Source organism: Geobacillus sp. YF-1 (assembly GCF_052692335.1).
In genome coordinates, this window is the sequence record NZ_CP199850.1 from 1482502 (window position 1) to 1538682 (window position 56181).

Consider the following 56181-nt stretch of genomic DNA (forward strand, 5'->3'; position numbering starts at 1 on the left):
CAACGGTAAGGGAAAAGGAGAGGAAGAACGATGACCGTCTATAAAGCGTTGACGATTGCTGGGTCGGACAGCGGTGGTGGCGCCGGCATTCAGGCCGACTTGAAAACGTTCCAAGAGCTCGGTGTCTTCGGCATGTCGGCGATTACGGCGGTGACCGCGCAAAATACGCTCGGCGTTCAAGGAGTTTATCCGCTCTCGGCGGAAGCCGTTGCCGCCCAAATCGAATCGGTGGCGACGGATTTAGGGGCAGATGCGGTCAAAACGGGTATGCTCTTTAGCGCTGAGATCATCCGCACCGTTGCCGAACAAGTGAAAAAGCATCAATGGGAGCGGCTGGTCGTCGACCCGGTGATGATCGCCAAAGGCGGTGCGCCGCTGTTGCAGGAAGAGGCGGTGGCGGCGCTGAAAGAGGCGCTGTTGCCGTTGGCGCTTGTCATTACGCCGAACATTCCGGAAGCGGAAGCGCTGACGGGTGTTGCGATCCGGACGATGGATGACCGTCGCGAAGCCGCGCGCCTTCTTCACCGCATGGGCGCCCGCTATGTCGTCGTGAAAGGCGGCCATGACGATGAGGGCGAGGAGACGGTTGACCTTTTGTATAACGGCAGCGAATTTTCGTATTTTAAAAGTAAGCGGATTGATACGCGTCATACGCACGGAACCGGCTGCACGTTCGCCGCAGCGGTGGCGGCTGAGCTGGCAAAAGGAAGACACCCGGTCGATGCCGTCGGGACGGCGAAAGCGTTTGTGCAATCAGCGATCGCCCATCCGCTCGGCATCGGCCATGGACACGGGCCGACGAATCATTGGGCTTACCGGCAATACGGGGAGTGAGGTCGATGGCGCGCATCGCGAGGGAGGAGATGAAAAAGCGGCTGGCCGTTTACTTCATTATGGGAAGCCAAAACAGCGAGCGGCCGGCTGTCGACGTGTTGAAAGAAGCGCTTGACGGCGGCGTGACGCTGTTTCAATTTCGCGAAAAGGGAGCGGGAGCTTTACAGGGGGCAGAAAAGGAAGCGCTGGCTCGGCAGCTGCAGCGACTTTGCCGCGCGCATGGCGTGCCGCTGATCGTCAACGATGATGTCGAGCTGGCCATCGCCATTGATGCCGACGGCGTTCATGTCGGCCAAGACGATGAAGACGCCCGGCGCGTGCGGGAGAAGATCGGCGACAAAATTCTTGGCGTTTCCGCTCATAATGTCGAGGAGGCGAGAGCGGCCATTGAGGCGGGCGCCGACTACATCGGCGTCGGTCCGATTTATCCGACCCGCTCGAAAGAAGATGCGAACGAGGCGCAAGGACTGGAGATTCTCCGATCCTTGCGCGAACAAGGAATCGCGATTCCGATTGTCGCCATCGGCGGCATCACGGTTGACAATGCGCAAGCGGTCATTGAAGCCGGAGCGGACGGTGTGTCCGTCATTAGCGCCATCGCTTCCGCTTCGGAGCCAAAAGCGGCGGCGGCCGCGCTGGCCGCGGCGGTGCAAGCCGCCCGCTCGCGCTAAACCGGCGGCGAGACTGTTACAAGCGAGGGCGAGCTGAAAAATCGTCCGCCTTCACGAGCGACTCGTTCGAAGGAGTCGGCACGTATAGATGGCATGGAAAAAAGAGCGTCTCGATCCGTTGGGGGCGCTTTCAGTTCCTCGACCAGTATGTTCGCCAAGAAGGCATGGAAAAGGGTGTCCCGATCTGTTGCGGGACACCCTTTTTGCACGCTATGACGCGGTCTGCCGCCACTTCGGCAGCCGCCATTCCAACAGCGGCCGCACGAGCCGGATGACCGGCTGGCTGCCGAGGATGAGCATCACGGCGATCGACAAGCCGAGCAGTAGCGGATAGCCGTGCACATCCATAATAAAATCCGGGAACGGCGTTTCGTGCAAATATTTTAAAATAAACCCGTGCAAGATATAGATGTAAAACGTGCGCGCCCCGAGCACGGAAAAGGAGAAGCGCCGGCTCGGGATGAGCGCCAGAAAGCTGAACATCATTACCAAGCTGGCCGCATAAATGACGAGGCGGTTCATGATGCCCGTCGGTTCGGAAACGCCGAGCGTATCGTACGATTTCGAACCATACAGCCAATCTTGCGGGAGGTCCGGAAAGCCGAAGTGAATCAGAAGGAACATTCCGACCAGCACCGCAAGGGAGACGAGACGCACAGGAACAGCGAACAAGCGCTCGATCAACGACTTTTGCGTGAAAAACCCGAGCAGAAAGAACGGAAAAAACGTGAGCGTTCGCGACAAGCTTAACCATTTTTCCGCTTCCATCATGCCGCCGGCAAGCCCAAGCAAAAGCGCGGCTGGCAGCGCCGCCCATTTTGGCAGCCGCCCGAACCAGAGCAACAAAACGTTCCAACTGAACAGGCTAAGCAAAAACCATAAGCTCCAATGCGGAGTCAATACGTCGAGTTCGAGCGACGATTGATCGTACAGGAAGAAATAGTAGATAGAGTAAAGAAACTGGAACAACAAGTACGGAAACAGCAGTTTTTTCATGATTTTCGGCAAGTAGCCTTGCTCATGGAATCGCTTAGCAAAGTAGCCGGAAATGAAGATGAATGCCGGCATATGGAAGAAGAAGATCCACGTATACAAGCTGTGCACCCATAAGACGCCGTCAATGTACGGGCGCAGAAAGTGGCCAAACACGACGAGGAGCATTAACGCGCATTTGGCGTTGTCAAAATAATAATCCCGCTCCTTCATAGTGTTTCTCCTCCTTTCTGTATTACACTAATTCGAATGATCCTCTTTTTTTTGAGGGGAGTCAACGACATGGCCACTGTCCATGACATGAGTTTGCCACAGAAAGGTGATGATTGGGTGAAAAACGGTCGGCATGAAACCGAGGATATGACGCAGCTGTTACAAATCATTAACGCCAAAGGGAAAGACGATGACATGCCTGACCTTGGTATGCTATAATATCTTGAGAAACGATGTTGGACATTGGAGTGACCAATATGAGTATCGGCTTTGGGGAAATTGCGCTCATCGTCTTTTTCGCTTTGTTGATGTTTGGTCCGCAAAAGCTGCCGGAATTAGGCCGGGCAGCCGGGAAGACGTTGCGTGAATTTAAAAACGCAACCAAAGGCATCATCGATGACGACGAGGCGACAAAAGCGCAAAAATAAGAGGCTAGGCCTTGACGCCTAGCCTCTTATTTTTCGTTCGCAAGCCGCTAAACGATCCGCCGTTTTTTCGCGCCGGCGCAGCAAAAAAGAGACAAGCGTGGCCGGTAAAAGCCATATACATACTACCGGGACACGTTGTTCGTTTTGGGCTGGCCGAATGGCCAATGGGGCGGAGGGATCGACCATGGTGATGCGAAAACTGGCGGCAATCGTCGGGGGAAGCGTGCTGCTCGGCATCGGGATCAACGTTTTTTTCGTTCCCCATCATTTGCTTGACGGGGGGATGATCGGCCTTGGGCTGATCGTCAAATACGTCTGGCACGTTCAAGCGGGCTTGACGATGATCGTCTTAAGCGTTCCTCTTTATTTGGCGGCTTGGTTTTATTACCGTCCGTTTTTTTACAACAGTTTGCACGGCCTTCTTTTCTCCTCGTGGATGATCGATGTATTGTCGGGGTTGCGCGGCATTGTGACCGTGGACCCGCTCTTAGCCGCAGTCATCGGCGGGACGTTCGTCGGTATGGGCATCGGTGTGATGCTGCGCGAAGAGACGAGCACGGGCGGCACCGACTTGCTTGCCCAGTTTATTTCCAGATTGACGAACTGGAATGTGGGAGTCATTATCTTTGTTATTGATGCTTGCATTATTTCGGTCGGAAGCTTGCTCATCGATGCCGTGCCATTTGTTCACTCGCTTGTCGTTGTCACCGTTGTCGGCATTGTCACGACGATATTGACACATCAAAAAACGATGGGGAGATAACAACGCCCCATCGTCTTTTGCGCCGTTCGATGGTTGGCCGCACGGCGCAGGATGGCGGTGCTTAGAAGGCTGGTGATTTAACGGAGCAGGCCGCTTATCAACCCCGTTTCTCAAATAGAAAAGCTCTGCCGCATCAGGATCGTCTTTCACATGCTCCCCCTTGCTCAAGACAAACACCCGTTTTTCCAGCCTCTTAGGAAGCGGAGGCTTTTGCCAGCTGAAGCGCACGGTAAACGTTAATCAACCCATAACCATAATACGGGTCTTTTCCGCGGTCGCCTAAATCGACGGCGCTCTGAATGATCACGCGGCGCACCTCGTCGTTGGTGAGGCGCGGGTTGATAGAGCGGATCAAAGCGGCGAGCGCGGCGACGTGTGGCGCGGCCATCGACGTGCCGGAAAGGGCGGCGTACCGGTGTCCGGCAAACGTGCTGGCAATGTTCGTCCCGGGCGCGACGACATCGACATAATCGCCATAGTTGGAGTACAACGCGTACGAAAGATCCGGGTCTACCGCCCCGACGCTGATCACTTCCGGGTAAGCGGCCGGAAAGCTCGGCTGGGACGTGCTGTCATTGCCGGAAGCGGCCACAAGGACGACATCGTGTTGATCGGCGTAACGAATCGCTTCCTCCAGCACCGAAGAAGGTTGGTAATTGCCAAGGCTCAAATTAATGACTTTGGCGCCGTGATCGACCGCCCAACGGATTCCTTTCGCCACGTCAATGCTTGTTCCATAGCCATCGGCGTTCAATGCCTTAACGGGCAGAATCGGGTTCAGCCAAGTCATGCCAGCAATCCCCTCGCCGTTGTTTGGCTGTGAGGCGATGATGCCGGCAACATGGGTGCCATGACCGTTTTCGTCTGCCGGCAAACGATCGTTGGCCAACACGTTGTACCCGGGACCGAGGCGGTGGGCCAAATCGGGATGAGTCAAATCGACGCCGCTGTCAATCACCGCGACAGGTACGGTTCGTCTGCCGCGCGACAACGTCCAACCCGCTTCCGTAGCAATGGCGGGCAAATTCCATTGATAGCGGGCGTAAAATGAATCGTTTGGCCTTTCCACTGCTTCTCGAAGGTCATTTTGCATGTAAATGTAGTTCGGTTCGCAATAGTCGACCGCTGGAATCGCGCGGAAATAGCGGCGCATCTCCTCATATGTCCGCTCGCGCGAACGGAACACAAACACGTGATCAAACTGTTGAACAAGCCGTCCGGCAACGGCGGCCTCGATTTGCGCAAGCTCGCGATCGGTCGGCATCGTCCGGAAACGAACGATGATGTCGTTTGCAAAATAGTGGCTTCGGTCTCCGCGGCGGTTGTGGCGGATTTCCCGAATGCGCGGGTGCCTGTTCAATCGCTGTTTCAGCTGTTCGCCTGCGCTGAGACTGTCCAAGGTGACGACGGTCGGGTGAGTGCGCCTGTCTTTGGTGTCAAACGGCTCAAGCCGCGGTGGGGCCGGGGCGTTCTGTTCGTTCGCCGGCCGGTGGAAACTAATGGCGGTGATGACGACCAAAGCTGCGGCTGCACTCAAGACTGCCCATCTCCTCCATCGGCGATGCATGGTGTTCACCTCCTCGTTGTTAGGATGGGCGAATGGTGGGCAAATCATGAGAAATGGGATTCTCCCTTCTGAGGCGACTCTCATGAATTCATCTAGTCTCTCTCTTCGATCCATCGACAGGCCGGATTGACCAACGAGAAACAAAAGCGGTATTGGATGATTTGTTGTCGCTCACATCGCGTTGACCGCGCTGGGAACAGTTCCCTTGCAACAGCCGCTGTTTAGCAGCTCACACTACTAGGCAAGGGGGGAACTCGATGAGCGAAACGTGCTTTTATTGCCAGTGCCAGTGCGAGGATAACGTGCATTACGTTTCGTTCCATACGAACGGTGAGGAGCGGGAGGAAACGCTCTGCCCGGACTGTTACCAAGAATGGCTGGAGGGAATGAAAGGCTGATTTTCGTTTTCATTCTGCTCGGCGAAGAGACGCAACAAAACCGCACCGTGATCAACTCGGTGCGGTTTTTTGTGCAAGCGGCGGGGTGGCGACGATGTCATCCAAGCTGCCTGTTTCATCGTAACAACGGTACACCGCCGCCTTGGCCCGCAGGGGGTGGAGCGACAATTGCAAAATGCGCTCGCGTCCGGCCGGGGCGACCTTTGTTTCCATCTTGAGCGCCGCGCCATCGAGCGCCAGCGAGTAAAACCGATACGTCAAGTCGAGCCATGTCCGTTCAGACTGAACGGTATCGGGATGATGGCGGATCAGCTCAGCCAGCTCGGCGAACGAATGGGTTTCCTGACCAAACCATTCGCGAACGGCACCCGCTGCCTGTTCCAACCAGCGCTTCCATTGCGATTTCATCAGCATCACCTTTTTTCATCCATCATGCCCAATCGGAAGGGGGATGATGCAGGAAGACGAATCGAAAACGTTGTCCTATTGGCGTTGGAAAAGCAGCAAATATCCCCGCCATGGTCCGCGATGATGTTTTTGCAAATGTAAAGGCCGATGCCCGTTCCTAATTTTTTGGTCGTAAAAAACGGCTCAAAAATGGTCTCGACAATATCGGCGGGGATGGCCGGGCCGTTGTTGGTGATGTCGATGATGATATCCGCATCTTGACGGCGGGCAGCAATTTCGATACGGCGCGGTTTTTCCTTTTCTTTTACCGCTTCGATCGAATTGAGCAAAATGTTGACTACGACTTGGCGAATCTGATCCTTATAGGCGAAAATATGTATCGATTCATCGATCGCCAACGAAATGTTCACATCGCAGTCGACGATCGTCGCGTATAAAAAATCGATGATTTCCTCTAACAGTCGGTGCAATGAAAACGTTTCTTTTTCACTTTCGACAATTTCTTTGCGTGAGGCATGCAGAAACTGCGAAATGCGAAATTTCAGCTGCTGCAATTCATGGTCGATAATGTCTAAGTAGGGAAGATCGGGATGTTCAAACTTTAGCAGCTGAATGAACCCGATAACAGCGGTCAATGGGTTGCGAAACTCATGGACAAAGCTCGATGACATTTGCCCGAGCAAGGTCAGCCGGTCTTGATGCGACCGGGCAATGAGCATGTTTTTTTCGCGCAGCTCCTTCTCTTTTAGTTCGCTGTATTTCGTGACGGCATGAAACAAAAATTGGTCAAACAGTTCGTTTAAATGGCCGATGAGCGGTGCGAGCGCGCTGATGGATAGCGGCGCGGTCAACGCATGATGGATGACGAGCCGCCGACCTAGATTGACATTGTAGACGAGCGCGCCGATGCCGGCGTTCATTTCTGCCCGTTCCTTGGCGATTTTGTTGGCTAGGCACTCCACTGCCTCGCTGGACGGCGAACGGAGCAGCGCCTCTTTGACAAGCTCAAATACGGCTAGTCCGTTTTGCTCGACAAGATCGATATATTTATCATCTTGGGCAATTTTCATCTGTTGCCGCCATTCGACCAGAAAGCAGGGCAACTGGGCTTCCAAATGGGTGACGAGCTGCTGTGCGATCGTTGCCAAAAAGGCCACCTCACTTTCGATCACGTGCTGTTACTTTCATTATAAGAGGGAACATCGGTCGAGAACAGGGGGAAAATCGTCTGTGCGCTGCGCACGGCACTTTGGCGGCAAAGCAGAGGAAGGTGGTGATATAAGGAAGCAGGCCGCTTACCAGCCTCGTTTCTCAAATCGAAAAACCCTGTCGCATCAGAATCGCCTTTCACACCTTTCCCTATCGTTCAAAAGAAACAACCGTTTTTCACGAGCCATAGGGGAATGTCTGTGTCCGCTGCTATGAAACAGCGCCGATGGTTTGAATCAACAAGGACGCATCATGTATAATGAAACAGTCAGAAATCTCTTTCAAAAGGTTGGGGAATGCTGTGAAACTGTATGAGTCCATTTTGGATTTGATCGGCGGCACGCCGATTGTCAGGCTGAGCCGCCTTCCGGACCCGAACGGGGCGGATGTATACATAAAGCTTGAATCGTTTAACCCAGGTGGCAGCGTCAAAGATCGGCCGGCTTGGGAAATGATCCGCCGCGCCGAGGCGGAAGGGAAAATTGCGCCGGGAAAAAGCACGATCATTGAACCGACATCCGGCAACACCGGCATCGGCTTGGCGATGGTGTGCGCCGCCCGCGGGTATCGCTGCATCATCACGATGCCGGATAACGCGACGGTCGAACGGGTGAAAATTTTAAAGGCGTACGGAGCCGAAGTCTATTTGACGCCGGCGGAGAAACGGATGCAAGGAGCGATCGATGAGGCGAACCGGCTCGCCCGCGAAATTCCGGACAGCTTCATCCCGATGCAGTTTGAAAATCCGGCCAATCCGGACGCGCATCGGCATACGACGGCGGTGGAAATTTACGAAGCGTTCGCTGGGCGGCTCGATGCGTTCGTGCTCACCGCCGGCACCGGGGGAACGGTGACGGGAACGGGAGAAGAATTGAAAAAGCGGATCCCGAATTTGCGCATTTATGTCGTTGAACCGTACGGCTCGCCCGTCTTGTCGGGCGGCAAGCCGGGGCCGCACAAAATTCCCGGCACGGGTCCGGGGTTTATCCCGAAAATTTTAAACCGCTCGATTTATGATGACATTTTTTTGATCAAAGACGAAGATGCCCAGCAGATGGCGCGCAAACTGGCGGCGAAGGAAGGCATTTTGGTCGGTGCTTCGGCCGCGGCGAGCGCCTATTACGCCATCAAAGTGGCCGAGCAGCTCCCGAAAGGCGCCCGCGTTCTTTGCATGGCGCCGGACTCCGGCGAGCGGTATTTGTCATCTGATTTATTTGCCGATTAAGCGAACGGCGCAAAAGATGACGTCACGTTTCCTTGCCGTTCGTGGGCAAGGGAAGAATTCCTCTCCGCCAAACAGGAGAGGAATGTTTTTGTTTGCCGTTTCTTCGTTTACCAATCGTAAAGCGGCTGTTGCTGTCCCTTTTTGCCCAAGCGCCGCCCTCAAAAAGCGGAAGGGATCGTTCGGTAACGGTCGCTCACTAAAGGCGGAGGGAAGTGTTCCATTTGGCTCCGGAAGGACAACAAGGGAAGAACAACCTGATGCGCATCGCCTTGACGTTTGTCATTGCAGCGTCAGGCGGCATCGGATTTGCTCTTTTGCGCGTCCCGCTTCACTGGGTGCTTGGTCCGGCGGCGGTGTTGCTGATAGCGGAGCGTTTTTTGAAAGGAAAGCTATATTGGCCGATGGCGATTCGCAACGCCGGGCTCATCCCGATCGGCTATACGCTTGGCACATCGATGACGGCGGCGACGATCGCTGAGATGGGCCGACAGCTGCCGTCAATGTTGTTGGCGACAGTGTTGATTTTATTGTTTAGCTTTCTGCTCTCTTGTGCGGCGGCGCGCATAACCGGCATTCCGCTCCGCTCGATCGTCACCGGCAGCATCCCCGGCGGGTTGTCGCAAATGCTCGTTCTCGGCGAAGAGCTAAAAGGAGTCGACATAACGGTCGTGACGCTCTTTCAAGTGACGCGCCTTATGGGCGTTGTCTTTCTTGTTCCGCTCATCGCTTTAGGCCCGATGTTTTCCGGCAGCTCCGGAGCGGCTGCGGATGCTGGAACCGAGCGAGGGCCGGATTGGACGGTGGGCCTTGCTTTATTGTATTTCATCGTTACCGTTGCCGGCGCACTCGTTGGCAAGCGTCTAAAACTGCCGACCGCGTATTTGCTTGGCCCGATCATCGCGACGGCGGCGCTGGTGATCGCTGGGGTGCCGGCGCCGAACTTGCCGGCGCCGATATTGGACATCGCGCAAATGACGATGGGGGCGTATCTCGGTTTCACGCTTAAGCCGGCTGGTATGAAGGAGAAACGGAACATGATGCTTGCGGCGGTTGTTACCGGTTTTTTCCTTATTTTGTTTTCTATGGCTTCCGCGTTTGTGCTGACAAGCTGGCACGGTGTCCCTTATTTGACCGCCTTCATCGCTTTGGCGCCAGGCGGCATGGATCAGATGGGGATTTTGGCGCAGGAAGCGCGCGCGAGCCTTGCGATCGTGACGAGCTACCAAATGTTCCGCATTTTCTTCATCCTGTTCGTCGTCCCGCCAGTGCTGAAAAAACTGTTCGCGACCCGCTGGTTTCAACGGATCGAACGTTGGCCAATGCGGGGCGGCGGAGAAGGATGGCGCGATGGCTATGGCGGCGGAAAAAAGAGGGGACTGTGACAAGAAACAAACATATGTTAAACTAGAAAGAAAAAGGAGGGGGTTGCCATGAATCATTCGACCGTTTATCGTCCGCACAGCCCGGTGGCGAAGTTGGCGGTTTCATTTCTCGCGGCGTTGGCCGTTGCGACCGCAGGGCTGTACGCCGGGCAATGGGTGCCGGCCGGCCTTTATTTGCCGCTTTATGCGCTTGAACTCATTTTGCTTTTGGTGATGATCTTCGCCCGCAGCAAAAAAGCGGTCGGCTATCCGCTCATGTTTGCCTTTATGTTTGTCTCGGGGGCGACGCTTTATCCACTCATCGGCTATTACATTTCCATCATCGGCGCGGCGGCGGTGTTCAAAGCGTTTGCCCTAGCGGTTGTCTCGTTTACGGGCGTTGCCATTTACGCGGCGCGAACGAAAGAAGATTTTTCGTTCCTTGGCGGATTTTTGATGCTTGGCGCGTTTGCGCTCCTTGGCTTGTTGATCATTCAATGGTTCATCCCGTTCTCGAGCGTCGGGCAAATGGGAGTGGCGGCGCTAGGGATTTTGATTTTCCTTGGCTTTACGATTTACGACATCAACCGTTTGGCCCGCTATGGCTTTACGGAAGCGGACATTCCGATGATTGTCGTCAATATTTACCTTGATTTCATCAACTTGTTTGTCTACATTTTGCGTTTTTTCGCCAGCGATGACGATTGAGCATCGAAAAGGGCTGCCAAAAGGAGCAGCCCTTTTTTCTATGACGGGGGCACGGGATCAAAGCGGCAAGTCGCGCTTGGCAAACAGGCCAATTCCTGCCGTGTAGCCGAGGGTGCCGAGCGCGAATAACAACAGGGAGACAGGGAGCCATTCGGCTTGGCCTTGGGCGATGTTTCCAGGCTCGAAGGCGGCAAAGATCGACCCATATCGGAGCCATTCGGCTTTCTCGGCCAGCTTGCCGATGAGATCCAAGCTGTAAAACAGAACGGTGGCTCCGCCGGATAACGACAGCGCTCGTTTTTCGTCATTCGAGGCGCTGTTGCTTTACTTGAACGGATGGCGGGAGCTGTCGGAAAAAATTCCCCCTTCCTTGTATAACGAGCGATTGGTCGAAGACATGGTGCGGCTCTTTTTTTACGGTGTGAAAGGGGAGACGCGGTGAAGCAGGAATCGGCGGGGAGTGAGGAGAATAACAAAAAAGAACAAAGGGGGAAAGGAGTCACAGGATGAAGTTTGCCGTCAATGTATCGACCGTGTTTACGGAGACGCCGTTTCTCGCCCGGTTTGCCAAGGCAAGGCAGCACGGATTTTCATTGGTAGAGTGCCAGTTCCCGTATGCGGTGGCGCCGGAGGCGATGGCTGACGAGTTGGGAGAGAACGGGTTGTCGCTCGTGTTGATCAATTTGCCAGCGGGCGATTGGGAAAAGGGGGAGCGCGGACTCGCGATTTTTCCCGATCGTCATGAAGCGTTTCAGCGGGCGCTGGAAGAGGGGCTGCGCTATGCGGTTGAGCTTGGCGTGCCGCATCTTCATTGCATGGCTGGAGTTGTGCCGAAGGAGATGGCGCGCGAGCAGGCGAAGGAAACGTATATGCGCCGCATCGACGAAGCGGCAGCAGCGCTTGCGGTTCATGGGTTGACGCTGATGATTGAACCGATCAATCCGTTCGATATGCCCGGCTACTTTTTAACGGACATTGCCGAAGCAGCGGCGATCATCCGCGATCTCGGCCGGCCGAACATCAAGCTGCAGTATGACATCTATCATATGGCGCGGCTTGGCTTCGACGTGGCGGCCACGTTTGCTGCTTACGAGCCGCTCATTGCCCATGTCCAATTCGCCGATGCCCCCGGGCGGCATGAGCCGGGGACGGGGGCGTTGCCGTATCGCGAGATGTTCGCCTTTTTGCAAAAGCGCGGCTACCATGGAGCGATTGGCCTTGAGTACATTCCATCGCGGGAAAGCAGCGAAAGTTTGGGCTGGTATGAGGAATATCGTCGTCAGGAAGGAGGAGGACGATGATACGCGTCGGCTTTATCGGCTTGGGCGTGATGGGCTCGCGCATGGCCAGACGCCTGCTGGAAGCGGGATTCAATGTCACGGTGTACAACCGTACGCCAGAAAAAGCGGTTCCGCTTGTCAACCTTGGCGCCCGACAGGCGGCGACAGTGGCAGAACTGGCCGGCGGGGCGGATGTCATTTGCACATGCTTATCGATGCCGGATGATGTCATCAATATGTACACAGGGGAAGGCGGCATTCTCGAGGCGGCCCGTCCGGGAACGGTTTGCCTCGATTTTACAACCGTCGGCCCAAAGACGAGCCGGCTTGTGGCCGAACGGGCCCGTCAGCGCGGCGTCGCCTATTTGGATGCGCCGGTCAGCGGCGGGCCGGAAGGGGCGGAACAAGGAACGCTCACGATGATGGTCGGCGGCGATCAAGCGGCGTGGGAGCAGGTGCGCCCGCTGCTTGGCGCGTTGGGAAAAACGGTCGAATATTTAGGGGAAAGCGGCGCCGGCAGCGCAGCCAAAGCGATCAACCAGTACTTGGTCGCCGTCCATTCGGTCGCCGCGGCGGAAGCGATGGTCGCCGGCGTCGCTTACGGGCTCGACGCCGGGAAGCTGTATCGGCTATTAAAAGAAAGCTACGGAGACAGCCGGATGCTGCGCCGCCATATGGAGCAGTTCGTGCTGCCGCGTCGATTCACTCCCGGCGGGGCGGTGAAATACGTACATAAAGACGTGCGCTTGGCGAACGAGTTGATGGATGAAATCGGCCTCGGCCGCCGGCTCGGCATTCCAGCAGAAAAAGCGTTTGCCGAAGCCATCGCCGCCGGACTGGCCGATTTGGATATGTCAGCCGTCATCCAGCTGCTCGAGCAGCGAGTTGGCGTGATGGTGAAAGAGACAGAATGAACAAAATGATCGTCAAATTCAAAAAAATTCATTGAAAAAATGGAGGCGCGATGATTTAATAGAAGTAGAGGGGGCTGGCCCCAAAAGGTTGTTTGGGGCGAAACCGCCTGTCGATATGACGGGGATCAGAAAAGTGTCCGATCCTCTCGGGACGCTCTTCCTGATGAAGAAAGCGGTTCGCTTTTTTTTTTACAGATAAAAAGAAACGGTGTTTCATATTACGAAACAAAGGAGGGCGCTCATGCTTTCATTGGCATGGATTGAGGAGCTGCAGGCGTTTTTGCATCCGGAACAAATCAAACGGAATGAAACGTTCCATCCCCTTGGCAATGATGGGGCGGTGACGGTCTATCCACAAACAGAGGAAGAAATCGCTGCGGTGCTCCGCTATGCCGACCGCCATGGCAAAAAAGTCGCCATCGCCGGACGCGGCACAAAACGGGGGTTTGGCGGGCAGCGGGCGCAGGCGGACATCTTGCTGTCGTTGGAACGCTATGCCGGCATTGTCGAACACGCGGCCGCCGATATGACGGTCACGGTCAAAGCAGGAACGGTGTTTGGCGAGTTGCAGCGCGCGCTCGCTCCGTATCGGCAAAAGGTCGCCTTGGACCCGTTTTGGCCGGAGGAAGCGACGATCGGCGGGGTCATTGCCGCGAACGACAGCGGTCCGAAGCGGCTCGGCTATGGGTCAGCGCGCGATTCGGTCATCGGGCTGCGCGTCGTCTATCCGGACGGCACGGTCATCCGTTCCGGCGGCAAAGTGGTGAAAAACGTCGCCGGTTATGACATGAACAAACTGTTTATCGGGGCGATGGGGACGCTCGGCGTGCTGAGCGAGATTACGTTCAAGCTCCGGCCGTTGGCGAAATATGAAAGCGTTGTGCTGTTGTCGTTCCCAAGCGGCGATCTTCATGACATTCGCTCGTTCGCCGTTTCGTTCCTTGATACGATGATGGAGCCGGTTTGTTTTGAACTGCTCAACCCGGCGCTGGCCGAGCGGCTGACAGGACGACCGGTTTATACGCTTGTGATCGGGTTTGAAGATGTGGAAAGCGCCGTTCATTATCAAGAGCAGTGGGTCGAACGCCTGCGGCCGCAAACAGCGGAAATGGCCGTTTTCGCCGGCGCGGAGGCTTCCGCCTTTTGGCGGACGTTTTATACCGTGGCGCCAAACGGGCGTCTGGCGCCGGCAGAAAACGGTGTGGAAGCGGCAGTGAAAATCGGGGTTGTCAACTTGGATGTGCTCTCTGTCTTGCGAGAAAGCGCTTTAATTGCGGACCGCTGCCATGTCCGCCTCGAAGCGCACGGCGGTTTGGGCCATGGGCTTTGTCAGGCGTACGTGCGCGGCGGCGAAAAGGACGTGTTGACGGCGATCGAGGAGCTGCGTCAAACGGCAGTTCGCCTCGGCGGCTACGCGGTGGTGAAACATTTGCCGTTTTCGCTGCGCCAGCGCATCGATGTCTGGGGCGCCAAGCCATCGTACGTTTTCTTGCTTGAGGGCATCAAACGGAAAGTCGATCCAAACAAAACGGTCAACGATCAGCGCTTTATTGGGGGGATTTAATGATGAACGCCATGACAAGTGAGCGGACGGGCAGTCCGGCGTGTGCGACCGCGAGCCTTGGCAACTACCGGTTCGCCGATTTGCCCGACCCAAGCAAGTGGGCCGATTGCGTCCATTGCGGCATGTGTTTAGAGTCGTGCCCGACGTACGAACAAACCGGCCAGGAGCAGCACTCCCCGCGCGGCCGCGTCCATTTGATGAAGTCGGTCGGGGAAGGAAAGCTTGATTTAACGCCGGATTTGCTTGACCCGATTTTTACGTGCTTGGATTGCCGCGCCTGTACGACGGCTTGCCCGGCCGATGTCGACGTCGGCGGTCTGATTGAACAAGTGCGCGGCCAGCTTCGCCAGGCGGTGCCGCTTACAGGCTGGAAGGCGTTTGTCAGCGACTTTTTCTTAAAAGGGGTGTTCCCGCACCCGTCGCGCCTTGATTGGCTGGGCCGCTTGTTGAAGCTGTACCAAAAAAGCGGGCTGCAGACGGTGGCGCGTAAAACCGGATTGCTGCGGGTGATGCCGGACCATTTGGCGGAGATGGAGGCCGTTTTGCCCGAGGTCGGCACGCCGGTGCGGAAAAAGTATGAGCGCGCGCCGCTCATCAAGGCGAAGGGGGAAACAAAGCGGACGGTCGCGATCTTGACCGGTTGCGTGATGGACGTGATGTTTAGCGACATTAACGAGGCGACGATCCGCGTATTGGCGCGAAACGGCAACGACGTCGTCATCGTGCCGAACCAGACGTGCTGCGGGGCGCTTCATGTGCATGCCGGCGACCGCGAAACGGGTCGGAAGCTCGCCAAGCAAAACATCGAGGCGTTTCAGCATGTCGACCATGTCATTGTCAACGCCGCCGGCTGCGGCTGCATGTTGAAAGAATATCCGGAACTGTTCCGCGACGATCCGGAATGGCATGAAAAAGCAGAGCAATTTGCCGCCAAAGTCGAGGATGTGTCAAAGTTTCTGCATGATACCGGTTTTGAGCGGCCGCGAGCCGAACTGAACGTGCGCCTCACGTACCATGATGCGTGCCACCTTGCCCACGGCCAAGGCATCCGCCAAGAGCCGCGCGCCTTGCTTGAAAGTATTCCGGGGGTGGAAATGGTCGCCACGCCGAACGCCGACCGCTGCTGCGGCAGTGCGGGCATTTACAACATCACCCATCCGGAGATGGCGCAAGCGGTGCTGGAGAGCAAAATGCAAAACGTGCCGCAAGAGGTGGAACTCATCTCGATGGGCAACCCGGGCTGCATGCTGCAAATGGCGCTTGGCGTCATGAAACATGGCCGAACCCAAAAAATCGTCCATACGGTGCAGCTGCTCGATTGGGCGTATCAAAAAGAAGAAGGGAAGGACGTGCGCATATGAGAAAGCGGCCGATTGCAACGAACGATCCGCACATTCAGGCGCTCGCCGGCATCGTCGGCGAAACGGCGATTTTGTACCGCAAGGAAGACTTGATTGCCTATGACTGCGACGGGTTCACCGTCCACCGCCATTTGCCAAAGGCCGTTGTCTTTCCAAACAGCACTGAGGAAGTGGCGGCAATCGTCAACTATTGCCATAAGCATGACCTTCCGTTTCTTGCCCGCGGCGCCGGCACGGGGCTAAGCGGCGGGGCGATTCCGTTAAACGGCGAAGTCGTCATCAGCTTAACGCGGATGAAGCGGCTGTTGCATGTGGACTTGGAAAATCGCCGCGCCGTTGTCGAACCGGGGTTTGTCAATTTGAAGCTGACGAACTCGGTCGCCCACCGCGGCTATTACTACGCGCCCGACCCGTCAAGCCAATATTGCTGCACGATCGGCGGCAACGTCGCGGAAAACGCCGGCGGCGCCCATTGCTTGAAATATGGGGTGACGACGAACCATATTTTAGGGCTTGAAGTCGTCTTGCCAACCGGCGAAGTGATTGAAATCGGCGGAAACGGCGTCCCCGATCCGCCCGGCTACGATTTGCTCGGGCTGCTGACCGGGTCGGAAGGGACGCTTGGCATCGTGACGAAAATTACCGTCCGCCTGTTGAAAAATCCTGAGGCGAAACAGACGGTGCTCGCTTATTTTGATGAAGTCGAAGACGCGAGCCAAACCGTTTCCGACATCATCTCCGCCGGGATCGTGCCGGCGGCGCTCGAGATGATGGATCAAACCGCCATCGAGGCGGTCGAAGCGGCCGCGTTTCCGGTCGGGCACCCGAAAGACATCGCCGCGCTGTTGCTCATTGAAGTGGATGGCATTTCCGCTGGAATCGACGAACAAATCAACGATATTTTAACGATTTGCCGCCGCCATCGTGTGCGCGAAGTGAAAGTCGCTCAGTCAGAGGAAGAACGAGCCCGCTGGTGGGCGAATCGGAAAACCGGTTTTGGCGCCATGGGGGCGATCTCGCCTGACTATTTAGTGCAGGACGGCGTCATTCCGCGCAGCCGTCTGCCGGAAGTGCTGCGGGAAATCGCCGCGATCAGCCGCAGGTATGGGTTGAGAATCGCTAACATTTTCCACGCCGGCGACGGCAATTTGCACCCGCTTGTGCTGTTTGACGCGAGCAAGCCTGGGGAGACGGAGCGGGCGCTTGCCGCCGGGAGCGAATGCCTCAAGGCGTGCGCGGCGGTCGGCGGATCGATTACCGGGGAACATGGCGTTGGCATTGAGAAAAAAGAAGAGATGCGCTTCATTTTCACGGACGAGGAAATTTTGGCGCAAACGGCGCTCCGCGATGTGTTCAATCCAAAAAACTTGCTCAACGCCGGCAAGCTGTTTCCGACCCCGGGGCGGTGTGTCGAGACGAAACAAGCGCCATTGCCAGTCAAATGAAAATGTTGCAAAAACGATTGCCAGTCGTTTGCTTTCATGGTATCATTTTTTTAGGTGAATTAAGAAACAATGTTTCGTAATAAGAAACAAGAAAGGGGACTGGAACGATGGCCGAGTACGTACAAACAGGGACGATCCAAGTGGCCAAAGTGCTGTACGACTTTGTCAACGAGGAGCTTCTGCCGAACAGCGGAGTGGATCAAGACAAGTTTTGGCGCGATTTCGGCGCGCTCATTGCCGATTTGACGCCGCGCAACAAAGCATTGCTCGCCCGCCGCGACGAAATTCAAAACCAATTGAATGAGTGGCATAAAGCGCGTCGCGGCCGCTTTGATTTCAATGAATACAAATCGTTTTTGACAGACATCGGCTATTTGGAGCCGGAAGTGGAAGATTTCGAGATTACAACGGACAACGTGGACGACGAAATCGCCGTGCAAGCCGGGCCGCAGCTCGTCGTGCCGCTGACGAACGCCCGCTATGCGTTAAACGCCGCCAATGCCCGCTGGGGCAGCTTGTATGATGCGCTTTACGGGACGGACGCCATTAGTGAAGAAGACGGTGCTGAGCGCGGTTCGTCATACAACCCGGTGCGCGGGGCGAAAGTGATCGCCTACGGGCGGCAGTTTTTGGATGAAGCGGTGCCGCTGGCGCAATATTCCCATAAAGACGCTGTCCAGTACGCCATTGTGGATGGGCAGCTCGTCGTGACCATCGAAGGAGGGGCGACGACGGGGCTGAAAGAGCCGGAAACATTCATCGGCTTCCAAGGCGAGCCGCAACACCCGACGGCGGTATTGCTCAAAAACAACGGCCTTCATATTGAAATTCAAATCGACCGCGAACATCCGGTCGGCAAAACAGATCAAGCCGGCGTGAAAGACATCGTCTTAGAAGCGGCGGTGACGACGATCATGGACGGCGAAGATTCGGTCGCAGCTGTCGATGCCGAGGACAAAGTGGTCGTGTATCGCAACTTGTTTGGTTTGATAAAAGGTGATTTGACCGCGACGTTTGAGAAAAACGGCAAAATGATGACGCGCGCCTTGAATCCGGACCGCATCTACAAAACGCCGGATGGCGGGGAGCTCGTGCTGCCGGGCCGCTCGCTCATGTTCGTGCGCAACGTCGGGCACTTAATGACGAACAACGCCATTTTGGATGCCAACGGTGAAGAAGTGCACGAAGGCATCATCGACGCGGTGATTACCAGCTTGATCATGAAACATTCGCTGATCGGCAACACCCGCTACTTGAACTCGCGCAAAAGCTCGATTTACATCGTCAAGCCGAAAATGCACGGGTCGGCGGAAGTGGCGTTTGCCAACGAGCTGTTTGACCGCGTCGAAGATTTGCTCGGCCTTGAGCGGAATACGATCAAAATCGGCGTGATGGATGAAGAGCGCCGTACGTCGCTTAACTTGAAAAACTGCATCTACCAAGTGCGCGACCGCATCGTGTTCATCAACACCGGCTTCCTTGACCGGACAGGCGACGAAATTCACACGTCGATGGAAGCGGGGCCGATGTTGCGCAAAAACGAGATGAAATCATCGACATGGCTGCAGGCGTATGAAAAATCGAACGTCGCCGTTGGGCTTGCCGCCGGATTCCGCGGCCGGGCGCAAATCGGCAAAGGGATGTGGGCGATGCCGGATTTGATGGCGGAAATGTTGAAGCAAAAAGGAGCGCAATTAAAAGCCGGCGCCAATACAGCATGGGTCCCGTCGCCGACAGCGGCCACGCTTCATGCGCTTCATTACCATCAAGTGAACGTTGCCGCTGTGCAAAGCGAGCTGGCAAACGAACGGCGCGATTACCGCGACGACATTTTGCAAATTCCGGTCGTCGACAATCCGCAATGGACGGCGGAAGACATTCAAGAGGAGCTTGACAACAACTGCCAAAGCATTTTAGGCTATGTCGTCCGTTGGATCGACCAAGGGATCGGCTGCTCGAAAGTGCCGGATATCCACAACATCGGGCTGATGGAAGACCGGGCGACGCTTCGCATCTCGAGCCAAATTCTCGCCAACTGGCTCCATCACGGCATTTGCACGAAAGAGCAAGTGCTGGAAACGCTGAAGCGCATGGCGAAAGTCGTCGATGAACAAAACGCCGGCGATCCAAACTACCGTCCGATGGCGCCGAACTACGACGATTCGGTGGCGTTCCAAGCGGCATGCGATCTCATTTTCCTCGGCTACGAACAGCCAAACGGCTATACGGAACCGATTTTGCACCGCCGCCGTCAAGAAGCGAAAGCGAAATTTGCGGCAGTGGAACAATAAACAACCACTTGAACAAGGGCTGCGCGCCCTTGTTCCTTCCTTATCGAATTTGTTCTGAAAATTTTGTAAATAGAAAGGGGGCAGTTCCTCGTTGCTACTGGCCGGTTTTTGAACGAAACGGAGAACAAAACGGCGCAAACGATGTGGCGAGGTTGGTAGCCGGGAATGAGCGATGGAGAATTTGCGGGAACGTGCGTTGCTTGTCCATCGGCAGGCGAAAGGGAAATTAACCGTGGAATTGAAAGTGCCGGTCACGGATGCGAACGATTTAAGCGTCATTTATTCGCCGGGAGTGGCCGAGCCGTGCAAACAAATTCATGCCGATGGAGAGGAAATTTACAACTATACCGTGAAAGGCAATTTCGTCGCGGTAGTTTCCAACGGCACAGCGGTGCTTGGGCTTGGCAACATTGGCGCGCGGGCGGCGCTTCCGGTCATGGAAGGGAAAGCCGCTTTGTTTAAAGCGTTTGCCGGCATCGATGCCGTGCCGCTTTGTTTGGACACGGAAGACCCGGAGCAGATCATCCAAACGGTCAAACTGCTTGAGCCGACGTTTGGCGGCATCAACTTGGAGGACATTGCCGCTCCGGCCTGCTTTGTCATTGAAGAGCGGCTCCGCCAGGAAATGGGGATTCCGGTGTTTCATGATGATCAGCATGGCACGGCGATTGTCGTGGCTGCTGGGCTAGCGAACGCCTTAAAAGTGGTCGGCAAATCGCTCGCCGATTGCCGGGTGGTCATCAACGGCGCTGGCGCCGCCGGGGTGGCGATCGCCAAATTGCTGCTGTCGATGGGGGTCGGTGACCTGATCGTTTGCGACACAAAAGGAGCGATTTATGCAGGGCGCCCGCACGGGATGAACGTCATTAAGGAAGAGATTGCTCGGCAAACGAACCACCGCCGTATCTCCGGGACACTGGCGGACGTCATTCAAGGCGCGGATGTGTTTATCGGCGTTTCCGTTGCCGGCGCGTTGACGCCAAGGATGGTGCAGACGATGAACCGCAACGCCATTGTCTTCGCTTTGGCCAATCCGGTGCCGGAGATCATGCCGGATGAGGCGAAAGCCGCTGGAGCTGCTGTTGTCGCGACCGGCCGCTCCGATTTGCCGAATCAAGTGAACAACGTGTTAGCGTTTCCGGGGGTATTCCGCGGCGCGCTTGACGTGCGGGCGACAGAGATTAATGAGGCGATGAAAATCGCTGCGGCCGAAGCCATCGCTGGGCTGATCCAGCCAAAAGAGCTGGCGGAAGACTATGTCATCCCGAACCCGTTTGACCGGCGCGTTGTCGAAGCGGTCGCTTCCGCCGTCGCCCGCGTCGCCGTGGAGACCGGGGTGGCGCGAGTCACGGAAAAAACTGCGGAACGAATTCGTGTCAGAGAGGGGTAGGATTTGTCCGTTTTCTCGCTGACGGCGCCATGCGCGCCGGTGGCCCTCTTTTTGCCTGCAAACGCCCGGCTGTTCGTGTATAATGACGAGCAGAGAGAACAAATCGAGGTGAATGAAATGGAAAAAGAACATACGGTCAAGTCCGTGCGCCGGGCGCTGCAAATTATCGAGATTGTCAGCGCGAAAAAGGATGGGCTGGGTGTGACGGAAATCGCCAAGCAAATGGACATCAACAAAAGTTCGGTCTATCGTATTTTAACGACGCTCGCCCAATACGGCTATATCGAACAGCATCCGGAAACGGAGCGGTATAAGCTCGGTTACAAATTTTTGGAACTCAGCTCGAAGCTGCTTGATTCGATCGATTTGCGCCAAGAGGCAAAGCCGTATTTGCGCCAGCTCGAAAAGGAAACGAATGAGGTGATCCACCTCGTCGTCTATGACCAAGGGGAAGTCATTTATATTGAAAAATTGGAAGGAACGGAGACGCTGCGCATGCATTCGAAAGTCGGCAAGCGCGCGCCGATGCACTGCACGGCGGTCGGAAAGGCAATTTTGGCGCATTTGCCGCCGGCGGTGGCCGCCGAGATCATTGAGCGAAAAGGGCTGCCGAAGCATACCGATCGAACGATCACCAACCGCGAGGCATTTTTCCGTGAGCTTGAGACCGTTCGGCAAAACGGATATGCGCTCGATTTGGAAGAAAACGAGTATGGCATCCGCTGTGTGGCGGTGCCCATTTTTGACTATACCGGCAGTGTCGTAGCGGCGATCAGCGTCTCCGGCCCAACGATTCGCATGACCGACGACCGGATCAGCGATTTGGCCGTGCGCATGCGCCAGCTCGGCAGCGAGCTGTCAGCTCGGCTTGGGTGCCGGCAGCCTCACTCCGTCCAGCTGTAACAGCTGGACGCTTTTTTTAGGAAAAAGGCGCTTTTCACGCCAAGGAAGAGGCGCTTCCTCATCAATGTTTTTCGTGCAAATCAGCAAGCCATGCATGTAAAATAGAAGCGAGGTGATTTGCGACGTGAAAAAACAAACGCTTTCGGAATGGATGGAGCAGCTCCGTCAAGATCCGCATGTCGTCTATTGGCATGAAATCGAACCGAAAGAAGCGGACACCGTTCCGTTTCCCGCTGAACTTGACGCGCGGGTGCGCTTGGCGCTCGAGGCGCGCGGCATCGCTTCGCTGTATACGCATCAGGCGGCCGCGTACAAGGCGGCGCGGGGCGGGCGGAACGTCGTGGCCGTCACACCGACCGCTTCCGGAAAAACGCTTTGCTATAATTTGCCGGTGCTGGATACCATCGCGAAAGCGCCGGAAAGCCGTGCGCTTTATTTGTTTCCGACAAAAGCGCTCGCCCAAGATCAAATGCATGAACTCCATGAGATCATCGCCGAGATGGAGGCGCCGATTTACACGTATACGTATGATGGCGACACGCCCACGGTGTTGCGGCAAAAAATCCGTCAAGCCGGCCATATTGTCATTACGAATCCGGACATGTTGCACACGGCGATTTTGCCCCATCATACGAAATGGATTTCTTTGTTTGAGCAGCTGCGTTATGTCATTATTGACGAATTGCATACATACCGCGGCGTGTTCGGCAGCCATGTCGCGAACGTGATTCGCCGCTTAAAGCGAATATGCGCTTTTTATGGGAGTTCCCCGACATTTATTTGCGCTTCAGCGACGATCGCCAATCCGCAGCAGCTGGCTGAGCGGTTGACAGGGGAACCGATGACGCTCATCGATCAAAACGGGGCGCCGCAAGGGCGGAAGTGGTTTGTGCTTTACAATCCGCCGATCGTCGAGCGAACGATGAACGTCCGGCAAAGCGCGGCCAAAACGGCGGTCGAATTGGCCCGCCAGCTGCTTTTCAACCGGATTCCGACGATCGTATTCGCCCGCAGCCGCGTCCGCGTCGAACTCATTTTAAGCCATTTGCAGGCAGCGCTGCGCAGCCGGGGCGGAGAAACAGCGGTTCGCGGCTATCGTGGCGGCTATTTGCCGAACGAGCGGCGCGCGATTGAAAAAGGATTGCGCAGTGGGGAGGTGCTCGGCGTCGTCAGCACAAACGCCCTTGAACTCGGCGTTGACATCGGACAGCTGCAAGCGTGCGTCATGGCCGGGTATCCAGGAACGATTGCCAGTACATGGCAACAGGCGGGACGCGCCGGCCGGCGCCACGGCGATTCGCTCGTAGTGCTGGTGGCCAGCTCCAATCCGCTCGATCAATACATGATCTCCCACCCGGAATATCTTTTCGCCCGCTCCCCAGAAACGGCGCGCATCAATCCGGACAATTTGCTCATTTTGGTCGACCATCTCAAATGCGCGGCCTACGAGCTGCCGTTCCGGCGCGGCGAGACGTTCGGCGGCGTGGAGGTCGAAGAGGTGCTCGATTTTTTGACTGAGCAAGGGGTGCTAAACGAACGCGCCGGCCGCTGGCATTGGATGAGTGACGCGTTTCCGGCGCATGATGTCAGCTTGCGTTCTGCGGCTCAGGAAAATGTGGTCATCATCGATCGTTCCGAGACGGCCCGCCCTCGCGTCATCGGCGAGATGGATCGGTTCAGCGCCATGACGCTGCTCCATGAGGAAGCGATTTATTTGCACGAGGGGACTCAATACCAAGTTGAAAAGCTGGACTGGGAGGAGAAAAAGGCGTACGTCCGCCAAGTGGATGTCGACTATTTTACAGACGCCAATTTGGCCGTGCGGCTCGATGTGCTGTCGGAAGACCGCTGCCAAACGAACGGGTCGATGGTCGTGCGCTATGGAGATGTATCGGTTCGGGCGATGGCAACCATTTTTAAAAAGATCAAGTTGTCGACGTTTGAAACGATCGGCTCCGGGCCAATCCGGCTTCCGGAGGAAACGATCCATACGTCAGCGGCATGGGTGGAGTGGGAGACGGTGCCGCCGCAGTTTTCACCGGCGCAGTTTGAACAGCTTCTCGTCAGCATGGCCAATGTGCTTGGTCACCTTGTGCCGGTATTTGTCATGTGCGACCGCTCTGACATCCATGTCGTGCCGCAATTAAAAGCTCCGCATTCCGGGCGGCCGACGATCTTTCTTTACGATCATTACCCCGGCGGTGTCGGTCTGTCTGAGGCGGTGTTTGAGCGATGGACAGAAATCGTAGAGCGGGTGCGGCAATGGGTGGAGCATTGCCCATGTGCGGACGGGTGTCCGTCGTGCATCGGCGTTTCAAGCGCCGCTTTGCCGTCAGTGAAGCGTCAGCTCGTTGCATTTTTACGCGAGCAGATGGCCGCTTGGCTGCCGTCATCGGTTTAACAAACTAGCCGATGATCAACAGTTCGTTCGAATGGCGAAAAGGGGTCGGTCACGAGGGGGCAAGTGAACCAAGTACGGCTAGGAGGCCGGTGATTTCGTGCAAAACACCGTTACGTTCGACCTGTTTCTCAAAGAGAAACCTTGCAGAATCAGCTTTCTTTTTTGAATGAAAATGTCGCCGATTGGTGTGTGACAGCGTTTTTTCACCAGCCTTCTAGAGCCGGTAGCGTCAAAAGTTCTATGAAAACTCCACACAAACCATTCCATTGAACATCGTGGGGCATGCGGAGAGCCAAAGGGAGGTGGACGGATGAAGCCGAAGTTATCGCAATGGAAAGAGTTGCTTGCCGCTCGTCATCAGTCAAAACGGCCGGCGGACGAAAACGAGGAAGCGGCCAAGCAGCGGTCGGACGTGCCGTATGTCGATCTCTGGCAGGAATACGACGTAAAGCCGTATTGGTATGAGGGCGATTATTGCCTTGTTCGGGAAACGTCGTATCCGCTCACTTGGCCACACGGCCGCTATCGGCTTGGTGATTTGTATGACGTGCACCGAAGATGGCAGGAGGCGCCTTTTTCCCATCCCCTTTCGTGCCGCGGTTTGGCCGTTAGCGATTTATTCTTTTTTGATACCGAGACGATGGGGTTGTCGAGCGGGGTCGGAAACGTCATGTTTTTGCTCGGCCATGCCCGCGTGCTCGGCGATCGCGTTGTCGTTCGTCAGCACGTGCTGCCTTATCCCGGGGCGGAAGCGGCGCTTTACCAAAGCTTCTTGTCGGATGTCGATTACACAACGCTAGTCACCTACAACGGGAAAGCGTTCGACTGGCCGCGCCTAAAAACCCGCCATGCTCTCGTCCGCGACGTCGTCCCCCGCCTGCCGTCGTTCGGCCATTTCGACTTATATCACGCCGCTCGCCGCTTATGGAAAGATGCGCTCGACTCCCTTCGCCTTGAGGAAGTCGAACGGAGCCTGCTGTCGATCGAACGGGGCGAGGATGTGCCGGGCTTTTTGGCGCCGATGATGTACAAAGAGTTTTTGCACACGCCGCATCCCGACCGAATGATGCCGATATTGCGCCATAACGAAAACGATGTGCTGTCGCTCATCTCCCTTTACATCCATTTATCCATCCAACTGCTTGAAGCGGCACAGCTGGCCGATCCTAGGGAGCAGCTGGCCGCTGCGCGATGGTTGGAAGCGGTGGGGGAAACAGCCGTCGCCCGGAACGTCTACGAACAAGCAAGCGGTAAAGAAGCAAAAGAGGCCGAAGCGGCAAAATGGCAACTGTCGCTTTTGTATCGACGAGAAAAGCGATATGAAGAGGCCGCGGCCATTTGGCGCGACTTATTGGCCGGCGGGAACGCGCGCTGGAAAGTGAAAGCCGGGTTGGAGCTGGCGAAAGCGTATGAACACCATTTCCGCGATGCCAAAGAGGCGCACCGCTATGCGGTGATGGCGTACGAAGCGTGGCGGCCGCTCGCCCGGGCAAGCCGGGAACGCAGCGAGAAAGAGGAAATGGAGTGGCGCAAGCGGTTGGCGCGGTTGGAACGCAAGAAAGCCAAGTCGTCGTTTGCTCATTTCCCTGGCAAGCGCAAAATGTGACAAAAATGCAAAAATAGCGGCTTTTTTGTTGCGAATCTTGTAGAAAAAAAGAAAAACATGTACAATGGCATCGGAACGAATGAAAACGATGGCAGGGAGACGAAGACGATGCGAAGCATGTACAAAAAAATTTTGTATCTCTTTTTTATTGTCGTCGGCTTGACGTTTGTCGTGTTTCGGTATGTGTACTAACAAGAGCTTGCCCAACGTTTTTCGTTGACGGGAAGGATCGAGCAAGGCGCCTGCCAAAAGAAGAAAATGGGTATCTATACTAGTACAAGACGGCTCTGTTCATCATAGGCTAGTATTGTCAACAATCAGCCTAGATGATGAAAGGAGAAGGATGCTATGCATTGCCCACCACATGTAACGGCGCCGATCGTTCATCCGCCTCAATGTTGCGTCCAACACCATTTCCAAGCAACGATTGTGCCGCATATCCATCCATCGCACACGACGCACGTGTATCATCACCTGTATGAACATCAGCATTATTTCCCGCATACGGAATCGGCAGTGGCACAAGCGGCCAACCGCCATGTGTACTGCCCTGCTCCGATGCCGGGATGGGGGCCATTCCCTGCGCCACCTATGCGCTAAAAAGGAGTGGCTCGAGGCCAAAAAGGGTGTTCCCGTCAACACGGGGACCCCTTCTTTTGCGTGACAATGCAAGACTGGCGCCAGATTTTCAACGGGTCGAGGGCAGACCATTGCCCATGGAACTTTTTCATAAAAATCTCTAAATGGAGCTGATTTCCATCCTTGGCTGGAGGGCAAAGCGTTGCCCATGGATCTTTTTTGTAAAAACCCCTTTACCAAACGTTGATTTCCATCCTTGGCTGGAGGGCAAAGCGTTGTCCATGGCGTTTCTATGAACATCCCGCAGCGGCAATGAATGTCCATGCTTGCCGGGAAGACGCCGCGATCGGCTTTTTTGCTGAACATCCGCGCAGCGAGCCATGCGCTTCATCCTTGGGCGGAGGGGAACCGATGGGCCATGGCGCTTTTTTGCTCGCCCTGTTCTTGGTTTCGAAAACGCTGAAAACGGTTTGGCAGACGGACGATCCGGACATAGCATCGAAGTGGAGGCGTCGCTTCGTTTCTTCCGCTCGGTTCATTGACAATCAGCGCAATTTCTGAAAAAATAAAGGAAAGATGATCGTTGAATGCGGATTGAGGTGAAAAATCATGTCAGCCCAAAGGGTGAAACTGACGCCAAAGGACATATTAGAAAAAGAGTTTCGAGTCAGTATGCGGGGGTACAATCAAGACGAGGTCGATCAGTTTTTGGATCTCATCATCAAAGATTACGAGGCGTTTCAGCAAGAAATCGATGAGCTTCGTCAAGAAAACGCCCGGCTGAAGCGGCAAGTTGAGGAGTTGCAAAAACGGCCGGCTGTATCGGCGGGAACGACGAATTATGATATTTTGCAGCGTCTTTCCAACTTAGAGAAGCATGTGTTTGGCCGCAAATTGTATGAATAGTCGGCAGAGCCGCGTCAGCGAAAAAATCCCGGTTTTTTCCTCTTGCTTGCTTGAGGAAAATGAATTATACTAGAAGATGCTCGCAGCGTTCATCATGTTCGGGTAATCGCTGCGGCCGGTGTTGGCCGTAGAGGAAAGTCCATGCTCGCACGGTGCTGAGATGCCCGTAGTGTTCGTGCCTAGCGAATCCATAAGCTAGGGCAGTCTGGCTTCGGCTGGGCTGACGGCGGGGAAAGAACCTACGTCCGCTATGCGGATATGGTTCGATTACCCTGAAAGTGCCACAGTGACGGAGCTCTAAGGGAAACCTTAGAGGTGGAACGCGGTAAACCCCACGAGCGAGAAACCCAAATGATGGTAGGGGCATCTTCCCGAAGGAAATGAACGGAGGGAAGGACAGGCGGCGCTCGCTGCCTGTAGATAGATGATTACCGCCGGAGTACGAGGCGCAAGCCGCTTGCAGTACGATGGTACAGAACATGGCTTACAGAACATGATGAACGCGGTGGATGGAATCGTGAAAAGCCCTCCTGCAGGAAGGAGGGCTTTTCCATTTCTTTTTGCTGTTTTTTCGCTGTCATGGCTATAATGAGGAGTAGAGAAACGGAGCTTGTACATACGTCTGTTAGATAGGGGGAACATAATGACTTCGTTTTCGTTGATTGCCACGGCCGCGATGGGGCTCGAATCGGTCGTCGCCGACGAAGTGCGCCGGCTTGGCTACGATTGCCAAGTCGAGAACGGCAAAGTGACGTTTGAAGGCGATGCGCTCGCCATTTGCCGCGCCAATCTTTGGCTGCGTGCCGCCGACCGTGTAAAGCTGAAAGTCGGTGAGTTTCGGGCGACGACGTTTGAGGAACTGTTTGAACAAACGAAGGCGCTGCCGTGGGCCGATTATTTGCCGAAAGATGCGGAATTTCCGGTTATCGGGAAATCGGTGAAATCGACGCTGTTCAGCGTTTCCGACTGCCAAGCCATCGTCAAAAAAGCGATCGTTGAAAGTTTAAAAGAGCGCTACCGTCTATCATGGTTCCCGGAAACCGGACCGCTTTACCGCATTGAAGTGGCGCTTCATAAAGACATTGCCACATTGACGATCGATGCGAGCGGAGCGGGACTGCATAAACGCGGCTACCGTGTCCGTCAAGGGGAAGCGCCGCTTCGGGAAACGCTCGCCGCCGCCTTAGTGCTGCTGACGAATTGGACGCCGGATCGCCCGTTTGTCGATCCGTTTTGCGGATCGGGAACGATTGCGATTGAAGCGGCGTTGATCGGGCAAAACATCGCCCCGGGATTTAATCGCGATTTCGTGTCCGAGCAGTGGCCGTGGATCGGGGAGCGCGCATGGGAGAGGGCGCGTCAAGAAGTGGAAGATATGGCGCGCTACGATGAGCCGCTCGATATTTGCGGGATCGACCTTGACCCGCGCATGGTTGACATGGCCCGGGAGAACGCGGCCGAAGCCGGATTGGCCGATCTTATTTCGTTCCAAACCGGACGGGCGGAGCAGTTTCGGACAGACAAATCGTACGGAGTGATCGTCAGCAACCCGCCATATGGGGAACGGCTCGGCGAACGTCGGGAAGTCGAAGCTCTTTACCGTGCTATCGGCCGTGCCTTTTCCGCCTTGGATACGTGGTCGGTGTACATCTTGACCGCCCACCGCGGCTTTGAAACGCATTACGGCAAGCCAGCGACGAAGCGGCGCAAGCTGTTTAACGGTTTCATTGAGACGCATTACTATCAGTACTGGGGGCCAAGGCCGCCGAGGAAATGCTGATTTACGTCGGTAAGGTTATTAGAAAAAGAATTGAGTGATTGAGAAAAATAGCACCTAGCTGAAATAAATTAAAATAAATGCAAATAAGTGATTTGTTTTGTGGATTTTATGGTATAATTTTCATAAAGACTGCATACACTATTACCCCCTTTTTATAGGAGGTGATAGTGTATGTGTCGGGAGGAGGAAAAAGATATGGCGATTGCTCAAAGAAATGATAGTGAAAAATTAGCATTTATGGACGACATAAAATCGATCATTCGAACAAATATGAAGAAAAAAGGGTTAACGCCTGCGGAAGCGAGGAAGTCTTTAGGAATTAAGAAATATGAAAAAAAATAATATTAAAGCAGTTCTTGATACAAATATTTTTATTGCAGCATGGTTTGAAGAATCTACGTAATGTGAAAAAATACTTGAATTGGTCAAAAATAGAAAAATGAGACTTCTCTTCGCTCAGGATACTATTGGTGAATTGATTTATTTGGTTAAAAATTTTGCACGTTATAATATCGATAATGTATCTGAAAGAATTTTATTGCTGAAATGGATCGCGGAACTTTTTTATTATTCATTATCAGTTAATACGATGAATGTTGAAATTGAAAAATCTAATGATGAATACGATGATATGTTTTTAAAATGTGCTATTGAAGGAAAAGCCGATTATTTAATAACAGATGATCTGAAGCACGGTTTACATGAAAGAGAATTTGATCATTTAAAAGTATATACATCAAAAGATTTTGTAAAACAATATGAGGAAGAACATGGTGAAATAAAAATACAGTCGTCTTAAGACGGCTTTTTATTTTATGATTATATAAACCTGTGGTGCTAGTTGAGCGTTACTAGAATCAATTGTAGCGAGCTTTTCACATCTTCGCATCAAGAATGGTTATAAATTAAGGGCGTATCAATATAGTAATGGGGGCGATGGTCATGGAATAGTATGGGCTATACCTGTTGATAAAGAGCTACCAGCTCCAATAGAGTGCGAGCGTTTCGATGGTCATTTTCTGCCTGCACCGAAACTACCCTTTGCTTGGCTAGATTTCATGCAAGCTCATGCGCTTTCGTTGACTTCTTGACGGCTATCCATCATAATATTGTTTTGTTACCGGAAATAAGGCGCGCAACAAAAGTGTTGCGCGCTTATGCATGATGACGCGGGAGTTTATGCCAATTGGAGGGGTGCGGCGATGAGCCATCAGCGTTATCCGTTTGCGTTGGAAAAAAACGAGAATTTTTTTGATAAGCTTAGCCAATGGATCGGCGACGTTTTTTATGATATTTTGCCCGAGGCCGGCTTTGAGCTGCGCGATGAGCAAATTTATATGGCGTTTCAACTCGAGCGGGCGTTTCGCGAGAAAAAGGTGATTTTTGCCGAAGCGGGGGTCGGGACGGGGAAAACGATCGTTTATTTGCTGTATGCGATTTGCTACGCCCGTTATACCGGTAAACCAGCCATCATTGCTTGCGCCGACGAAACGTTGATTGAGCAGCTCGTCAAAAAAGAAGGCGATATTGCCAAACTGTCCGAGGTGCTCGGGTTGGACATTGACGTTCGGCTTGCCAAGTCGCCCGATCAATATTTATGTTTAAATAAACTGGAAGAAGTCACGACGTACCTCGATGAGGACATCGAACTGTATGAGCAAATTTATGACGAGCTTCCCGCGTTCGTTCATGACTACCAACCGATGCAGTCGTTTTATCGCTATGGCGACCGAAAGGAATACGCCCACCTGACCGACGAGCAGTGGAAAAAAATCGCCTGGGATCCGTTTCAAGACTGTTTCACGTGCGAGAAGCGGCATCGCTGCGGCCAGACGCTTTGGCGCGACTATTACCGAAAAGCGGCCGATTTGATCGTCTGCTCGCACGATTTTTATATGGAACACGTGTGGACGTATGAGGCGCGTCGGCGGGAAGGCCAGCTGCCGCTCTTGCCGGAAGCGAGCTGTGTGGTGTTTGACGAGGGTCACTTGCTTGAATTCGCCGCGCAAAAGGCGTTGACTTATCGAATGAAAGAGACGACGCTTGAGACGCTGCTCACACGGCTTCTTGAAAACGACATCCGCGAAGAGCTCGCTTATGCCATTGAAGAAGCGCTCGCGACGAGCAGTCGCTTTTTTGCTGAGTTGAAGGCGTGCGCGAAGGATGTCCCCGGTTCGAATCGAAAGGAAATTGTCTCGTCGCCTAAGCTTCAGCAATGGGCGAAGAAGTTGCGTAGTCAAATTGTGGAAATCGGCAACGAGCTCGTGTTTGAGAGCGAAACGTATACGATCGACCATTACCAGCTCAACATCGTGGATGAATATTTGGATCAAATTCAGTACTCGCTTGATCTGTTTTTAACGAACGCCGATGCCATCACGTGGCTTGAATCGTCGCGTCACGAGGCGACGTTTGTCGTCATGCCGCGCACGGTTCAGGAAGTGTTGCGCGAAAAAGTGTTCAGCAAACGCATGCCGTTTGTCTTTTCATCGGCAACCCTATCAAACGGAAAATCGTTCGAATATATCGCGCAAAGTTTAGGCATCGATGACTACTTGTCGTTCAGCGTGCCGTCGCCGTTTGATTATGACGAACAGATGGCGATTTATATGCCGACGTTCCGCGCGGACGAGACGCTGTTTGCCAAAAAGTACGAGTATGCGCTCAACAAGCTGCGTGAAACCGGGGGACGGGCGCTCCTTTTGTTCCCGACGCGCGAGGAGCTGCTCGAGTTCAAAGAAGCGGCTGCCGGCGAACCGTTTTCGTTTTTGTTTGAAGGCGACCGCGAAATTAGCGATTTGGTCGCTGAGTTTCAGCGCAACGAAGAGACGGTGCTTTGTTCGGAACATTTATGGGAAGGGCTGGACATCCCGGGACCGTCGCTTTCAAACGTCATCATTTGGTCGCTGCCGTATCCGCCGAACGATCCGGTGTTTCAGGCGAAGCGAAAAGCGTATCACAATCCATTTTGGGACGTCGATGTGCCGTATATGTTGCTTCGCCTTCGCCAAGGGGTCGGACGGCTCATCCGCACGCGCGATGACCGCGGCCTCGTTTCCATTTTCATCACCGATCGGGAAGATGGACGGGTTGTTGCATCGATCAAAGACGTGTTGCCGACAACGGTGAGGGAGGAATGAAGTTCCTCCTTTTTCTTTTTCGTTTAGCGAAATATTTTTTCGCCTGCGGCAGGAAAAACGACTTGTCTTATGGAAGTAAATAGCTGGCCATCAAATCAACAGGGGGACTTGAACGACATGAAGCAAATCGAAGAGCAGTTTTTGCGATATGTGAAAAAAATGATGAGCTACCGCGAAGCGATTGGCCTCATGTACTGGGATTTGCGGACGGGCGCTCCGAAAAAAGGGGTGGAGCAGCGGTCCGAAGTGATCGGCATGCTTTCGGAAGAAGTGTTTCGCATGTCGACATCGGAAGAAATGGCGGCGTTTATCGCCAAGCTGTCGCCGCAGGGCGTTTACGAACAGCTTGATGAAGTGACGCAGCGCACTCTCGATGAGTGCAAAAAGGAATATGAGCGCAATAAAAAAATCCCGGCCGATGAGTATAAGGAATACGTCATTCTTTGTTCCAAAGCGGAAAGCGTTTGGGAGGAGGCGAAGGCAACCGCTGACTTCGCGCTGTTTCGGCCGTATTTGGAGCGCATCGTCGAGTTTCAGCGCCGCTTTATCAGCTATTTGGGATATGAAGGGCATCCATACAACACGCTGCTCGATCAGTATGAGCCGGGCATGACGGTCGAGCTGCTTGACGGATTGTTCGGCCAGTTGCGCGAACGCATCGTTCCGCTTGTGCAGGCGGTTTCCACAGCGCCGGACAAGCCGGACACGTCGTTTTTGTTCGCTCCGTTTCCGAAAGAAAAACAGCGCGCCTTTTTGCTGGAGCTGCTTGTGGAGCTCGGTTACGATTTTGGCAAAGGGCGGCTTGATGAGACGGTCCACCCGTTTGCGATCGGGCTGAATCCGAACGATGTTCGGATTACGACGCGTTACGACGAGCGCGACTTCCGCACCGCGATTTTTGGCACGATCCATGAGTGCGGCCATGCGCTGTATGAGCAGCACATTTCCGAGGCGCTCACCGGCACGCCGCTGGCGAGCGGGGCGTCGATGGGCATTCATGAATCGCAGTCGCTCTTTTTTGAAAATATGATCGGGCGCCACTACGCGTTTTGGAAGCGCAATTATCCGCGTCTTCAGCAATACGCGCCCGCCCAGTTTGCCGGCGTGTCTCTGGACGCGTTTTACCGGGCGATCAATGAAGCGAAGCCGTCGCTCATCCGCATTGAAGCCGATGAATTGACGTATCCGCTTCATATCATCATTCGCTATGAAATCGAAAAACAGCTGTTTGCGGGTGAGCTGGAAGCGGCGGACTTGCCGGATGTCTGGAATGCGAAGTATGAACAGTATCTCGGCATCCGTCCGCACAATGATGCGGTCGGCGTGCTGCAGGATGTTCATTGGTCGGGCGGCAGCTTCGGCTATTTCCCGTCCTATGCGCTCGGCTATATGTATGCAGCGCAGTTGAAGCGGGCGATGGAGAAGGAGCTCGATTTCGCGCAGCTGCTCGAGGAAGGGACGATTGCACCGATTCGTGAATGGCTGACGGACCGCATCCACCGATTCGGCAAAACGAAGAAGCCGCTCGACCTTGTGCGCGACGCGACGGGCGAACCGCTCAAAGCCGATGGCTTGATTCAATATTTAGAAGAAAAATATCAAGCGCTGTATCGGTTATAAAGTGGAGCGCGGCGGCAAACGGCCGGCTCTTCACACGAGGGCCTTGAGCGCATCGGCGGCTCAACAGCCGCCGCATTTGGGTGAAGAACGAAAGGCCGGACTGATGAACGAAGTGCAGATCGGCGCAATGATCAAAGAGGGCGTCCCGCTGCAACTGGGAGACGCCCTCTTTCTTTACCATAGTTTGTATCCTTTCGACCCCGGCGGGGCGTTTTGAATAATGTCGATCAACGGCACCGTATAGGCGATCAAAATCAATGCAACGACAAGGCCGAGCCAAAGTTTCCAGTTTTCAAGCGCCAGCGCGGCTCGTTCCTGCGGGGCGGCCGCTTCGGCGACGGGAAATTCCGTTTCGCCTTTCGGGGCGAAAAACGCCAAGTTGATGACGATGACGAGAATGAGAATGATGCCGATAAATAAGATCGTTCCACCAACCGCTTGTGCGATTTGATACGGAATCCATTCGAGCGCCTGCGGCGAATTGCCGTACGTCGAGAAGGCGGAACGTCTCGGCGCTCCAAGCAAGCCGGCCAAATGCATCGAACCGGACATAAACGTCATCCCAACCGCCCAAACGACCGTTTGTATGATGGCGAGCCGGTTCATCGCTTTCGTCATCACCCGGCCGGTCAAATGCGGGATGAGCCAGTATGACGCACCAAAAAACGTTAAGACGACCGTCGTCGCTACGGTCAAATGGAAGTGGCCGGTCACCCAAATCGTGTTATGGACGACTTGGTTCAGCTGATGCGAAGCATTGATGATCCCGCCGGTGCCAGCCGGAATGAAAAACAGCATTCCGACAAACGGCGCGAAAAAGCGCGCATCGCCCCACGGCAATTTCCGCAGCCAGCCAAACAAGCCTTTGGCTCCTTGCGAACGGCCGTATGATTCAAACGTCGCAAACATGGCAAAGGCGGTCATGAGCGATGGAATAATGACCATAAACGTCAAGACGACTTGCACGTATTTCCAAAACGGCGAAATTCCTGGCTCAAGCAATTGATGGTGGAAGCCGACCGGAATCGAAAAGAGTAAAAACAAGATGAACGCCAGCCGCGCGAGCGAATCAGAGAAAATTTTGCCGCCGATCACTTTCGGAATGACGGCGTACCAAACCATATACGCCGGCAGCAGCCAGAAGTAAACGAGCGGATGCCCGAAATACCAAAACAGCGTCCGGCTCAACAGCACGTTCACCCGGTCGGTGAGCCCGAGCGACCACGGAATAAGCTGAAAGACGACGGTCGCAGCGACTCCGAGCGTGCAGACGAGCCATAACACCATATTTGTCACCGACATAAACGCCAGCAACGGGCTCGCCTCGCCGCGGTGCGCTTTCCGCCAGCGCGCATAATGGGCAAACATCGCAAATCCGCTCACCCAGCTGCCGACAACGACAAGCGCCAAACCGATATAAAAGCCGGCATGCGCTTGCAGCGGCGCGTAAAAGGTATATAGGACGGACGCTTTTCCCGTCAAGATGAAGAAGGCGCTCATGCCTGTGCCGATCGTCATCATCCAAAAGCCGATCCAAGCAAACCGGCGCGAACCGCTCGAAAGCGCTCCGGTCGTGCGGCTGACGGCGGCAAACTGAAAGCCGATAATGAAAAACGTTGTCAGCACAAGCCCGAGCAGGACGCCGTGCGTCGTTAAAATCGTATAATAGCTGATGCCGGCTGGCAGTTCAAATTTGCCGGAACGGACAAGCGTTTGCAACAGGCCGGCAAATCCGCCTAATGCGAGAGCAGTAAAAGCAACAGCGAAATGCGCCAGCGCCAGTTTAGCGTCGCGGCGATCGACTTTTTCCAACGATTGTACCATGTTACTCCACCACCTTCATGCGCGCCGTCATCATATGGTGGCCGGCGCCGCAATATTCATTGCACAGAATCGTATATTCGCCGGGCTGATCAAACGTCGTCGTCAAGCTGTTGATATAGCCGGGTTCGACCATCATGTTGATGTTGGTTCCCGGGATTTCAAACCCGTGGATCACATCCTTCGAGGTGACGTTGATCGTCACTTTCGCTCCTTTCGGAATTTCGATGGCATTTGGCGTAAAGGAAAACGCCGCGACGACGATGTTCAGTTCGTACTCGTTGTTTCCTTTTTTGACAAGCCCCGGCTGATTGAATGGCGGGGTCGTGTCCACTTTTTCTGGATCGATCGTCGTCAGGCAGCTTGGCGGCTGCTGTCCGGAGGCGAAAGCGCTCACACCGACGACGGTTAAAAAGACAACGAGACAGCCGATGCCAAACGTCAGCCAAATTTTTTCGTACTTGTGAATGTGCATCTCCAGTCCCTCCTTTGCCGCTTACAGGCGGTGCAAAAATAAAAAGTAGACGCTGACCCAGGCGAAAATGATGAAAAAGCCGAGCAAAAACACAGACGCCAACGTACCGCCGAGCGCTGGCTCTTTCTCGTTTTTTGGTTGCCGGATTGTCGTCGGTTTGGTCGATTCTAGTTTCATGTTGCATCCCTCCTCTTTTTTGAATTCATCCCCCATCACATCGGTGAGGCAGGCGCGTCAACCGCGGATTTCCCTGCTTTGACACTATCATAACTGTAGAAAACAAAGGCAACAGTGACTTTTCTCACAAAAACGATGCAGGAAGTTTGAACAAATGGTGACGATTGTGAACAATGTATGAAAACGATGGACAGAAAAGCCACCACGGATGATGGTCCTTCGGTCGGGCGCGACTCGAAACGGTTTGAAATCAAAAATCGAAGCGTGGCTTCGTGCCAGCAAAGGGATAAAAAGCGAATAATCTGTATTTTTTGTCCTTTAACGTTCGTTCTTTTTTAGCAAAAAACGCTTCTCAACCGCTGCTGGTCATGGTATACTGCTAATAACTGAATCACGCTGACTCACTCATATAATCGCAAGAATACGGCTTGCGAGTCTCTACCAGCCGACCGTAAATCGGCTGACTATGAGTGGCAATGTCGGAAGGAAGGCGGCCATGGCCGCTTTGCGCCTTCGGTTTGCTGTTGGCTTAAAAGACATTGCCTGACTCATGGAATTGAGTGAGGCCGGTGTTTTTTAAGCTTTTTTTATTGGGAGGGAATCGGTATGCGCGTATTGCTCGAGAAAATTGCCGCTGAAGGGGAGGTTGTCGCCGGCGGGGTGCTCAAAGTCGACCGCTTCTTAAACCACCAAGTCGACCCGCATTTGATGAAGCGGATCGGTGAGGAGTTCGCCGATCAGTTTCGCGGCGAGCGGCCGACAAAAGTGTTGACGCTCGAGTCATCAGGCATCAGCCCGGCGCTTATGACGGCCTATGAACTCGGTGTTCCGCTTGTCGTTGCCCGCAAGCGGCGGCCGTTGACGATGACCGGTGAGGTGTATCGCGCGGAAGTGTATTCGTTTACGAAGCAGGAGGCCAACGAGATCATCGTTTCCCGTTCACTGCTTGATGGCTTTGACCGGGTGCTCATTATCGACGACTTTTTAGCCAACGGTCAGGCGGCGCTTGGGATGGTGGAGGTCGTTCGTCAAGCGGGAGCGGCTGTCGTTGGCATCGGCATTGTCATTGAAAAAGCGTTTCAAGACGGCGGCCGGCTGCTTCGTTCGCGCGGATTCCGCGTCGTTTCGCTCGCCCGCATCGCTTCGCTTGCGGATGGCGTCATTCGATTTCACGAAGAGGTGATGAACGGATGAACATGAAATGGTGGCAAATCGGGTCATTAGGCATCCAGCACGTGTTGGCGATGTACGCCGGGGCGATCGTTGTCCCCCTTGTCGTCGGCGGCGCGCTTCGGCTGTCGGGGGAGCAGCTGACGTATTTAGTGGCCGTTGACCTATTGACATGCGGCATCGCGACGTTTTTACAAGTATGGAAAAATCGATGGGTTGGTATCGGTTTGCCGGTCATGCTTGGCTGTACGTTTACGGCGGTCGGGCCGATGATCGCCATCGGCGGACAATACGGAATGCCGGCCGTGTATGGGTCGATTCTTTGTGCCGGGCTTGTCGTCGTGTTGATCAGCCCGTATTTCGGCAAGCTGCGGGCGCTGTTCCCGCCGGTTGTCACCGGTTCCGTCGTCACGGTGATCGGCTTGACGCTCATCCCGGCAGCCGTGAACAATATGGCGGGCGGGCAAGGGGCGAAAGATTTCGGCAACCCGGCCAACTTGGCGTTGTCGTTTGGCGTGCTCGCGCTTATTGTTGTGCTCTATCGCTGCTTCAAAGGCTTTGTCCGTTCGATTGCTATTTTGCTTGGGATGGCCGTCGGTACCGCTGTCGCGGCCGCGATGGGAAAAGTGGACTGGACAGCCGTCGCCGCAGCGTCGTGGGTTCACCTGCCGCAGCCGTTTTATTTCGGCGTTCCATCATTCCATGGCCCGGCCGTGTTGACGATGGTGTTGGTCGCCATTGTCAGCCTCGTTGAATCGACTGGCGTCTACTTCGCTTTGTCTGACATTTGCCGCCGCCGGCTGACGGAAGAGGATTTGGCGGGCGGTTACCGCGCCGAAGGGCTGGCGATCATGATCGGTGGGCTGCTCAATGCGTTCCCGTATACGACATACTCGCAAAACGTCGGCCTTGTGCAGTTGTCGGGCGTGAAAACGCGGAACGTCATTTACGCCGCCGCTCTGTTTCTCATCTTGCTTGGATTTGTGCCGAAAATCGCGGCTGTCGCGACGATCATTCCAGCCCCAGTGCTTGGCGGAGCGATGCTCGCCATGTTTGGCATGGTCATCGCCTACGGCGTGAAAATGCTAAGCCACGTTGACTTGGCGGTGCAAGAAAACTTGCTCATTATCGCCTGCTCGATCGGCGTCGGGCTCGGGGTGACGGCGGTGCCGAACTTGTTTGCCGAGCTCCCGGCTGGCCTCCGCATTTTGACCGACAGCGGCATCGTCGCCGGCAGCATGACCGCCATTCTCTTAAACGCCGTTTTCCATCTCGGCAGGGCGAGAAAATCAGCCGCTCTACCGCTGCAGGAACAAAAAATCTCGTAAACGTGTCAAGGTCATCGGTTTCATCGCCTTCTTTGCTTCCCGCGATCAGCTTGGGAAGCAAAAAAGGCTTTTTTGTTGCGTGTCGATTTTTAAAGAAAAGAGTAGAAGACGGTGGAAGTGCGGTGATATAATGGAAAGGGAAAGGAGGTGAAACCGTGGACGAATGGGTGGTGCGCCTGTTTGACGAGCTGCGGCAAATGCGGGCGGAGATGGCAACGAAGGCCGACATCGCCCAAGCGAATGAGCGCATCGAACGGCTTGAACAGACGATGACCGCGGTGAAAGAAGACGTGGCGCAGACGAACGAACGCCTCGGGCAGTTGGAACAAACGGTGGTGGCCATGCGGGAGGATATGGCGGCGTTGGATGCGCGCGTCGGCCGCATGGAAGAGCGCGTCGAGCACATGGATGCCCGCATGGGACGCATGGAAGAACGCGTTGAGCGCGTCGAGCAGACGATGGCGACGAAAGAAGACGTGGCGCAGACGAACGAACGCCTCGGGCAGTTGGAACAAACGGTGGTGGCCATGCGGGAGGATATGGCGTCGTTGGATGCGCGCGTCGGGCGTATGGAAGAGCGCTTCGAGCACATGGATGTCCGCATGGGACGCATGGAAGAACGCGTTGAGCGCGTCGAGCAGACGATGGCGACGAAAGAAGACGTGGCGCAGACGAACGAACGCCTCGGGCAGCTGGAACAAACGGTGGTGGCCGTGCGGGAGGATATGGCGTCGTTGGATGCGCGCGTCGGGCGCATGGAGGAACGCGTTGAGCGCATGGATGCCCGTATGGGACGCATGGAAGAGCGCGTCGAGCACATGGATGCGCGCGTCGGGCGTATGGAAGAACGCGTCGAGCACATGGATGCCCGTATGGGGCGTATGGAAGAGCGCGTCGAGCACATGGATGCCCGTATGGGACGCATGGAAGAGCGCTTCGAGCACATGGATGCGTGCGTCGGGCGTATGGAAGAGCGCTTCGAGCACATGGATGTCCGCATGGGACGCATGGAAGAACGCGTTGAGCGCGTCGAGCAGACGATGGCGACAAAGGAAGATGTCGCCGAATTGCCGTTTATTCGGCAAGCTGTTATGGAGACATTGGAGACGCTGCGAGACGTTTCAACGATCAAGCAAACCGTTGCCCAAATGCAGCAGAAAATCGATGAAATCATCACCGGACAAGCTAGGCAAGAGCTCGTTCTTCAATCCCTCGCGTTGCATCTGCTTGAGCATGAGAGTGAAATCCGCGCTTTGAAAGCGAAATAACGCTAAGCATCTCAGTTCATATCCTCACTTGAGACGGTTTTCCTTCCCAAAAACAGGCCGGCTTTGTCCGCGCCTGTTTCTTCATGTGTCCTTCTTTTGGATGATCAACGGTTTCCAAATGATAAGACGCACGGGATGCCTGTTCGTCTGCATACAGTTTGCTTGTTTGCGCATCCTAAACGAAAAGAGGAACAAACCGAGGTGTTGGTATGCCGACCCTTTTATCGATCGGCACGGCAACGATGCCATATATCGTTTCCCAAGAAGAAGTGAAGCAGCATGTCGCCGGTCTGTTTGCCGGACGCCTCGCGCGCGCCGAGCGGCTGCTTCGGGCCTTTGACAACGGCGGCATTCGGACGCGCGCGTTTGTGCAGCCGCTTGCCTGGTACAGCACACCGCGCGGTTTCGGCGAGAAAAATGCCGTGTATATGGATTGCGCTGTCCGCTACAGCGGCGAGGCAGCCAACAACTGCTTGCAGAACACCCCTGACGGCCCGATTCCCCATGAGGCGGTCGATGCGCTGTTTTACATCTCAACGACCGGACTGTCTACGCCGAGCATCGAGGCGCGGCTGATGAACGTGCTGCCGTTTTCTCCTTCCGCCGTGCGGGTGCCGGTTTGGGGGCTCGGCTGTGCGGGAGGGGCAGCGGGCCTTGCGCGGGCGGCCGATTATTGCCGGGCGTTTCCGAAGGCGAAGGCGCTTGTGATTGCCGCTGAGTTTTGCAGTTTGACATTTCAGGCGGATGACGTATCCAAAAGCAATGTGATCGGCACATCGCTTTTTTCCGACGGCGTGGCCTGCGTGCTTGTCGCCGGCGATGAAGCAGTGCCAAATGGCGGTGCGCCGCGCATCATCGCTGCCCGATCGGCGCTGATGCCTCGCTCGGAAGATGTGATGGGGTGGGAGATTCGCGATGAAGGGCTGTTTGTCATCTTTTCAAAAGACATTCCGGCGATCGTCCGCGCATGGCTGCGCCCGCAAGTGGAGTCGTTTTTGCAGGAGAACGGACTAGGGCTTCGCGACCTTCGCTATTTTATCGCCCACCCGGGCGGAAAAAAGGTGATGGAGGCGTATGAGGAAGCGTTCGGATTCGGCATGGAACAGACAAAGGCTTCCAGAGAGGTGTTGGCCCGATATGGCAATATGTCGTCAGCTACCGTTTATTTTGTGCTCGAGGAAGTGATGCGGCAGCCGCTTGCGCCCGGGTATGGGCTGCTCGTTGCCCTCGGTCCCGGCTTTAGCGCCGAGATGGTGCTGCTCAAATGGGAGGAATGATGATGCGGTTTGCCTTCGTGTTTTTCGCGGTGGTCGGGATGCGTTTGGTTGAGCTTTGGCTTGCAAAACGGAACGAACGGTATGTGAAAGCGCTCGGAGCGAAAGAGGTGGGCGCCCGCCATTATCCGTGGATCGTGTTAATGCATGTGCTTTTTCTTTTGTCGCTGGCTGTCGAGGCGCTTCGAAAAGGCGCCCGCCCGTCGCGGCGCTGGCCGCTTTTGTTTCCGCTCTTTCTCGCCGTCGAAGGGCTGCGCGTATGGACGATTTTGTCGCTCGGCCGCTTTTGGAATACGAAAATTTTGATTGTGCCCAACCGTCCGGTCGTGAAAAAAGGGCCATACCGGTGGATTCGTCATCCGAACTATGCGGTCGTCGTTTTGGAGATCGTGTTGCTGCCGCTTTTGTTTCAGGCGCGATTGACGGCCGTTGTCTTTTCATTTCTTAATGCGTTGCTGCTGTTCGTTCGCATCAAAACAGAGGAGCGGGCGTTGGCGGCGTTGACAGACTATCAGGAAGCGTTTCGCGCTCGGCCGCGCTTTTGGCCAAGCATCTCCCGAAGGTTGACGCCTTTCTAAAAAGATGGAGAAAAGCCCTCATGTCCCTGTTGATCGATATTTTCATGCGCTCCCGCCTTGTTGATGGGCGGGATTTTTCGTTTTTCCTATTGGGAAACGGAACAAAATGCAGTAAAATGAATGTAAATGACATTGACGGAAACAAAGGGGTTTGAATCATGGGGAATGTTGCTGTTAGACCGCCGTCATTGCGGCCGTGGCTGGCGAAAATGATAAAGATGCATGAGCTGCTCGAGCAAGCGGGAGATTCAGATCATGCAGGCAAAGTGAAGCAGCTTATTGAAAAAACGGCGGCCGGGGAGCTCGTTGTCGCCTTTTGCGGTCATTTTTCCGCCGGCAAATCGAGCTTGATTAATGCGCTGCTCGGTGAGCCGCTATTGCCGTCGAGCCCGATTCCGACGAGCGCCAATCTTGTCAAAGTGAAGGCCGGCCGGGATTCTGTGCGCGTCTTTTATCGCCGCGAGGCGCCGGTCGAGTACGAACCGCCGTATGATCCGGACCTCATCCGCGCGCAATGCCGGGACGGGGAGACGATCGAGTGGATTGAAATCAGCCGTGAAACGGGTGCCATTCCGCCAGGCGTCGCCATCTTGGACACGCCGGGCATCGACTCGACGGACGACGCCCATCGGCTGGCGACGGAGTCGGCCCTCCATCTTGCGGATGTCATCTTTTATGTGATGGATTATAACCATGTCCAGGCGGAATTAAACGTTCAATTTACGAAACAGTTGACCGATGAAGGAAAAACGGTGTATTTGGTCATCAATCAAATTGATAAACATCGCGAAGAGGAGCTGCCATTCGCGGCGTTTCGCGCTTCGGTGGTCGAGGCGTTCCAACGTTGGGGGATCGAGGCGGCCGGACTGTTTTTCCTCTCGTTGAAAGCGCCGTCCCATCCGCACAGCGAGTGGCAGGCGTTGTCAAGTTGCTTGCGCCGGCTGTTTGCCGACAAGGATGAATGGCTCGTTCGCGGCGCTGAATCATCGTTGAAATGGATCGCCGCCCGCCATCTTGAGCAGTTGTGCGCTCAGCATGAGAAGTTGGCGCAAGAGATGCAGGAGCGGCTTGCCGCGCTTGGCGGCATTGCGGGTGAGGCGGCCGCCGAAGAGCTCCATCGCTTGGAAGACGAGCTTGCCGAGACGCAAACGGCGGCGGCGCGGCTGGAAGAGTCGGTTCGCACGGAGCTGGAGCGCGTGCTGCACAATGCTTATTTAATGCCGTTTGAAACGAGAGAGCGGGCCGGGGCGTACTTGGAAGCCATGCAGCCTGGCTTTAAGGTCGGGTGGCTGTTTTCCAAGACGAAAACGGAAGAGGAGCGCAAACGGCGGTTGGCGGCGTTTTATGAGAGCGTGAAAGCACAGGCGACCGCGCAGATCGAATGGCATGTCCGCCAACTGCTGCTGCGGTTTGGACATGAGTGGGATGCCGATGCCGCTTGGCTTGGCAAGTGTCAACAGTGGACGGTGGAGTGGGATGAATCGCTGCTTGCAGGCCTCGTCAAACACGGAACGGATTCGCGCGGTGCGGCGCTGTTGAATTATACCGATGATGTCGCGGCGGCGCTCAAAACACGGTATCGCGACTCAGCGCTCGCTTTGGTGGCGGAGCTTGGGGAACAAGCGGCCAACCGGGCGGCCGAGCAAATCGCGGCATTGCGCGTCAAGCTGTCGGCAGCGCGCGAAAAAGCGGAGCTCGCCGCCCATTTGGCCCGCCTTGAAGCGGAGCGGGAAGAGCGGCGGCGCATGCTCGAACAGCTGCTCGCCGCCCCCACCCCGAACGATGGCCAAACGCTCGATGAAAAACAGCTGGCTGTGTTGACCGCCGCTCCTTCATTCCAGAGGGCGCGCCATGCCGAGGCGGCGGTGCGGTCGCATGAGCCGCGGGAGACCATGAATCGTGTTTCCGAAGAGCAAGCGCTCAGTCAGAAAAGAGCGGCCGGCAGCCGGGCGGCGGGAGAACGGGACGATTTCTCGCGGGCGCGGCCTAGCGGACAAAAACTGCGAAGCGAAGAAGCGGCCGAGCGGCTGGAGGCGGCGGCCGCTTGGCTCGAGCAGTCCGAACTGCTTGCTCGTTTTGCCGGCCCGCTGCGCGTCAAAGCGCGGCGGCTCCGTGAGCGTGCGTTTACGGTCGCTTTGTTTGGTGCTTTCAGCGCCGGCAAGTCATCGCTCGCCAACGCCTTGCTCGGCGCGCCGCTCTTGCCGTCATCGCCCAATCCGACCACCGCTGCCATCAGCAAAATCGCGCCGCCTGACCAAGAGCATCCGCACGGAATGGCGGTGGTCAATGTCAAAAGCGAGCGGCAAATGTGGGACGATGTTCAAGCCTCGCTTCGCCAGTTTGGACTAAAGGCCGCTACATGGGAGGAGGCGCTTCGCCTGTGCGCCCGCCTCGCCGAATCCGGAGCCATGCATCCAGCGCAAAAGCCGCACCTCGCCTTTTTGGCGGCCGTTGCGGCCGGTTATGAGCGGATGGGCGGCCAGCTCGGCGCAGCGTTGTCGGTCGGCTTTGACGAATTAGAGCGGTATGTCGCGGATGAGGCGGTGTCGTGTTTCTTAGACGAGGTCGTCCTGTATGTCGATTGCCCGCTCACCCGCCAAGGGGTGACGCTTGTCGATACGCCCGGGGTCGATTCGCTCAACGCCCGGCATACCGGAGTGGCGTTCCATTATATGAAGAATGCCGATGCGCTGCTGTTTGTGACGTACTACAACCACGCCTTTTCGAAAGCGGATCGCGAATTTTTGCTTCAGCTCGGGCGCGTTAAGGATGCGTTTTCCCTTGACAAAATGTTTTTTGTCATCAACGCCGCTGATTTGGCTCAGTCGCGGGAGGAGCTCGATGCGGTCGTCTCCTATATGAACAGCGAACTCGCCCGCTTCGGCATTCGTTTTCCGCGCCTTTATGCGCTCTCGAGCCGCATGGCGCTGGCGGAGAAAACCGGGGCGGGACCCGTGCCGCACGATGTTTTGGCGGATTCAGGGCTGCCCGCTTTTGAGGCCGACTTTTTCCGCTTCTTGACCGAAGAGCTGGCCGAAGTGGCGGTCGAGAGCGCCTGCGCCGAGCTTGCGCGGGCGCATCAGGCAGCCGCGGAGTACGCTCGGGCCGCTGGGCAGAGCGAGGCGGAAAAAGCGGCCAAACAACAAATGCTCGGGCGCCTTCGCGAAGAGATGCAGGCGCTGCTCGCCGGCGCCGATGACACCCACGGCCGGCAAGCGCTTCGCCAAGAGGTGGAGGAGCTGCTCTATTACGTGAAACAGCGCGTGTTCCTGCGCTTGAACGATCTGTTTAAGGAAGCGTTCCATCCATCGGTGCTCCGCGACGGCCAAGGGCCGATGCGCCAAGTGCTTGCGCGCTGTCTTGACGAGCTGCTTGCGGCGGTCGGCTTTGATTTGGCGCAGGAGATGAGGGCGACCAGCTTGCGGGTAGAGGCCTTTTTGCGCAAGCGGCTGGATGAGCAGTTTGCCCGTCTTGGCCGTGAGCTTCGAAGCCTCGATCCGTCAGTGGCTCTTACGCCGCCGGAAACGGCTGTTTTTGCGGCGCCGGAGTTCGCCACCGCCCTTAGCGATGTGGATCGGGCGCGGTTTGCCAAGGCGCTTTCGCTCTATAAAAACGCCAAATCGTTTTTTGAACGCGATGAAAAGCGGCGGATGAAAGAGGAAATCGAAACCGCGCTCATGGAGCCGGTCGATCAGTATTTGACCGAGCAAAAAGAGCGGATCGTCTCCGCTTATAGTGAGCAATACGAGACGGCCGTCGCCGCGTTGGCCGCCGCGCTCGCCGACCAAGTTGACAGCTATATGGACGGTTTGATGGCGGCGCTCGCCAACAGGGGGGACGGTGAGACGCTCCGCCGCATCGAAGCGGCGCTTCGCCGCCTTCTTCCCGTTCAAGGCGAGGAGGCGCAGCCATGAACCGGTTTCACGCTTGTGCGACATGCATCCACTATGGCATCGAAAAACGGGCCGACGGGCTCTACACGTATTGCCGCCGGCTTGGCTATGCGACGAAACCGAACTATCGGTTCAACTGTTGGACACCGAAACCGAACGTCAAGCGGTTGATGGAAAAAGAAGCAGGAAAGGACGAGAGCTAGTGAGCGAAGTGCATCAGGCGATTACCGCCCACGTACAAAAACAGCATGCCGTCTTGAAAAAGTTTGCCATGCTCGATGCGGAGCGCGAGCGGCATATCGAAGAAGCGGTCGAGCGCTGCCGCCGCGGCGAGCCGTTTACGGTCGAGCTGATCAACGAAGTGACGAAACAAATGAACGAACTGGCTAAAGGCGGCCTCGTGCCGGCGCGCCGGTACGTGACGCCGGAAATGGTGCGCGACTATGTGAGCCGGCTGGAAGGGAAACGGCCGCCACAAGGGAACAGAGAAGACGGCCAGCACGCTTGAGCCTAGAAGATCGGTGAAAAACGGTTGCTTCTTTTGAGCAATGGGGGATCGTTTGAAAGGCGACCCTGATGCGACAAGGCTTTTCGATTGGAGAAATGAGCTCGATAAGCGGCTTGCTCCCTTCAATCACCGGCCTCCTAGAAAGTCGTTGAACAACGGCCGTTTCCCTCTCATCGGTGAGGGAACGTGCGAAACAAAGGATCGATGCCGCCAAATGGTTCGATTTGAAAAACGAGAATGGGAAGCTACCCGTTCCCTTCCATCAGCGACCGACTGACGCGCCCAAAGCGCGTAAGCAAGTGGATCGGCAGGCAAAACGAAAAGGGGGAGAAGAACAATGGCGTCGCTCGTTTCCCACGAATGGCTGCATGCCCATTTGTCCGAAGAAACCATTCGGATTCTTGATTGTCGATTTTGGCTCGGCGCCCCGTCCAAAGGCGCCTCGGCTTACCGGGACGATCATATTCCCGGTGCAGTGTATATCGATTTGGAGCGCGATTTGTCCGGTCCGGTGGCGGAGCACGGCGGCCGCCATCCGCTGCCATCGGCCGAGCAAGCGGCGGCTGTGTTTGGCCGCGCCGGCATCGATGAAACGATGACGGTCGTTGCCTACGATGACCAAGATGGAGCGATGGCCGCGCGCTGTTGGTGGCTGCTTCGCTATTTCGGCCATGAGCGCGTTTACGTGTTGGACGGCAATTACAGCGAGTGGAAAAAGAAAGGCCATCCGGTGACGGACCACATTCCTGTCGTAGCGCCGCGGCGGTTTCAACCGCGGCCTGACCGGTCATGGCTGGCGACGGTTGAGGATGTGCGCGCCGCTGTGCGCGATCGCTCGGCTGTGCTGATCGATTCGCGCGAGTGGAAGCGGTACATCGGTTTGGAAGAGCCGATCGACCGGGTGGCTGGCCGCATTCCTAGGGCGGTGCATCGGTTTTGGAAAGATGGGGTGGCAGAAGGCGGCTACTGGAAACGCCCAGATGAGCAAGCGGCGCGATTCGCTGATCTTGACCGCGAGACACCGCTGATCGTCTACTGCGGTTCTGGTGTCACCGCCTGTCCGAACGTGCTCGCTTTAAAGGAAGCCGGTTACCGCAACGTCCGGCTGTATGTCGGCAGTTTCAGCGATTGGATTTCCTATCCGGACCACCCAGTCGAAACGGGTGATCCTTCCTCTTCAGCATAGACGTTTTTCAAGCGGATGCCAATGGCCTTGAAGGAAAAGTATGGTCAATAGGTCGTCGTCAAAGAGCCGTTGAAACGGGCAGGACATCTTGAAGGCGAAGGATCGGAATCAATACGTGTTTTTCAAGCGTCGAGCTAGGGGCGCCGTGGTCTCGTGCATAGTTTTTCTCCGGCGGGCGATACTATGTGTGAACCGACGGAACAAGAGGAGGAGAGCGCATGGGCCGGACAAAGCTTGGCAATGCGAATGCCCAAAGGAATAACAACGCGAAAAAGAAAAACGGCTTTAATGAATGGACGAGCGAATTCGCTTCCTACGCCGAAGTGGAAGCGGAAAAAATGAAAAATGACCATCAAAACATCCGGTAACGACGAGGGCGCACCCCTCGTTTTTTTGTCGTAGGCAGCAACGTTGGCAAAGACAAACGTATGTGCTATAATGAAGGCCAGAATGGCGAAGACGCCGGCCGGGAGGGAAAAGCGTGCGAAAGTGGTTCGTCCTATTGCTATTTTTGGCGGTTGCCGGCTACGGCCTTTGGAACGCGATGGCCGCCGGCAAAACGAACGAAGCGGTTGCTGCCGGCCCGAGGGTAGGCCACCCGGCCCCCGACTTGGCGCTGCCGACGCTTGGCGGCGAGCCGGTCAAACTTTCCGCTTGGCGCGGCAAAGCGGTCGTTCTTAACTTTTGGACGTCATGGTGTCCGCCATGCAAAGAAGAAATGCCGGAACTCGAAAAGTTTTACAAACAGCATGGCCACGAAGTCGCGGTGCTGGCGGTCCATTTGACTACGCGAGATACGCTCGATAACGCCGAGCGATTTGCGGAAAGCAGGAACTTGACGTTGCCAGTCGCCTTGGATGTCCGCGGCGAGGCGTTTTATCACTATCGAGTCCAGACCATTCCGACAACGTATATCATCGACCCGAACGGCATCATCCGGAAAAAAATCGTCGGCCCGGTGACGGCAGCTCGGCTCGAGAAGGCGACAGCGCTCTTTCGTTGACCAATCAACGGCGACGGACAGCGCTTTTTTTCATGCGCCACTATTTTTCAAAAAGTTGTCATAATTTTTATCTTTTTTGGGCATGAATAAGATTACAATAAAAGTGAGGGGAGGTTGAAGCGATGAGACGATCCCGCAAAATGACTCTCCAAGAATTGATCAGCGAGAACAAACGGCAGTTATTGAACGATCGGGAAGCGCTCGAAAAAATCGAGAAAAGGCTGGAAGAGCGGATGCTCAAAAAAGCAGAATAACCCATGCATAGCGGTTCTCCGGGCGGACAGACTAGATGGCGAGGAGGCGAACAAGATGAGCAATCCGAAAGGAAGCCGAAAACATTTCGTGCCGAACCATATCGGCACACAGCCTCGCGCCGCTGGGGGAAACAAAGGCAAACAAATGCAGGACCAATCCGGCCAGCACGCCCAAGTGATTCAGACGAAGGGTGAATAGGGCAAACTCGCGTGAAGGAGGAAGCGTCCATGCCACGTCCGAAACCGGATGACCGCAGCGATAATGTGGAAAAGCTGCAAGAAATGGTGCAACATACGATCGAGAATATGGAAAAAGCCGAGGAAACGATGCAGTTTGCTTCGCCGGAGGAACGGAAGAAAATTGAGGAGAAAAACCGCCGCCGCGAGGAAGCGATCGCTGCGATGCGTGCGGAAATTAAGGACGAAGCTGCTGCACGGGAACACGGCTACCAATAAACAAAACGAAGCCGCCTTGATTTGGGCGGCTTTGTTTTTTCATTTGCCGGCTTGAGCCAACGAACGGATGAGTGGTAACATGAAAGAAGAGCCCGGCAAAAAATGGAGGGAGAACAAACGTGAAGGTGGTAGAAAAACAAATCGAAGTGCGCTATGCGGAAACGGATCAAATGGGCGTCGTTTACCATGCGAACTACTTAGTTTGGATGGAAGTCGGGCGCACAGAACTGATCAAACAGCTTGGCTTCCATTACGCGGAGATGGAGAAAGAAGGAATTATTTCGCCAGTCATCGACTTGCAAGTGTCGTACAAAAAACCGCTTCACTACGGGGAGACGGCGACCGTCCGCACGTGGATCGACGCTTATGACGGCATCCGCGTCACGTACGGCTACGAAATTCTCACTCCGGACGGCGAAGTGGCCGTCACCGGCAAGTCGCAACACGTCTGCGTCAAGCGCGAGACGTTTCGACCGATTGTGATCCGCAAATATTTTCCTGACTGGCATGAAGCCTATGAACGGGCGAAGCGGTAAAGGGGAGCGGTGCGATGGCGTTTGGCATCCGCCGTCATGAGCTTGAGGCGTGGAAAGAGAAAGTGAAGCGCGGCGAGATCGCCTTTTTGACCCATTATTGGTATGACGAGCGGTTTCCGGATTGTACGACGGTGACGAAAGTCGGCTGCGCCGATGTCGAAAAACTCGCCGCTTGGGGGCGGCAATACGGGCTGAAAGAAGAGTGGATCGACCGGCGCGGCGAGTTTCCGCATTTCGACTTGCTCGGCGAGACGCAAAGGCGCGTGTTGCGGCAAGAAGGACGGCTGTTTGAACTCGAACGATTCACGAAACGGGGGGAAAAAGAGATGATCGATTTGACTGCTGCCAAGGAAATGGCGAAACATACGTTGATCGATACGCTCGGTATCGAACTGGTCGAGCTTGGCGAAGGCCGCGTCGTGGCGACGATGCCGGTCGACCAGCGCACGCACCAGCCGGCCGGGCTGTTGCATGGCGGCGCCTCAGTCGCGCTCGCTGAAACGGTGGCAAGCATCGGCGCGTATGCGCTTGTCGATCCGCAAACCGAAAACGTCGTTGGTTTGGAAATTAACGCCAACCACGTTCGCGCCGTCCGCAGCGGAACGGTGACGGCGACGGGAACAGTGCTGCACCGCGGCCGGACGACGATGGTGTGGGATATACGCATCACCGACGAACAAGGGCAGCTCGTCTGTGTCTCCCGCTGCACGATCGCCATCATTCGAAAAAGCTAGCGCCAAGGCTAGCTTTTTCATCGTTTATTGGAGCAGAAATACCGGCTCATCGCCTGTTTCGTCCAAATCGATCGTCAAATCGCGCCCGTCAAAATACCAGTGGTCGCTGTCGTCGACAAAAAAGGTCACGCCATCAATCGTCGTCTGTGCGGCCGGCTCTCCGGCTGGCTCGTCTTTCGCCATGCCGAGCGAAAATCCTTTTTGCACGGTGCCGCATCCTCCGTAGCGGGCGAAAAAGCGAATCGCATCGCCCGGCTTTAGCCCAAGCTCCCGCTTGTACCAGTCAAACGCCTTTTTCGTGATCACAATGTTCATAGCTTCCCCTCCTCACGTTTATTATAAGCGAATGAGCAACAGCTGGTAAAACGATTGTGTGAACATTGGCTGACAATGTCAGCGGCCCCTTTCCACAAAGTGGCGGACTTTTGCCTTCAGGCGCGCGAGTAAAAAGGGCGATGAAGGCAAACAGTAAAAGCGAGGGAGGTGAGCGGGATGAATAAAAAGCGGCCATTTGCGCCAAGTTACGAATCCGACGGGGTGATGGGGAAAAACAGCCAAACGCATCCGCACCGCTCGGAACGACCACCAACCGGCAAACAAGCGCCCGATTTTTTCAACATAACGCCATCGAGCGAATAACGAAGCGGGAACAACCGCTGTTTTTGATGAATAAAGTAGCTAGTAGGCTTAGCTTTTGTCGGAATCGATTGGCTTCACAGTTTCGTTTTTGATGAATAAAGTAGCCAGTAGGCTGCTTTTTTTCATGGCAGCTACTATACAAATAGGCCGGTCCGCGTTATCATTATCTGAGGAATATATTTTGAAAGGAGTGACGTTTTCGTATATGAGTAGTTCGAGTCTGAACGAACCAGAACCGGAATATAGCGGGGAACGCGGCCTGTTCCTTTTTTCGCCCGCTGCTCATCATACGAAAACGAGCTCCGGACGGAAAGGAAGAGGCGCCGCCTTCCTCGCGGGAAAAGGAGGAAGGATGCCAGATGATGAAAATGTATTTATCCGATGCCAGCGGCAAAATGCGGGAAATCGACCGGATTGAAAACGGCTGCTGGATCAATCTCGTCGCCCCGACGGAGGAAGAAATTCGTTACATCGCCCACCATTTGGACATTCCGATCGATTCGATCAAAGACGCGTTGGACGATGAAGAGCGGTCGCGCATCGAAAAAGAGGATAACCATGTATTGATTATCGTTGACATCCCGATTGTTGCTCACGATGAAGTCGACGGCCCGATGTATGAAACGATTCCAATCGGTATGATTATTACCAATACGTGCTTTATCACCGTTTGTTTGCAGGAGAATCCAATTTTCGAAGAGTTTTCAAAAAACAGAATCAAAAACTTTTACACGTTTATGAAAACGCGGTTTGCCTTGCAAATGCTCTACATGATTTCGACGTATTATTTGCGCTATTTGAAGCAAATCAACCGGCGCACGAGCGAAATCGAAAAAGAGCTGCACCAATCGATGAAAAACAAAGAGCTGTTTTCGCTTCTTAGCATGGAAAAAAGCTTGGTGTATTTCATGACGTCGCTCAAAGCAAACAACATCGTCATGGAGCGGCTTTTGCGCCTCAACTATTTGCGCATGTACGAAGATGACCAAGATTTGCTGCAAGATGTCATTATCGAAAACAAGCAGGCGATCGAAATGGCGGAAGTGTACAGCAGCATTTTAAGCGGCATGATGGATGCGTTCGCCTCCGTCATCTCGAACAACTTAAACATCGTGATGAAGTTTTTGACTGCCATTACGATCGTCATTTCGCTGCCGACGATGGTGGCGAGTTTTTACGGCATGAACGTGCCGATTCCGTATCAACACTCTCCGTACGCCTTTTTGATCGCGATGGCGCTCGCCGGTTCGCTGTCGGCAGCAACGGCGTACGTCTTTTGGAAAAAGCGGTATTTTTGACGAACGAGCGGCTTTTCGTTGGTGCAGAGAGGGCGAAAAAGCGGCGCGAGCCTTTCACCGATATCGGGAAACATAAAGCGAGAAGCCGCTTTTCAGCCAGATTTTTCAACGAAACAAAACGGTCGAGCGGCATGGCCAAACACTGGCCGCCATGGAAACAAAACCGGCTGCCCTGTCATTCGGGCAGCCGGTTTTGTTTGCGGGCCGCGACGCCGCCAGAGAGGATAAATTTCATCGCCTCTTCCGGTGCGATGTCGATGACTTCGACCTGCTCTTTCGGAACGAGAAGGGTGAGCCCGGCGACTTGAAATGTCTGTGGAATATAGACCGCCACATAATCGGCAAGCGGGTCGTGCCAGGCGCCGACATCGTCCATCGTAATAAAGCCAAGGCATTTCCAGCCGCTTTCGGGCACGGTAATGAGCACGACTTGCGAAAACGATCGTTTTTCCCCGACGAACGAAGCGATCGTATCTTTCGCGACCGAATAAACGGTTTTCATCAAAGGGATGCTTTCGAGCAGGCGGCCGGACAATCGGATGAGGCGGCCGCTTACATATTGCGTCGACAGCCAGCCGCACACCGTGATGAGCGCCACCGTAGCGAGCAGGCCGAGTCCGGGGATATAACGGCCGTCCAAATACGGCCGCACGTACTGGCCGAGCAGCCCGTCCAACATCGCAAACACTTTGTAGCATACATAGACGGCCAACAAAATCGGCACGATCGTCAGCATGCCGTTTACAAAATTTTTCATGAAAAAACGCATCGTTCTCCTCCCTTTCCCTTTCCTTTCTTTCTCTCACCATACCAGTTTTTTTAAAGTTGCACAACCAACAAAATACGAACATTAATTTCATTTAAAGAAAAAAAGTTCGTTTTTTATTGACGAATCGCTCAATGTTGCGTATACTTCCGAATGGAACATAGGAAATGGGGGATGGATGATGAACAATCATTATGATGTCATTGTGGTCGGTGCTGGGCCGGCCGGCATTTTCACGTGCTACGAACTGACGCGCAAACTGCCTGGAGCGAACGTGCTCTTGATTGATAAAGGGCATGATATTTATAAGCGCAACTGTCCGATTTTACAGAAAAAAATTGAGAAATGCCCGCCGCCGGCCGGAAAAAAAGATTACGCCGGCTGTGTGCCGGCCTGTTCGATCACGAACGGCTTCGGCGGAGCGGGGGCGTATTCGGACGGCAAGTTCAACATCACGAGCGAATTCGGCGGCTGGATGACTGACTATTTGCCAGCTTCGACTGTACTTGAGCTCATCCGCTATGTCGATGAGATCAACTTGAAGCACGGAGCGACGACATCGATCACCGACCCGATGACGGACAAAGTGAAAGAGATCGAGCGGCGCGCCTACGCGGCCGGGCTGAAGCTATTGCGCGCCTATGTCCGTCATTTAGGCACCGAACAAAACTTGGAAATTTTAAAAAGCATTTTTGAATATTTGCGCGAGCGGATCGCGATGCGCTTTCAAACGGAAGTGGACGATATCGTGACCGAGCGGACAGAGAGCGGCCACCGGGTCAAGGGAGTCATGTTGAAAAACGGGGAAACGCTGACGGCGGAAAAGGTCGTCATCGCTCCGGGGCGCGACGGCTCGGTTTGGTTGAGCAAAATCTTGCGCAAGCGCCGTTTGCGGATGATCAACAATCAGGTGGACATCGGCGTGCGCGTGGAAACATCGAACATCGTCATGCAAGAAATTAACGAACATCTGTATGAAGGAAAGTTCATTTTCAACACATCGGTCGGAACGCAAGTGCGCACGTTTTGCAGCAACCCGTCCGGACACGTCGTGGTGGAAAATCACTCCGGCATTATGCTCGCCAACGGCCACGCCTACAAAGACCCGAAGCTCGGCAGCAACAATACGAACTTTGCGCTGCTCGTGTCGCACAAATTTTCCGACCCGTTTGACAAGCCGAACGAGTACGCCCATGAAATTTCTCGGCTGGCGAACGCTTTGTCCAACGGCGGCATCATCGTGCAAAAATACGGCGACATCCTCAAAGGAAGGCGCTCGACGGAAAAGCGCATCAAAGAAGGGTTTATCGAACCGACGCTCAAAGAAGCGGTGCCGGGCGATTTAGGCCTCGTTTTGCCGTACAACACGATGAAAAGCTTGATCGAAATGACGGAGGCGCTCAACCACGTCACTCCGGGGCTTGCCTCAGAGCATACGTTATTCTATGGAGTCGAAGCGAAATTTTACTCGGCGCGCCCGAAGCTGAACGACCGTTTTGAAACCGAGATCGCCGGGCTGTATGTCGGCGGCGACGGCGCGGGGATTACGCGCGGTTTGGCACAGGCGAGCGCCTGCGGCGTCTGGATCGCCCGTGACATCGTGGAAAAATTAGGGGAATGAAAAGGGGCTGACCCCATAGCCATCAAGTTAAGAAAACAGGAATAAATCTATGCCTCATTTGACCATCCTTTTGAAGACTTCATCATGTCTTAGAAAGGGTGGTTTTTTTTTGAAGACGTCCTTATCTCTCCAAGAGGAATGGCATTGTTTTTTAGAGGGATTACGAAGCGTGTTATCGTGCGAAGAGCTGGAACAGATGGCCCGAGATCATCGATTTATTCAACGAAAGGGGAAGTTGCGCGCCCATGACTTCGTGGCACTTTGCACATTTCTCCAGGAAGAAGGTGGTCAAAAATCATTGGTGCAGCTCTGCAGTGCTCTAGCTCTTAAGCAAAACACCTCTCTGAGTGCGGAAAGGCTCAATCAACGGTTTAACGAAAAAGCAGTGAGTTTCCTCAAAGCGGTGTTCGAAAAACTGCTGATTCATCAGACGCAGGAGGCCCGTCACGTGTGTCAAAGACATTCGCTGTTTCGCCGGATTCGCATTCTCGATTCCACGTCGTTTCAACTGCCTCCTGAGATCCAAGGGATTTACGAGGGATGTGCGGGGCCTGGGGTGAAAATTCAGTTAGAATATGAATGTCTAGAAGGGAAGTTTCTCCATGTGGACGTTGGGGATGCTCGTCATCATGACGCCGCCTACGGAGCGTCCCTTCGATCGACCATTCAAGAAGGAGACCTTTGTTTGAAAGACTTGGGCTATTTTTCGCTTGAGGGATTGCAAGCGATTCATGATGCCGGAGCCTTTTACATTTCGCGGCTCAAACACAATGTAGGGATTTACCAAAAAGAAGGGGATCCATTTCGAAAATGGGAACCAGAGGATTTCCTTGCGATGCTGCAACCCGGAGAAACCATAGAACTGGAAGATGTGTATGTCAGTGGAAAGAACGTTCATCAACCGCGACTCATTGTGTATCGACTGACCGAAAAACAGGAACAACAGAAGGAAGGACAATGGAAACAGAAGGCCAAACAAAAAGGGGCCGCGTACGTGACGCGACGTCCCCACCCAATATATGTATATATCACCAATATTCCAGCGATTGATACCTCCTTGCATGATATTCATACGCTGTATTCTCTTCGCTGGCAAATTGAGGTGATAGTTAAAACATGGAAATCCCTGTTTCACATTCATCGATTCAAACGGATGAAAGGGACTCGCTTTCAGTGCCACTTGTATGGAACGTTGATTGCCTTATTGATCAGCTCTACGGTCATGTTTGCCATGAGAG

At 54.7% G+C, this 56181-nt stretch carries 58 protein-coding genes, 1 other RNA gene, 2 pseudogenes and 1 riboswitch (2 of these 62 cut by a window edge); of the genes and pseudogenes, 51 read left to right on the forward strand and 10 right to left on the reverse strand.

The features are described 5' to 3' along the window. The 3 genes in view from thiM to thiE are tightly spaced (at most 21 nt apart) and all read left to right on the forward strand, a layout consistent with a single transcriptional unit that may run on beyond the window. On the forward strand, window positions 1-9 hold the 3' portion of the coding sequence (gene thiM / locus ACTVIM_RS07395) for a hydroxyethylthiazole kinase (RefSeq protein WP_445614118.1). The gene continues 801 nt to the left of window position 1, outside the view; the window shows 9 of its 810 coding nt (coding positions 802-810); its start codon lies beyond the left edge, outside the window; it ends in the stop codon at window positions 7-9. Window positions 10-30: 21 nt separating this feature from the next. Then, window positions 31-834 carry a bifunctional hydroxymethylpyrimidine kinase/phosphomethylpyrimidine kinase gene (gene thiD / locus ACTVIM_RS07400; protein WP_144974171.1) on the forward strand — a complete coding sequence of 268 codons (804 nt, stop codon included), beginning with the start codon at window positions 31-33 and terminating at the stop codon, window positions 832-834. A 5-nt stretch (window positions 835-839) separates the two neighbouring features. Next, complete coding sequence (thiE, locus tag ACTVIM_RS07405) at window positions 840-1505, forward strand: thiamine phosphate synthase (protein ID WP_445614120.1); 666 nt, start codon at window positions 840-842, stop codon at window positions 1503-1505. Window positions 1506-1715: 210 nt separating this feature from the next. Here thiE and ACTVIM_RS07410 read toward each other — a convergent pair whose 3' ends face one another. Continuing rightward, entirely contained in the window at window positions 1716-2711 is a 996-nt protein-coding gene (locus ACTVIM_RS07410; protein WP_445614121.1) for an acyltransferase family protein, read from the reverse strand. Between the two features lie 69 nt (window positions 2712-2780). Here ACTVIM_RS07410 and ACTVIM_RS07415 point away from each other — a divergent pair, with 69 nt between their 5' ends. The 3 genes from ACTVIM_RS07415 to ACTVIM_RS07425 all read left to right on the forward strand — a co-directional run bounded on the left by ACTVIM_RS07415 (window position 2781) and on the right by ACTVIM_RS07425 (window position 3902). Continuing rightward, complete coding sequence (locus ACTVIM_RS07415; protein WP_445614122.1) at window positions 2781-2930, forward strand: hypothetical protein; 150 nt, start codon at window positions 2781-2783, stop codon at window positions 2928-2930. Between the two features lie 38 nt (window positions 2931-2968). Further along, a complete protein-coding gene (locus tag ACTVIM_RS07420) occupies window positions 2969-3139 on the forward strand; it encodes a twin-arginine translocase TatA/TatE family subunit (protein ID WP_172418542.1) in 171 nt (56 codons plus the stop codon). Window positions 3140-3323: 184 nt separating this feature from the next. Continuing rightward, window positions 3324-3902, forward strand: coding sequence for a YitT family protein (locus tag ACTVIM_RS07425; RefSeq protein ID WP_369802205.1), 579 nt, complete (start codon window positions 3324-3326; stop codon window positions 3900-3902). A 193-nt stretch (window positions 3903-4095) separates the two neighbouring features. Here the strand turns inward: ACTVIM_RS07425 and ACTVIM_RS07430 are convergent, their stop codons facing one another. After that, a complete protein-coding gene (locus ACTVIM_RS07430) occupies window positions 4096-5469 on the reverse strand; it encodes a S8 family peptidase (protein ID WP_445614123.1) in 1374 nt (457 codons plus the stop codon). A 257-nt stretch (window positions 5470-5726) separates the two neighbouring features. On the opposite strand from ACTVIM_RS07430, the gene ACTVIM_RS07435 reads away from it, so the two are divergent. After that, window positions 5727-5867 (forward strand): hypothetical protein, encoded by a 141-nt coding sequence (locus ACTVIM_RS07435; RefSeq protein ID WP_172706212.1) that lies wholly within the window; start codon window positions 5727-5729, stop codon window positions 5865-5867. A gap of 51 nt (window positions 5868-5918) precedes the next feature. On the opposite strand, the gene ACTVIM_RS07440 is transcribed toward ACTVIM_RS07435, so the two are convergent. Both ACTVIM_RS07440 and ACTVIM_RS07445 read right to left on the reverse strand, forming a co-directional pair. Next, on the reverse strand, window positions 5919-6275 hold the full coding sequence (locus ACTVIM_RS07440) for a hypothetical protein (RefSeq protein WP_445614124.1): 357 nt from the start codon (window positions 6273-6275) through the stop codon (window positions 5919-5921). Window positions 6276-6280: 5 nt separating this feature from the next. Further along, window positions 6281-7423, reverse strand: a complete 1143-nt coding sequence (locus tag ACTVIM_RS07445; protein ID WP_445614125.1) for a histidine kinase N-terminal domain-containing protein — start codon at window positions 7421-7423, stop codon at window positions 6281-6283. A 362-nt stretch (window positions 7424-7785) separates the two neighbouring features. On the opposite strand from ACTVIM_RS07445, the gene cysK reads away from it, so the two are divergent. From cysK to ACTVIM_RS07525, 16 genes are all read left to right on the forward strand, one after another. Continuing rightward, complete coding sequence (gene cysK / locus ACTVIM_RS07450; RefSeq protein ID WP_445614126.1) at window positions 7786-8709, forward strand: cysteine synthase A; 924 nt, start codon at window positions 7786-7788, stop codon at window positions 8707-8709. Window positions 8710-8966: 257 nt separating this feature from the next. Next, window positions 8967-10091: an AbrB family transcriptional regulator gene (locus tag ACTVIM_RS07455; protein ID WP_445614327.1), complete on the forward strand. Its 1125-nt coding sequence runs from the start codon at window positions 8967-8969 to the stop codon at window positions 10089-10091. A 48-nt stretch (window positions 10092-10139) separates the two neighbouring features. After that, the gene (locus ACTVIM_RS07460) at window positions 10140-10778 is read left to right on the forward strand and encodes a Bax inhibitor-1/YccA family protein (RefSeq protein WP_031409863.1); all 639 of its coding nucleotides are present in this window, start codon (window positions 10140-10142) and stop codon (window positions 10776-10778) included. 268 nt (window positions 10779-11046) lie between these two features. Then, window positions 11047-11220 carry a hypothetical protein gene (locus ACTVIM_RS07465; RefSeq protein ID WP_200878260.1) on the forward strand — a complete coding sequence of 58 codons (174 nt, stop codon included), beginning with the start codon at window positions 11047-11049 and terminating at the stop codon, window positions 11218-11220. Window positions 11221-11284: 64 nt separating this feature from the next. Then, window positions 11285-12079, forward strand: a complete 795-nt coding sequence (hyi, locus tag ACTVIM_RS07470) for a hydroxypyruvate isomerase (RefSeq protein WP_445614127.1) — start codon at window positions 11285-11287, stop codon at window positions 12077-12079. Next, the gene (locus tag ACTVIM_RS07475) at window positions 12076-12972 is read left to right on the forward strand and encodes an NAD(P)-dependent oxidoreductase (protein ID WP_445614128.1); all 897 of its coding nucleotides are present in this window, start codon (window positions 12076-12078) and stop codon (window positions 12970-12972) included. Before hyi ends, ACTVIM_RS07475 begins: the two co-directional genes overlap by 4 nt. A 241-nt stretch (window positions 12973-13213) precedes the next feature. Continuing rightward, window positions 13214-14536: an FAD-binding oxidoreductase gene (locus ACTVIM_RS07480; RefSeq protein ID WP_445614129.1), complete on the forward strand. Its 1323-nt coding sequence runs from the start codon at window positions 13214-13216 to the stop codon at window positions 14534-14536. Continuing rightward, window positions 14536-15897, forward strand: a complete 1362-nt coding sequence (locus tag ACTVIM_RS07485; protein ID WP_445614130.1) for a (Fe-S)-binding protein — start codon at window positions 14536-14538, stop codon at window positions 15895-15897. Before ACTVIM_RS07480 ends, ACTVIM_RS07485 begins: the two co-directional genes overlap by 1 nt. After that, on the forward strand, window positions 15894-17342 hold the full coding sequence (locus ACTVIM_RS07490) for an FAD-binding oxidoreductase (protein WP_445614131.1): 1449 nt from the start codon (window positions 15894-15896) through the stop codon (window positions 17340-17342). The genes ACTVIM_RS07485 and ACTVIM_RS07490 overlap by 4 nt, the downstream gene beginning before the upstream one ends. Before the next feature lie 107 nt (window positions 17343-17449). Continuing rightward, entirely contained in the window at window positions 17450-19633 is a 2184-nt protein-coding gene (locus tag ACTVIM_RS07495; protein WP_445614133.1) for a malate synthase G, read from the forward strand. A 172-nt stretch (window positions 19634-19805) separates the two neighbouring features. Further along, window positions 19806-21023 (forward strand): NAD(P)-dependent malic enzyme, encoded by a 1218-nt coding sequence (locus ACTVIM_RS07500; RefSeq protein ID WP_445614134.1) that lies wholly within the window; start codon window positions 19806-19808, stop codon window positions 21021-21023. Between the two features lie 117 nt (window positions 21024-21140). After that, the gene (locus ACTVIM_RS07505; RefSeq protein WP_033017753.1) at window positions 21141-21926 is read left to right on the forward strand and encodes an IclR family transcriptional regulator; all 786 of its coding nucleotides are present in this window, start codon (window positions 21141-21143) and stop codon (window positions 21924-21926) included. Window positions 21927-22050: 124 nt separating this feature from the next. After that, window positions 22051-24327, forward strand: a complete 2277-nt coding sequence (locus tag ACTVIM_RS07510) for a DEAD/DEAH box helicase (protein WP_445614135.1) — start codon at window positions 22051-22053, stop codon at window positions 24325-24327. 310 nt (window positions 24328-24637) lie between these two features. After that, window positions 24638-25933, forward strand: a complete 1296-nt coding sequence (locus ACTVIM_RS07515; RefSeq protein ID WP_445614136.1) for a ribonuclease H-like domain-containing protein — start codon at window positions 24638-24640, stop codon at window positions 25931-25933. A 57-nt stretch (window positions 25934-25990) separates the two neighbouring features. Beyond that, window positions 25991-26125: a hypothetical protein gene (locus ACTVIM_RS07520; RefSeq protein WP_255358705.1), complete on the forward strand. Its 135-nt coding sequence runs from the start codon at window positions 25991-25993 to the stop codon at window positions 26123-26125. A 156-nt stretch (window positions 26126-26281) separates the two neighbouring features. Beyond that, window positions 26282-26533, forward strand: coding sequence for a CotD family spore coat protein (locus ACTVIM_RS07525; RefSeq protein ID WP_081897222.1), 252 nt, complete (start codon window positions 26282-26284; stop codon window positions 26531-26533). Window positions 26534-26672: 139 nt separating this feature from the next. Here the strand turns inward: ACTVIM_RS07525 and ACTVIM_RS07530 are convergent, their stop codons facing one another. Then, window positions 26673-26894 carry a hypothetical protein gene (locus ACTVIM_RS07530; protein ID WP_445614137.1) on the reverse strand — a complete coding sequence of 74 codons (222 nt, stop codon included), beginning with the start codon at window positions 26892-26894 and terminating at the stop codon, window positions 26673-26675. A 227-nt stretch (window positions 26895-27121) separates the two neighbouring features. Here ACTVIM_RS07530 and gpsB point away from each other — a divergent pair, with 227 nt between their 5' ends. From gpsB to ACTVIM_RS07565, 7 genes are all read left to right on the forward strand, one after another. Then, window positions 27122-27418 carry a cell division regulator GpsB gene (gene gpsB / locus ACTVIM_RS07535; RefSeq protein WP_033017746.1) on the forward strand — a complete coding sequence of 99 codons (297 nt, stop codon included), beginning with the start codon at window positions 27122-27124 and terminating at the stop codon, window positions 27416-27418. Between the two features lie 94 nt (window positions 27419-27512). Next, window positions 27513-27910, forward strand: an RNA gene (gene rnpB / locus ACTVIM_RS07540) — RNase P RNA component class B. A gap of 151 nt (window positions 27911-28061) precedes the next feature. Further along, window positions 28062-29198, forward strand: coding sequence for a THUMP domain-containing class I SAM-dependent RNA methyltransferase (locus ACTVIM_RS07545; protein ID WP_445614138.1), 1137 nt, complete (start codon window positions 28062-28064; stop codon window positions 29196-29198). A 195-nt stretch (window positions 29199-29393) separates the two neighbouring features. Further along, window positions 29394-29540 (forward strand): hypothetical protein, encoded by a 147-nt coding sequence (locus ACTVIM_RS07550; RefSeq protein WP_445614139.1) that lies wholly within the window; start codon window positions 29394-29396, stop codon window positions 29538-29540. A gap of 97 nt (window positions 29541-29637) precedes the next feature. Continuing rightward, complete coding sequence (locus ACTVIM_RS07555; RefSeq protein WP_445614328.1) at window positions 29638-29997, forward strand: PIN domain-containing protein; 360 nt, start codon at window positions 29638-29640, stop codon at window positions 29995-29997. A gap of 403 nt (window positions 29998-30400) precedes the next feature. After that, complete coding sequence (locus tag ACTVIM_RS07560; protein WP_445614140.1) at window positions 30401-32338, forward strand: ATP-dependent DNA helicase; 1938 nt, start codon at window positions 30401-30403, stop codon at window positions 32336-32338. Window positions 32339-32455: 117 nt separating this feature from the next. Then, window positions 32456-33958 carry a carboxypeptidase M32 gene (locus ACTVIM_RS07565; RefSeq protein WP_445614141.1) on the forward strand — a complete coding sequence of 501 codons (1503 nt, stop codon included), beginning with the start codon at window positions 32456-32458 and terminating at the stop codon, window positions 33956-33958. A gap of 174 nt (window positions 33959-34132) precedes the next feature. On the opposite strand, the gene ACTVIM_RS07570 is transcribed toward ACTVIM_RS07565, so the two are convergent. The 3 genes from ACTVIM_RS07570 to ACTVIM_RS07580 are packed head-to-tail and all read right to left on the reverse strand — an operon-like array spanning window position 34133 to window position 36431. Beyond that, window positions 34133-35782, reverse strand: coding sequence for a b(o/a)3-type cytochrome-c oxidase subunit 1 (locus ACTVIM_RS07570; protein ID WP_445614143.1), 1650 nt, complete (start codon window positions 35780-35782; stop codon window positions 34133-34135). 1 nt (window position 35783) lies between these two features. Next, window positions 35784-36254 carry a cytochrome c oxidase subunit II gene (locus ACTVIM_RS07575; protein ID WP_033021388.1) on the reverse strand — a complete coding sequence of 157 codons (471 nt, stop codon included), beginning with the start codon at window positions 36252-36254 and terminating at the stop codon, window positions 35784-35786. A 21-nt stretch (window positions 36255-36275) separates the two neighbouring features. Beyond that, the gene (locus ACTVIM_RS07580) at window positions 36276-36431 is read right to left on the reverse strand and encodes a cytochrome c oxidase subunit 2A (protein ID WP_033021390.1); all 156 of its coding nucleotides are present in this window, start codon (window positions 36429-36431) and stop codon (window positions 36276-36278) included. 385 nt (window positions 36432-36816) lie between these two features. Further along, a riboswitch (purine riboswitch) is annotated at window positions 36817-36918 on the forward strand. Window positions 36919-37037: 119 nt separating this feature from the next. On the opposite strand from ACTVIM_RS07580, the gene ACTVIM_RS07585 reads away from it, so the two are divergent. The 17 genes and pseudogenes from ACTVIM_RS07585 to ACTVIM_RS07665 all read left to right on the forward strand — a co-directional run bounded on the left by ACTVIM_RS07585 (window position 37038) and on the right by ACTVIM_RS07665 (window position 50619). Beyond that, the gene (locus ACTVIM_RS07585) at window positions 37038-37625 is read left to right on the forward strand and encodes a xanthine phosphoribosyltransferase (protein ID WP_445614144.1); all 588 of its coding nucleotides are present in this window, start codon (window positions 37038-37040) and stop codon (window positions 37623-37625) included. Further along, window positions 37622-38929 carry a nucleobase:cation symporter-2 family protein gene (locus ACTVIM_RS07590; RefSeq protein WP_445614145.1) on the forward strand — a complete coding sequence of 436 codons (1308 nt, stop codon included), beginning with the start codon at window positions 37622-37624 and terminating at the stop codon, window positions 38927-38929. The genes ACTVIM_RS07585 and ACTVIM_RS07590 overlap by 4 nt, the downstream gene beginning before the upstream one ends. Window positions 38930-39084: 155 nt before the next feature. After that, entirely contained in the window at window positions 39085-40197 is a 1113-nt protein-coding gene (locus ACTVIM_RS07595; RefSeq protein WP_445614146.1) for a tropomyosin, read from the forward strand. A 209-nt stretch (window positions 40198-40406) separates the two neighbouring features. After that, window positions 40407-41474 (forward strand): type III polyketide synthase, encoded by a 1068-nt coding sequence (locus ACTVIM_RS07600; RefSeq protein WP_445614147.1) that lies wholly within the window; start codon window positions 40407-40409, stop codon window positions 41472-41474. Then, entirely contained in the window at window positions 41471-42049 is a 579-nt protein-coding gene (locus tag ACTVIM_RS07605; protein WP_445614148.1) for an isoprenylcysteine carboxyl methyltransferase family protein, read from the forward strand. The genes ACTVIM_RS07600 and ACTVIM_RS07605 overlap by 4 nt, the downstream gene beginning before the upstream one ends. 158 nt (window positions 42050-42207) lie before the next feature. Continuing rightward, window positions 42208-45963 (forward strand): dynamin family protein, encoded by a 3756-nt coding sequence (locus ACTVIM_RS07610; RefSeq protein WP_445614149.1) that lies wholly within the window; start codon window positions 42208-42210, stop codon window positions 45961-45963. Beyond that, window positions 45960-46145, forward strand: coding sequence for a hypothetical protein (locus tag ACTVIM_RS07615; RefSeq protein ID WP_033021401.1), 186 nt, complete (start codon window positions 45960-45962; stop codon window positions 46143-46145). The genes ACTVIM_RS07610 and ACTVIM_RS07615 overlap by 4 nt, the downstream gene beginning before the upstream one ends. After that, window positions 46145-46450, forward strand: a complete 306-nt coding sequence (locus tag ACTVIM_RS07620) for a YpbS family protein (protein ID WP_051985097.1) — start codon at window positions 46145-46147, stop codon at window positions 46448-46450. Before ACTVIM_RS07615 ends, ACTVIM_RS07620 begins: the two co-directional genes overlap by 1 nt. Before the next feature lie 337 nt (window positions 46451-46787). Beyond that, the gene (locus ACTVIM_RS07625) at window positions 46788-47636 is read left to right on the forward strand and encodes a sulfurtransferase (protein WP_445614150.1); all 849 of its coding nucleotides are present in this window, start codon (window positions 46788-46790) and stop codon (window positions 47634-47636) included. A gap of 218 nt (window positions 47637-47854) precedes the next feature. Then, complete coding sequence (locus ACTVIM_RS07630) at window positions 47855-48004, forward strand: hypothetical protein (protein ID WP_165570941.1); 150 nt, start codon at window positions 47855-47857, stop codon at window positions 48002-48004. Between the two features lie 113 nt (window positions 48005-48117). Then, window positions 48118-48639 (forward strand): TlpA family protein disulfide reductase, encoded by a 522-nt coding sequence (locus tag ACTVIM_RS07635; RefSeq protein WP_445614152.1) that lies wholly within the window; start codon window positions 48118-48120, stop codon window positions 48637-48639. Between the two features lie 122 nt (window positions 48640-48761). Continuing rightward, window positions 48762-48893: an FbpB family small basic protein gene (locus ACTVIM_RS07640; RefSeq protein WP_081897221.1), complete on the forward strand. Its 132-nt coding sequence runs from the start codon at window positions 48762-48764 to the stop codon at window positions 48891-48893. A gap of 55 nt (window positions 48894-48948) precedes the next feature. Further along, window positions 48949-49092, forward strand: coding sequence for an acid-soluble spore protein N (locus ACTVIM_RS07645; RefSeq protein WP_011231056.1), 144 nt, complete (start codon window positions 48949-48951; stop codon window positions 49090-49092). A gap of 29 nt (window positions 49093-49121) precedes the next feature. After that, window positions 49122-49349: a small acid-soluble spore protein Tlp gene (gene tlp, locus ACTVIM_RS07650; RefSeq protein WP_144974241.1), complete on the forward strand. Its 228-nt coding sequence runs from the start codon at window positions 49122-49124 to the stop codon at window positions 49347-49349. Window positions 49350-49468: 119 nt separating this feature from the next. Further along, complete coding sequence (locus tag ACTVIM_RS07655; protein ID WP_445614153.1) at window positions 49469-49885, forward strand: acyl-CoA thioesterase; 417 nt, start codon at window positions 49469-49471, stop codon at window positions 49883-49885. Between the two features lie 14 nt (window positions 49886-49899). After that, a pseudogene (locus ACTVIM_RS07660) lies at window positions 49900-50211 on the forward strand (hypothetical protein); the annotation flags it as partial. Continuing rightward, window positions 50212-50619 (forward strand): hotdog fold thioesterase, encoded by a 408-nt coding sequence (locus ACTVIM_RS07665; RefSeq protein WP_445614329.1) that lies wholly within the window; start codon window positions 50212-50214, stop codon window positions 50617-50619. A gap of 24 nt (window positions 50620-50643) precedes the next feature. Here ACTVIM_RS07665 and ACTVIM_RS07670 read toward each other — a convergent pair whose 3' ends face one another. Beyond that, window positions 50644-50934 carry a HesB/YadR/YfhF family protein gene (locus tag ACTVIM_RS07670; protein WP_445614154.1) on the reverse strand — a complete coding sequence of 97 codons (291 nt, stop codon included), beginning with the start codon at window positions 50932-50934 and terminating at the stop codon, window positions 50644-50646. Between the two features lie 177 nt (window positions 50935-51111). Between ACTVIM_RS07670 and ACTVIM_RS07675 the strand changes: the two genes are divergently transcribed. Both ACTVIM_RS07675 and ACTVIM_RS07680 read left to right on the forward strand, forming a co-directional pair. After that, window positions 51112-51258 carry a hypothetical protein gene (locus ACTVIM_RS07675; protein WP_445614155.1) on the forward strand — a complete coding sequence of 49 codons (147 nt, stop codon included), beginning with the start codon at window positions 51112-51114 and terminating at the stop codon, window positions 51256-51258. Between the two features lie 359 nt (window positions 51259-51617). After that, window positions 51618-52556 carry a magnesium transporter CorA family protein gene (locus tag ACTVIM_RS07680; protein WP_445614156.1) on the forward strand — a complete coding sequence of 313 codons (939 nt, stop codon included), beginning with the start codon at window positions 51618-51620 and terminating at the stop codon, window positions 52554-52556. 175 nt (window positions 52557-52731) lie between these two features. Here ACTVIM_RS07680 and ACTVIM_RS07685 read toward each other — a convergent pair whose 3' ends face one another. After that, window positions 52732-53325, reverse strand: coding sequence for a DUF502 domain-containing protein (locus ACTVIM_RS07685; protein ID WP_445614157.1), 594 nt, complete (start codon window positions 53323-53325; stop codon window positions 52732-52734). Between the two features lie 178 nt (window positions 53326-53503). On the opposite strand from ACTVIM_RS07685, the gene ACTVIM_RS07690 reads away from it, so the two are divergent. Both ACTVIM_RS07690 and ACTVIM_RS07695 read left to right on the forward strand, forming a co-directional pair. Further along, entirely contained in the window at window positions 53504-54943 is a 1440-nt protein-coding gene (locus tag ACTVIM_RS07690) for an NAD(P)/FAD-dependent oxidoreductase (protein WP_445614158.1), read from the forward strand. Window positions 54944-55052: 109 nt separating this feature from the next. Continuing rightward, a pseudogene (locus ACTVIM_RS07695) lies at window positions 55053-56181 on the forward strand (IS4 family transposase) (it continues 233 nt past the right edge of the window).

Bases quoted from the DNA above. Each gene is read 5' to 3' on its own strand.
- ACTVIM_RS07645 (WP_011231056.1), top strand. From the start codon at position 48,949: ATGAGCAATCCGAAAGGAAGCCGAAAACATTTCGTGCCGAACCATATC.
- ACTVIM_RS07610 (WP_445614149.1), top strand. From the start codon at position 42,208: ATGGGGAATGTTGCTGTTAGACCGCCGTCATTGCGGCCGTGGCTGGCG.
- thiE (WP_445614120.1), top strand. From the start codon at position 840: ATGGCGCGCATCGCGAGGGAGGAGATGAAAAAGCGGCTGGCCGTTTAC.
- hyi (WP_445614127.1), top strand. From the start codon at position 11,285: ATGAAGTTTGCCGTCAATGTATCGACCGTGTTTACGGAGACGCCGTTT.
- ACTVIM_RS07670 (WP_445614154.1), bottom strand. From the start codon at position 50,934: ATGAACATTGTGATCACGAAAAAGGCGTTTGACTGGTACAAGCGGGAG.
- ACTVIM_RS07410 (WP_445614121.1), bottom strand. From the start codon at position 2,711: ATGAAGGAGCGGGATTATTATTTTGACAACGCCAAATGCGCGTTAATG.
- ACTVIM_RS07485 (WP_445614130.1), top strand. From the start codon at position 14,536: ATGATGAACGCCATGACAAGTGAGCGGACGGGCAGTCCGGCGTGTGCG.
- ACTVIM_RS07630 (WP_165570941.1), top strand. From the start codon at position 47,855: ATGGGCCGGACAAAGCTTGGCAATGCGAATGCCCAAAGGAATAACAAC.
- ACTVIM_RS07460 (WP_031409863.1), top strand. From the start codon at position 10,140: ATGAATCATTCGACCGTTTATCGTCCGCACAGCCCGGTGGCGAAGTTG.
- ACTVIM_RS07690 (WP_445614158.1), top strand. From the start codon at position 53,504: ATGAACAATCATTATGATGTCATTGTGGTCGGTGCTGGGCCGGCCGGC.
- ACTVIM_RS07665 (WP_445614329.1), top strand. From the start codon at position 50,212: ATGATCGATTTGACTGCTGCCAAGGAAATGGCGAAACATACGTTGATC.
- ACTVIM_RS07425 (WP_369802205.1), top strand. From the start codon at position 3,324: ATGGTGATGCGAAAACTGGCGGCAATCGTCGGGGGAAGCGTGCTGCTC.
- ACTVIM_RS07625 (WP_445614150.1), top strand. From the start codon at position 46,788: ATGGCGTCGCTCGTTTCCCACGAATGGCTGCATGCCCATTTGTCCGAA.
- ACTVIM_RS07435 (WP_172706212.1), top strand. From the start codon at position 5,727: ATGAGCGAAACGTGCTTTTATTGCCAGTGCCAGTGCGAGGATAACGTG.
- thiD (WP_144974171.1), top strand. From the start codon at position 31: ATGACCGTCTATAAAGCGTTGACGATTGCTGGGTCGGACAGCGGTGGT.
- ACTVIM_RS07685 (WP_445614157.1), bottom strand. From the start codon at position 53,325: ATGCGTTTTTTCATGAAAAATTTTGTAAACGGCATGCTGACGATCGTG.
- ACTVIM_RS07565 (WP_445614141.1), top strand. From the start codon at position 32,456: ATGAAGCAAATCGAAGAGCAGTTTTTGCGATATGTGAAAAAAATGATG.
- ACTVIM_RS07600 (WP_445614147.1), top strand. From the start codon at position 40,407: ATGCCGACCCTTTTATCGATCGGCACGGCAACGATGCCATATATCGTT.
- ACTVIM_RS07585 (WP_445614144.1), top strand. From the start codon at position 37,038: ATGCGCGTATTGCTCGAGAAAATTGCCGCTGAAGGGGAGGTTGTCGCC.
- gpsB (WP_033017746.1), top strand. From the start codon at position 27,122: ATGTCAGCCCAAAGGGTGAAACTGACGCCAAAGGACATATTAGAAAAA.
- ACTVIM_RS07415 (WP_445614122.1), top strand. From the start codon at position 2,781: ATGGCCACTGTCCATGACATGAGTTTGCCACAGAAAGGTGATGATTGG.
- ACTVIM_RS07615 (WP_033021401.1), top strand. From the start codon at position 45,960: ATGAACCGGTTTCACGCTTGTGCGACATGCATCCACTATGGCATCGAA.
- ACTVIM_RS07420 (WP_172418542.1), top strand. From the start codon at position 2,969: ATGAGTATCGGCTTTGGGGAAATTGCGCTCATCGTCTTTTTCGCTTTG.
- ACTVIM_RS07555 (WP_445614328.1), top strand. From the start codon at position 29,638: ATGAGACTTCTCTTCGCTCAGGATACTATTGGTGAATTGATTTATTTG.
- ACTVIM_RS07495 (WP_445614133.1), top strand. From the start codon at position 17,450: ATGGCCGAGTACGTACAAACAGGGACGATCCAAGTGGCCAAAGTGCTG.
- tlp (WP_144974241.1), top strand. From the start codon at position 49,122: ATGCCACGTCCGAAACCGGATGACCGCAGCGATAATGTGGAAAAGCTG.
- ACTVIM_RS07480 (WP_445614129.1), top strand. From the start codon at position 13,214: ATGCTTTCATTGGCATGGATTGAGGAGCTGCAGGCGTTTTTGCATCCG.
- ACTVIM_RS07545 (WP_445614138.1), top strand. From the start codon at position 28,062: ATGACTTCGTTTTCGTTGATTGCCACGGCCGCGATGGGGCTCGAATCG.
- ACTVIM_RS07475 (WP_445614128.1), top strand. From the start codon at position 12,076: ATGATACGCGTCGGCTTTATCGGCTTGGGCGTGATGGGCTCGCGCATG.
- ACTVIM_RS07675 (WP_445614155.1), top strand. From the start codon at position 51,112: ATGAATAAAAAGCGGCCATTTGCGCCAAGTTACGAATCCGACGGGGTG.
- ACTVIM_RS07430 (WP_445614123.1), bottom strand. From the start codon at position 5,469: ATGCATCGCCGATGGAGGAGATGGGCAGTCTTGAGTGCAGCCGCAGCT.
- ACTVIM_RS07490 (WP_445614131.1), top strand. From the start codon at position 15,894: ATGAGAAAGCGGCCGATTGCAACGAACGATCCGCACATTCAGGCGCTC.
- ACTVIM_RS07455 (WP_445614327.1), top strand. From the start codon at position 8,967: ATGCGCATCGCCTTGACGTTTGTCATTGCAGCGTCAGGCGGCATCGGA.
- ACTVIM_RS07505 (WP_033017753.1), top strand. From the start codon at position 21,141: ATGGAAAAAGAACATACGGTCAAGTCCGTGCGCCGGGCGCTGCAAATT.
- ACTVIM_RS07530 (WP_445614137.1), bottom strand. From the start codon at position 26,894: ATGGCTCGCTGCGCGGATGTTCAGCAAAAAAGCCGATCGCGGCGTCTT.
- ACTVIM_RS07520 (WP_255358705.1), top strand. From the start codon at position 25,991: ATGTACAATGGCATCGGAACGAATGAAAACGATGGCAGGGAGACGAAG.
- ACTVIM_RS07605 (WP_445614148.1), top strand. From the start codon at position 41,471: ATGATGATGCGGTTTGCCTTCGTGTTTTTCGCGGTGGTCGGGATGCGT.
- ACTVIM_RS07500 (WP_445614134.1), top strand. From the start codon at position 19,806: ATGGAGAATTTGCGGGAACGTGCGTTGCTTGTCCATCGGCAGGCGAAA.
- ACTVIM_RS07570 (WP_445614143.1), bottom strand. From the start codon at position 35,782: ATGGTACAATCGTTGGAAAAAGTCGATCGCCGCGACGCTAAACTGGCG.
- ACTVIM_RS07560 (WP_445614140.1), top strand. From the start codon at position 30,401: ATGAGCCATCAGCGTTATCCGTTTGCGTTGGAAAAAAACGAGAATTTT.
- ACTVIM_RS07440 (WP_445614124.1), bottom strand. From the start codon at position 6,275: ATGAAATCGCAATGGAAGCGCTGGTTGGAACAGGCAGCGGGTGCCGTT.
- ACTVIM_RS07640 (WP_081897221.1), top strand. From the start codon at position 48,762: ATGAGACGATCCCGCAAAATGACTCTCCAAGAATTGATCAGCGAGAAC.
- ACTVIM_RS07580 (WP_033021390.1), bottom strand. From the start codon at position 36,431: ATGAAACTAGAATCGACCAAACCGACGACAATCCGGCAACCAAAAAAC.
- ACTVIM_RS07550 (WP_445614139.1), top strand. From the start codon at position 29,394: ATGGCGATTGCTCAAAGAAATGATAGTGAAAAATTAGCATTTATGGAC.
- ACTVIM_RS07525 (WP_081897222.1), top strand. From the start codon at position 26,282: ATGCATTGCCCACCACATGTAACGGCGCCGATCGTTCATCCGCCTCAA.
- ACTVIM_RS07590 (WP_445614145.1), top strand. From the start codon at position 37,622: ATGAACATGAAATGGTGGCAAATCGGGTCATTAGGCATCCAGCACGTG.
- ACTVIM_RS07575 (WP_033021388.1), bottom strand. From the start codon at position 36,254: ATGCACATTCACAAGTACGAAAAAATTTGGCTGACGTTTGGCATCGGC.
- ACTVIM_RS07515 (WP_445614136.1), top strand. From the start codon at position 24,638: ATGAAGCCGAAGTTATCGCAATGGAAAGAGTTGCTTGCCGCTCGTCAT.
- ACTVIM_RS07680 (WP_445614156.1), top strand. From the start codon at position 51,618: ATGATGAAAATGTATTTATCCGATGCCAGCGGCAAAATGCGGGAAATC.